The sequence below is a fragment of the Micromonospora sp. NPDC005305 genome, assembly GCF_040607315.1.
Lineage (GTDB): Bacteria > Actinomycetota > Actinomycetes > Mycobacteriales > Micromonosporaceae > Micromonospora.
Window position 1 is genome coordinate 2,072 of sequence record NZ_JBEXGL010000036.1, and the last position, 42,777, is coordinate 44,848.

Annotated in this window: 35 protein-coding genes; 7 read left to right on the forward strand and 28 right to left on the reverse strand. The window is 73.4% G+C overall.

The features are described 5' to 3' along the window. The 15 genes from ABZS80_RS31755 to ABZS80_RS31825 all read right to left on the reverse strand — a co-directional run. A partial coding sequence (locus ABZS80_RS31755; protein WP_355061698.1) for a ThuA domain-containing protein occupies positions 1-1,818 on the reverse strand: 1,818 nt, incomplete at its 3' end. Between the two features lie 71 nt (positions 1,819-1,889). Beyond that, positions 1,890-4,724 carry an RICIN domain-containing protein gene (locus tag ABZS80_RS31760; protein ID WP_355061700.1) on the reverse strand — a complete coding sequence of 945 codons (2,835 nt, stop codon included), beginning with the start codon at positions 4,722-4,724 and terminating at the stop codon, positions 1,890-1,892. A 283-nt stretch (positions 4,725-5,007) separates the two neighbouring features. Continuing rightward, on the reverse strand, positions 5,008-6,129 hold the full coding sequence (locus tag ABZS80_RS31765; RefSeq protein WP_355061702.1) for a polyprenyl synthetase family protein: 1,122 nt from the start codon (positions 6,127-6,129) through the stop codon (positions 5,008-5,010). 52 nt (positions 6,130-6,181) lie between these two features. Further along, positions 6,182-6,997, reverse strand: coding sequence for a TatD family hydrolase (locus tag ABZS80_RS31770; protein WP_355061704.1), 816 nt, complete (start codon positions 6,995-6,997; stop codon positions 6,182-6,184). Continuing rightward, positions 6,997-7,617: an EboA domain-containing protein gene (locus ABZS80_RS31775; RefSeq protein WP_355061706.1), complete on the reverse strand. Its 621-nt coding sequence runs from the start codon at positions 7,615-7,617 to the stop codon at positions 6,997-6,999. Before ABZS80_RS31775 ends, ABZS80_RS31770 begins: the two co-directional genes overlap by 1 nt. A gap of 242 nt (positions 7,618-7,859) precedes the next feature. Continuing rightward, positions 7,860-9,065, reverse strand: a complete 1,206-nt coding sequence (locus tag ABZS80_RS31780; protein ID WP_355061708.1) for a Gfo/Idh/MocA family oxidoreductase — start codon at positions 9,063-9,065, stop codon at positions 7,860-7,862. A 20-nt stretch (positions 9,066-9,085) separates the two neighbouring features. Further along, on the reverse strand, positions 9,086-10,138 hold the full coding sequence (locus ABZS80_RS31785; protein ID WP_355061709.1) for a substrate-binding domain-containing protein: 1,053 nt from the start codon (positions 10,136-10,138) through the stop codon (positions 9,086-9,088). A gap of 93 nt (positions 10,139-10,231) precedes the next feature. Beyond that, positions 10,232-11,341 carry an ABC transporter permease gene (locus tag ABZS80_RS31790; RefSeq protein ID WP_355061710.1) on the reverse strand — a complete coding sequence of 370 codons (1,110 nt, stop codon included), beginning with the start codon at positions 11,339-11,341 and terminating at the stop codon, positions 10,232-10,234. Then, a complete protein-coding gene (locus ABZS80_RS31795) occupies positions 11,338-12,921 on the reverse strand; it encodes a sugar ABC transporter ATP-binding protein (protein WP_355061744.1) in 1,584 nt (527 codons plus the stop codon). Before ABZS80_RS31795 ends, ABZS80_RS31790 begins: the two co-directional genes overlap by 4 nt. A 23-nt stretch (positions 12,922-12,944) precedes the next feature. Next, positions 12,945-14,123 carry an ROK family transcriptional regulator gene (locus ABZS80_RS31800; RefSeq protein ID WP_151463865.1) on the reverse strand — a complete coding sequence of 393 codons (1,179 nt, stop codon included), beginning with the start codon at positions 14,121-14,123 and terminating at the stop codon, positions 12,945-12,947. A 214-nt stretch (positions 14,124-14,337) separates the two neighbouring features. After that, a complete protein-coding gene (locus ABZS80_RS31805) occupies positions 14,338-15,354 on the reverse strand; it encodes a YihY/virulence factor BrkB family protein (RefSeq protein ID WP_355061711.1) in 1,017 nt (338 codons plus the stop codon). 64 nt (positions 15,355-15,418) lie between these two features. Beyond that, positions 15,419-16,225, reverse strand: coding sequence for an ABC transporter permease (locus tag ABZS80_RS31810; protein WP_355061713.1), 807 nt, complete (start codon positions 16,223-16,225; stop codon positions 15,419-15,421). A 10-nt stretch (positions 16,226-16,235) separates the two neighbouring features. After that, positions 16,236-17,030 carry an ABC transporter permease gene (locus ABZS80_RS31815; protein WP_355061715.1) on the reverse strand — a complete coding sequence of 265 codons (795 nt, stop codon included), beginning with the start codon at positions 17,028-17,030 and terminating at the stop codon, positions 16,236-16,238. 118 nt (positions 17,031-17,148) lie between these two features. After that, a complete protein-coding gene (locus tag ABZS80_RS31820; protein ID WP_355061717.1) occupies positions 17,149-17,340 on the reverse strand; it encodes a DUF397 domain-containing protein in 192 nt (63 codons plus the stop codon). Beyond that, a complete protein-coding gene (locus ABZS80_RS31825) occupies positions 17,331-18,134 on the reverse strand; it encodes a helix-turn-helix transcriptional regulator (protein ID WP_355061718.1) in 804 nt (267 codons plus the stop codon). Before ABZS80_RS31825 ends, ABZS80_RS31820 begins: the two co-directional genes overlap by 10 nt. A 266-nt stretch (positions 18,135-18,400) precedes the next feature. Here ABZS80_RS31825 and ABZS80_RS31830 point away from each other — a divergent pair, with 266 nt between their 5' ends. Next, on the forward strand, positions 18,401-18,646 hold the full coding sequence (locus ABZS80_RS31830) for a flavin reductase (protein ID WP_355061719.1): 246 nt from the start codon (positions 18,401-18,403) through the stop codon (positions 18,644-18,646). 156 nt (positions 18,647-18,802) lie between these two features. Here the strand turns inward: ABZS80_RS31830 and ABZS80_RS31835 are convergent, their stop codons facing one another. The 3 genes from ABZS80_RS31835 to ABZS80_RS31845 all read right to left on the reverse strand — a co-directional run bounded on the left by ABZS80_RS31835 (position 18,803) and on the right by ABZS80_RS31845 (position 20,871). Continuing rightward, the gene (locus ABZS80_RS31835; RefSeq protein ID WP_355061721.1) at positions 18,803-19,210 is read right to left on the reverse strand and encodes a carboxymuconolactone decarboxylase family protein; all 408 of its coding nucleotides are present in this window, start codon (positions 19,208-19,210) and stop codon (positions 18,803-18,805) included. 91 nt (positions 19,211-19,301) lie between these two features. Then, complete coding sequence (locus ABZS80_RS31840; protein WP_355061722.1) at positions 19,302-19,874, reverse strand: hypothetical protein; 573 nt, start codon at positions 19,872-19,874, stop codon at positions 19,302-19,304. Between the two features lie 64 nt (positions 19,875-19,938). Continuing rightward, entirely contained in the window at positions 19,939-20,871 is a 933-nt protein-coding gene (locus ABZS80_RS31845; protein ID WP_151463873.1) for an ABC transporter ATP-binding protein, read from the reverse strand. A 297-nt stretch (positions 20,872-21,168) separates the two neighbouring features. On the opposite strand from ABZS80_RS31845, the gene ABZS80_RS31850 reads away from it, so the two are divergent. The 5 genes from ABZS80_RS31850 to ABZS80_RS31870 all read left to right on the forward strand — a co-directional run bounded on the left by ABZS80_RS31850 (position 21,169) and on the right by ABZS80_RS31870 (position 28,212). Beyond that, positions 21,169-23,307, forward strand: a complete 2,139-nt coding sequence (locus ABZS80_RS31850) for a TRAP transporter fused permease subunit (RefSeq protein WP_355061724.1) — start codon at positions 21,169-21,171, stop codon at positions 23,305-23,307. Then, a complete protein-coding gene (locus tag ABZS80_RS31855) occupies positions 23,304-24,323 on the forward strand; it encodes a TAXI family TRAP transporter solute-binding subunit (RefSeq protein WP_355061726.1) in 1,020 nt (339 codons plus the stop codon). The genes ABZS80_RS31850 and ABZS80_RS31855 overlap by 4 nt, the downstream gene beginning before the upstream one ends. Before the next feature lie 66 nt (positions 24,324-24,389). After that, on the forward strand, positions 24,390-26,858 hold the full coding sequence (locus tag ABZS80_RS31860) for a nitrate- and nitrite sensing domain-containing protein (RefSeq protein ID WP_355061728.1): 2,469 nt from the start codon (positions 24,390-24,392) through the stop codon (positions 26,856-26,858). Beyond that, positions 26,855-27,247 (forward strand): roadblock/LC7 domain-containing protein, encoded by a 393-nt coding sequence (locus tag ABZS80_RS31865; RefSeq protein WP_091319365.1) that lies wholly within the window; start codon positions 26,855-26,857, stop codon positions 27,245-27,247. The genes ABZS80_RS31860 and ABZS80_RS31865 overlap by 4 nt, the downstream gene beginning before the upstream one ends. Continuing rightward, on the forward strand, positions 27,244-28,212 hold the full coding sequence (locus ABZS80_RS31870; RefSeq protein WP_355061729.1) for a TAXI family TRAP transporter solute-binding subunit: 969 nt from the start codon (positions 27,244-27,246) through the stop codon (positions 28,210-28,212). The genes ABZS80_RS31865 and ABZS80_RS31870 overlap by 4 nt, the downstream gene beginning before the upstream one ends. A gap of 4 nt (positions 28,213-28,216) precedes the next feature. Here the strand turns inward: ABZS80_RS31870 and ABZS80_RS31875 are convergent, their stop codons facing one another. The 10 genes from ABZS80_RS31875 to ppdK all read right to left on the reverse strand — a co-directional run bounded on the left by ABZS80_RS31875 (position 28,217) and on the right by ppdK (position 39,926). Beyond that, on the reverse strand, positions 28,217-28,753 hold the full coding sequence (locus tag ABZS80_RS31875; protein WP_151464679.1) for a hypothetical protein: 537 nt from the start codon (positions 28,751-28,753) through the stop codon (positions 28,217-28,219). Continuing rightward, entirely contained in the window at positions 28,753-30,645 is a 1,893-nt protein-coding gene (dnaG, locus tag ABZS80_RS31880) for a DNA primase (RefSeq protein ID WP_355061731.1), read from the reverse strand. Before dnaG ends, ABZS80_RS31875 begins: the two co-directional genes overlap by 1 nt. Positions 30,646-30,715: 70 nt before the next feature. Further along, complete coding sequence (locus ABZS80_RS31885; protein WP_151464677.1) at positions 30,716-30,967, reverse strand: helix-turn-helix transcriptional regulator; 252 nt, start codon at positions 30,965-30,967, stop codon at positions 30,716-30,718. Positions 30,968-30,977: 10 nt separating this feature from the next. Further along, on the reverse strand, positions 30,978-31,829 hold the full coding sequence (locus ABZS80_RS31890; RefSeq protein WP_151464676.1) for an ABC transporter permease: 852 nt from the start codon (positions 31,827-31,829) through the stop codon (positions 30,978-30,980). After that, a complete protein-coding gene (locus ABZS80_RS31895) occupies positions 31,826-32,716 on the reverse strand; it encodes an ABC transporter ATP-binding protein (RefSeq protein ID WP_355061745.1) in 891 nt (296 codons plus the stop codon). The genes ABZS80_RS31890 and ABZS80_RS31895 overlap by 4 nt, the downstream gene beginning before the upstream one ends. 150 nt (positions 32,717-32,866) lie before the next feature. Next, positions 32,867-34,501 carry a BCCT family transporter gene (locus ABZS80_RS31900; protein ID WP_355061734.1) on the reverse strand — a complete coding sequence of 545 codons (1,635 nt, stop codon included), beginning with the start codon at positions 34,499-34,501 and terminating at the stop codon, positions 32,867-32,869. Between the two features lie 81 nt (positions 34,502-34,582). After that, entirely contained in the window at positions 34,583-35,422 is an 840-nt protein-coding gene (locus ABZS80_RS31905) for a siderophore-interacting protein (protein WP_355061736.1), read from the reverse strand. Positions 35,423-35,495: 73 nt separating this feature from the next. Further along, the gene (locus tag ABZS80_RS31910; RefSeq protein ID WP_355061737.1) at positions 35,496-36,737 is read right to left on the reverse strand and encodes a deoxyguanosinetriphosphate triphosphohydrolase; all 1,242 of its coding nucleotides are present in this window, start codon (positions 36,735-36,737) and stop codon (positions 35,496-35,498) included. Positions 36,738-36,741: 4 nt separating this feature from the next. Continuing rightward, positions 36,742-37,092, reverse strand: a complete 351-nt coding sequence (locus tag ABZS80_RS31915; RefSeq protein ID WP_355061739.1) for a VOC family protein — start codon at positions 37,090-37,092, stop codon at positions 36,742-36,744. A gap of 125 nt (positions 37,093-37,217) precedes the next feature. Next, on the reverse strand, positions 37,218-39,926 hold the full coding sequence (ppdK, locus tag ABZS80_RS31920) for a pyruvate, phosphate dikinase (protein WP_355061740.1): 2,709 nt from the start codon (positions 39,924-39,926) through the stop codon (positions 37,218-37,220). Between the two features lie 309 nt (positions 39,927-40,235). Here ppdK and ABZS80_RS31925 point away from each other — a divergent pair, with 309 nt between their 5' ends. Next, a complete protein-coding gene (locus ABZS80_RS31925; protein ID WP_355061742.1) occupies positions 40,236-41,999 on the forward strand; it encodes a beta-N-acetylhexosaminidase in 1,764 nt (587 codons plus the stop codon). Positions 42,000-42,777 lie beyond the last annotated feature (778 nt).

Sequence of the window (42,777 nt, forward strand, 5' to 3'; positions counted from 1 at the left end):
GCCGTTGCAGGTGTAGAGCTGGATCTGGGTGCCGTCGGCGGTCGCCGCGTTGCGCACGTCCAGGCACTTGCCGGCCAGGCCGCGCACCGGGCCGGTCCCGCCGCCGCCCCCGCCGCCCCGGACCAGGGTGAAGTCGTCGACGTCGTACAGGCCGGAGCCGGTGCCGGCGAAGGTCAACCAGACGGTCTGGCTGCCGGTCGGCACGCCGGCCAGCGCGGTGCTGACGTCGGCGAAGGTGGTCCAGCCGCCGGTGTTGGGCACCGCCACCTGGCCGAGCACGGCGCCCGTCGGGGAGCCGGTGCGGAGCTGGAGGGTGCCGCCCGGGCCGCCGGAGACCACCCGGGCCCGCAGCGCGGTCACCCCGGTCAGGTCCAGCCCCTGGTACGCGGCCCAGTCGCCCGGGTCGACGTACCCCAGGGTCTGCCCGCCGTTGGCGCCGGCCTTGGTGAACGGGGTGACCCCGCTGGCCGAGCTGAACGCCTCGGCCTGCACGGTGGTGTTGCCGGTCGGCGGGGTGGTGCCCAGCTCCTTGATCCGGATGTTGCGGAACGAGACGTCGTCGCCGGTGCCGTGGTTCTGGATGCCGACGTGGCCGGCGAGCGAGCGGGCCGGGTCGGTGTTGGTGAAGTCGTTGATCTTCACGCCGTTGAGGAAGACCTGGAGCCGCTCCCCCTCGACCAGCAGCTCGTAGGTGTTCCACTCCCCCGCCGGGTTGAGTGCCGCGTCCCGCGCCGGCAGGTCGGCGGACTTGAACGTGTAGACCGCGCCGGTGGTCCGGTCGGGGCTGTCGGTCGGGTCGATCTGGATCTCGTAGCCGTTGTCCACGGCCGACCAGGGGTCGCTCGACGGCGGGAAGCCGATGAAGACGCCGGAGTTGTCGTCACCGGCGAGCCGCCAGTCCAGCTTCAGCGAGTAGGTGGTGAACTGCCGGGCGCTGTACCAGTACAGGCCCATCCCGCCGACCGAGGTGAGGGTGGCGTCGGCGTTGGTGAAGCTGCCCGGCCCGGCCTGGGACCAGCCGGTGGTGGCGCCGGTGTAGAGCGGCGCGTAGCCGGTCTCCGGGCGGCAGTCGGCCTTGGCGCGGCCGGCCGCGTACCGGATGCCGCCGAGCAGGTGGGCCCGGAACGCCGCGTCGGCGTAGGACGCCTGGGTGTGGCCGCCGCCGGTGTAGAACGACCGGCCGCCCGCGTACGTCTTGCACCAGGCGTGCGGGTGGTCACCGCCCATCGAGCCGCCGGAGTACGACGACTCGTCGAGGGTCGCCAGCACGTGCGCCGTGGACCGGGCGTTGGTGCGGTAGTTGTACCACTCGTCGGTGCGGTTCCAGGTCTGCGGCAGGTGGGCGGTGGCGGCGTGCGCCCGGTCCTCCACCTTCACGTTCGCCGGCTGGATGGCCGGGTGGGAGGCGAACCAGGCGCCGACCAGGTTGCCGTAGAACGGCCAGTCGTACTCGGTGTCGGCGGCGGCGTGCACGCCCACGTAGCCCCCGCCCGCGCCGACGTACGCCTCGAAGGCGGTCTGCTGGGTGGCGTTGAGCACGTCGCCGGTGGTGTTGAGGAAGACCACGGCCTCGTACCGGGCGAGGTTGGCGGTGGTGAACTGGGCGGCGTCCTCGGTGGCGGTGACCGTGAAGTTGTTCGCCGCGCCGAGATCGCGGACGGCCTGGATGCCGGCGGGGATGGCGTCGTGCCGGAAGCCGGCGGTCTTGGAGAAGACCAGCACGTCGTAGGGCGCGTCGGCGGCAGCCGCCGGGGTGGCCGGGGTGGTGCAGGCAAGGACGGCGGTAGCCGCGCCGAGGGCGGTGCGGAGGAGTCCCATGTCGCTCTCCTAGGTGTTAGGAGGGGGCCCCTGTACAACGCCAGGCGTTAACAGGGGGCCCCTCCTTCAGCTCAGGGCAGGGTCCACTTCTGGTTGGCCGCGCCGGTGCAGGTCCAGAGGTGTACGGGGGTGCTGTCGGTGGAGGTGTTGCCGGAGACGTCGAGGCACTTGCCGGACTGCGGGTTGCGCAGCGTGCCGTCGGCCTGCGCCGACCAGTTCTGCGCTCCGCTGCCGTTGCACGTCCAGAGCTGGATCTTTGTGCCGTCGGCCGACCCGCCACCCGACACGTCGAGGCATTTGCCCAGCGCCTTGACCGTCGCGTTCGGCGTCACCGTCCAGGTCTGCGCCGCGGTGCCGTTGCAGGTGTAGAGCTGGATCTGGGTGCCGTCGGCGGTCGCCGCGTTGCGCACGTCCAGGCACTTGCCGGCCAGGCCGCGCACCGGGCCGGTACGCGCGGCGGACGTGGCGAGCGTGAACGAGTCCACGTCGTAGAGCGCGCCCGCGCCGCCTGCGAAGGTGAGGTAGAGCGTGGTGGTCCCGGCGGGCGGGTTGGCGACCGCGCCGGTCACCGTGGTGAACGTGTCCCAGCCACCGGTCACCGGCACGGTGGCCGAGCCGAGCACGGTGCCGGTCGCCGAGCCGGCCCGCACCTGGAGGGTGCCGCCCACCCCGGCCGAGGAGACCCGGGCGCTGAAGCCGGTGACGTTGCCGAGCTGGTACGGCTCGAACGCGATCCAGTCCCCGTTGTGGACGTCGCCGACGGTCTTGCCGCCCTCGGCGGTCGCCTTGTCGAAGGTGTTGATCCCGGCGGAGGTCTTGAAGTGCTCGGCCTGCCGGTGCCGGGGCTGGAGGGTGTGCTGGGTGTGCGTGGTCAGGCCGCCGGAGTCGGTGTACTCGGCGTCGAAGATCGCGAAGATGTTCGCCGCGTCGTCGTGCTCGCCGTCCACGGGGATGCTGATCGACCCGGTGCAGCCGGTGGCCGAGGTGATCTGGTGGCCGTGCTGGTCGTGGCCGAGCACGTAGGTCATCGTGACCTTCGTGCAGTCGATCGTGCCGTCCTCCGGGTCGGTGACGGTGATCCGGAACGGCACGGTGTCGCCGAAGGAGAAGAGCTGGCCGTTGCCCGGGCTGTTCACGGTGACGGTCGGCACGGTGTTGCCGACGGTGATGACCACGCTGGCAGTGCCGGTGGCGCCCTGCGGGTCCCGGACGGTGAGGGTGGCGGTGTAGCGGCCGTTGGCGGTGTAGGTGTGCGACGGGTTGGCCGCCGTCGAGGTGCCGCCGTCGCCGAACGCCCACGCGTACGTCAGCGCGCCGCCCTCCGGGTCGGACGAGCCGGCCGAGGAGAAGGCGACGGCCAGCGGTGCCGCGCCGGAGGTCCGGTCGGCGGCGGCCCGGGCCACCGGGGCGCGGTTGCCGCCGCCGAGGTAGTCGAAGCGGTACAGCGCCGAGTTGGCGTCGCCGTTGAAGTAGCCGGTGCCGTAGTCGAGCACGTAGTAGGCGCCGTCCGGCCCGAACGCGGAGTCCATCACCTGCTTGCCGGTCCATCCGAAGGCGTCGATGGTGCCGGGCGAGCCGTCGGCGTTGAGGTGGATCGGTTTGATCCAGCCGCGGCCGAACTCGGTGGCGAAGAACTGCCCGTCGAAGGACTGCGGGAACTTGGTGGTGGAGGGGTTGGCGGCGTCGTAGCGGTAGACCGGGCCGGCCATCGGCGACTCGGAGCCGCCGCCGAACTCGGGCGGGCTGCCGGCGTCGCCCGCGTACCGGATCCAGGCCGGCTTCGCGGCCGGCAGGGTGCTCTGGCCGGTGTTGCGGAACGAGTTGTTCGTCGGGCCGCCGGTGCAGTTGTACTTCGTGCCCGCGGTGCCGGTGGCGAAGTCCCACTCGGCGTACGTCTCGGCGGCCGTGTTGGTGCCGGTGCAGTACGGCCAGCCGTAGTTGCCCGGCCCGGTGACCCGGTCGAACTCGACCTGCCCGGAGGGGCCGCGGGCCGAGCTGGTGCCGGCGTCCGGGCCGTAGTCGCCGACGTGGACGATGCCGGTGGCCCGGTCGACGCTCATCCGGAACGGGTTGCGGAAGCCCATGGCGTAGATCTCGGGGCGGGTCCGCGCGGTGCCGGGCGCGAAGAGGTTGCCGCTCGGAATCGCGTACGTGCCGTTGGCGTTCACCTTGATCCGCAGGATCTTGCCGCGCAGGTCGTTGGTGTTGCCGGCGCTGCGCTGCGCGTCGTACCCAGGGTTGCGGTTGGTCCGCTCGTCGAGCGGCGCGTAGCCGGCGGAGTCGAACGGGTTGGTGTCGTCGCCGGTCGAGAGGTAGAGGTTGCCGGCGGCGTCGAAGTCGATGTCCCCGCCGACGTGGCAGCACAGCCCGCGGTCGGCCGGCACGTCGAGCACGTCGACCTTGCTGCCCTGGTTGAGCGTGAAGTCGGCGTTGAGCGTGAACCGGGAGAGCCGGTTGACACCCTGCCAGGCGGAGAAGTCGGTGCCGGTGGCCGGGGCGTCCCCGGCCGGCGTGGACAGCGGCGGCGCGTAGTAGAGGTAGATGTGCCGGTTGGTGGCGAAGCCGGGGTCGACGCCGACGCCCTGCAACCCCTCCTCGTCGTGGGTGTAGACCGGCAGGGTGCCGATGACGGTGGTGGTGCCGGCCGCGTCGGTGCGGCGCAGCGTGCCGTTGCGGGCGGTGTGCAGGACCGAGCGGTCGGGCAGCACCGCGAGGGACATCGGTTCGCCCATCTCGGCGACGCCGCGGGCGAGTTCGACCTGCTGGAAGTCGCTCGCCGGGATGGGGTGGGCGGACGCCGGGACGGGGGTCGCGGCCAGGCCGACCGCGCCGGCGGCCGCCGCGAGCAGCAGCGCCGACCCGGCGGGGAGCCATCGTCGGGTGGGGGTGTGGTGGGGGCTGGACATGCCTCTGCTGTCCCTTCCTGACGCGCGCAGCCTGGATCGGGCGCGCGTCGCGCCGGATGCCGTGCGGGGATGCTGCGCCGGGCCCGCCGGATGAGGCTCGGTGGGCCGTGACCGCCGGTGGTTGCGGCCGGCCGGTCACCTCGACGAGGGTGCCGGGTGCGGGCGGTTGACCTCGACGAAACAGCTCTGTGCTTGCGCACGACATTAAGACCTTTCGATCTGTCTGTCCATAGCTTCCGCTGGTTCCGGAACGACTTTCGTCGATGAGCGACAAAAGTCGCCGTCAGCGGCGGCGGTCCACGGCCCGGGCCGCCAGCCCGGCCAGCGCCGTCCGGGCCGGCCCCGCGAGCGGCAGCCCGTCCAGCGCGGCCAGGGCCGCGTCGGCCCGGGACCGGATCATCCGCTCCACCGCCGCGCGCGCACCGGAGGCCTCCACGATCCCGCGCACCTCGGCGGCCCCCGCCGGGTCCAGGGCCGGATCACCGACCAGCGCCCGCAACCGCGCCACCCCCGCCGGCCCGGCGGCCGCCCGGGCCAGCGCCATGAGCACGGTCGGCTTGCCCTCCCGCAGGTCGTCCAGGTTGGATTTCCCGGTCACCGCCGGGTCGCCGAAGACGCCGAGCAGGTCGTCGCGGAGCTGGAAGGCGTCCCCCAACGGGTCGCCGAACCCGGCCAGCGCGGCCACCACGTCCGGGTCGGCGCCGACCAGGGCGGCGCCGAGCTGCACCGGGCGGGTCACCGTGTAGCGGGCCGTCTTCAGCCGCACCACCGCGAGGGCGCTCTCCACCGATCCGTCGCCGGCCGCGGCCACCACGTCGAGGTACTCCCCCGCGATCACCTCGGCCCGCATCCGGGCGAGCAGGGCGTGGCCCCGGCGCAGCCGCTCGGTGGCCAGCCCGCAGCCGTGGAACATCTGGGCGGACCAGGCGGCGCACAGGTCGCCGCAGAGCAGGGCCGCCTGCCGGCCGTACGCCTCCGGGTCGCCGCGCCAGCCGGCCCGGGCGTGCCGCTCGGCGAAGACCCGGTGCACGGTGGGCCGGCCGCGCCGGCGGTCACTGCGGTCCACGATGTCGTCGTGGATCAGCGCGAAGGCGTGGAACAGCTCCAGTGCCGCCGCGGCCACCACGATCGGCGTGCCGTCCGTGCCGCCGAAGGCCCGCCAGCCCCAGTAGCAGAACAGGGGCCGCAGCCGCTTGCCGCCCGCCAGGACGAACCGGCGGAGCACGGCATGGACGGCGTCCGTGCCGTCGTCGCCCGGCCGGCCCGGCCGGCGCTCATGCAGGAACGCGGCGAGCGCGGCGTCGAAGCGGGCCCGCAGCAGGGCCGGATCGGTCGGTTCGACGGTGCGGGTCAGCGCCTCCCGGGGCGCCGCATCCAGGCAGATCCCGAGCCGGTCGGTATCCATGGCTGACAATACCGCGCGTGCGTGTCCCGCGGACTCCACCGGACAGCCCCGTTCAGCCTCGGAGCCCATCCAGGTCGGCGAGGTCCAGCCGGCCCGACTGGCCGTAGAACTCGACCGGGTTGCGCCAGAGCACCCGATCCACGTCGTCCTCGGTGAAACCGGCGAGCAGCATGGCCTCCCCGGTGGCGCGGGTGAGCAGCGGGTCCGAGCGCCCCCAGTCGGCGGCCGAGTTGACCAGGATCCGCTCGATCCCGTACGTCCGCAGCAACTCGACCATCCGCGGCGGCGACATCTTCGTCTCGGGATAGATCGAGAAGCCGAGCCAGCAGCCGGTGTCCCGCACGAGCCGCACGGTGACCTCGTTGAGATGGTCGACCAGCACCCGCCCGGGGTCGATGCCGGACTCGGTGACCACCGCCAGCGTGCGCTCGACGCCACGGGCCTTGTCCCGGTGCGGGGTGTGCACGAGGGCGGGCAGGTCGTGCGCCACGGCCAGGGCGAGCTGCCCGGCGAAGGCGGCGTCCTCGGCCGGCGTCATCGAGTCGTAGCCGATCTCGCCGACCGCCACCACGCCGTCCTTGTCCAGGTAACGCGGGAGCAGGTCGAGCACCGGGCGGCAGCGCGGGTCGTTGGCCTCCTTCGGGTTCAGCGCCACGGTGGCGTGGTGCCGGACGCCGAACTGGCCGGCCCGGAACGGCTCCCACCCGATCAGCGAGTCGAAGTAGTCCACGAAGGTGTCCACACTGGTGCGGGGCTGGCCCTGCCAGAACGCCGGCTCCACCACGGCACGCACCCCGGCGGCCGCCATCCGCTCGTAGTCGTCGGTGGTCCGGGACGTCATGTGGATGTGCGGGTCGAAGATGCGCATCACGCCTCCGGGATGGTGGTCGACGGCGAGCCGGCGCCGAGCCGGTCGAGCAGATCGGCGGCGTCGGCGGGCATGCTCCGGCCGGCCGCGTGCCGCTCGGCGGCAAGCCCGGCCAGCATCGCGGCCAGCTCGCCGTCGGCCCGGCCGGCCAGGTCGTCGACGACGGCCAGCGGCACGCCGGTGAAGACGCACTTGAGCACCGCCTGACGCCAGGCCGGCTGCTCCAGGTGCCGGGCGTACCGGCCCAGCGCGGCGGCCACCAGCCGCGTGTCGTCGGTGCGGATCGCGTCATGCAGCAGCGGCACGCACTCCGCCCCGATGGGCAGCAGCGGCAGGGCCCGCAGCACGGCCCGCTTCTCGGCGGCGTCGCCGTGCCGGTAGAGCGACTCGGCCGCCGCGGCGTGGCCGGCGGGGAGCGCGGTGAGCAGCAGTGCCCGGGCGGCCTCGTCGACGGTCCAGCCCGGCGGGTCGGGCAGCGGTCCCCGGCCGCACTTCCGGGCCGCGGTGGCGAACAGCCGCGCGATCGCCGCGGGATCGGTCGCGACGCGGCGCAGGGCCGCGTCCAGCCACCGCGGATCGGGTACGCCCCGCAGCGCGGCGCGCAGTCGGTGGGGTGTCATGCCGCCGTACCCATGGGTTCGCCTCCCCGTCGTCGTCGGGGCCGGTCGGCCGGTGCGGCCGGGGAATCCCGGTCCGGCCGCACCGGACGGCCGTGCTGGTTCGTGCCGGCCGCGGGTTCGCCGCGGCGGCACGCTCTCCGGGGCCGGCCTCGTCCCCGCCGCGGGGCGCAACCGCGGCGGGCCCTCGCCGGCCGGCACCGGAAAGCCCTTCGGGCGGCGCACGGGGCGCCGCCGTGAATCGGTCAGGCGGCCACCTCGGCCAGCGCGGGCTCCACCTCCGTCCACGCGGCCCGCTCGGCGGAGCGGGTCACCGCGTCGAGCACGAGCTGGACCTGCAACGCGTCGGCGAACGACGGCGCCGGGTCGACGCCGGTGGCAACCGCCTCGACGAAGTCGCGCATCTGGTGGGTGAAGGAGTGCTCGTAGCCGATGATGTGGCCGGGCGGCCACCACGCCGACAGGTACGGGTGCTCCGGCTCGGTCACCAGGATGCGGCTGAAGCCCTGCTCGGCGGCCGGCCGGGTGGCGTCGAGGAACTCCAGTTCGTTGAGGCGTTCCAGGTCGAACACGACGCTGCCCAGCGAGCCGTTGATCTCGACACGCAGGGCGTTCTTGCGCCCGGTGGCGAACCGGGTCGCCTCGTAGGTGGCGAGCGCCCCACCGTCGAGCCGGGCCACGAAGACGGCCGCGTCGTCCACGGTCACCCGGCCGGTCGTCCGGCCGTTGCCGTCGGCCTGTGCGGCCAAGCCGCTCGACCCGCCCGGCAGCGGCCGTTCCTTGACGAACGTCTCGGTGACCGCGCTGACCCCGGAGATGAGCTGCCCGGTCACGTACTGGGTCAGGTCGATGATGTGCGCGCCGATGTCGCCGAGCGCGCCGGAGCCCGCCCTGTCCTTCTGCAACCGCCAGACCAGCGGGAACTGCGGGTCCACGATCCAGTCCTGGAGGTAGACCGCCCGGACGTGCCGGATCTCGCCGAGCCGCCCGTCGGCGACGAGCTGCCGCATCAGGGCGACCGCGGGCACTCGGCGGTAGTTGAAGCCGCACATGGCGCGTACCCCGGCGGCCTGGGCCCGGGCGGCGGCGGCCGCCATCTCCCGGGCCTCGGAGACGGTGTTGGCCAGCGGCTTCTCGCACAGCACGTGCTTGCCCGCGGCCAGCGCGGCGAGGGCGATCTCGCAGTGGCTGTCCCCCGGTGTGCAGATGTCGACCACGTCGATCTCGTCGGACTCGACGAGCCGCCGCCAGTCCGTGGTGTGCCCGTCCCAGCCGAGCCGGCCGGCGGCCTCGGCTACCTTCGGCTCGTCCCGGCCGCAGACCAGCGCCATCCGCACCTGCGCCGGCAGGTCGTACACGCGGTTCACGGTGCGCCACGCCTGGGAGTGCGCGGCGCCCATGAACGCGTAGCCGACCATGCCGACGCGCAGGACGTTGTCGTGAGTGGACAAGGTGGATCTCCCCCCGTGTGTCAGAACCCGAGCTTCAGGTAGCTGCTCGCGTTCTCCTTGGTGATCGTCTCGGAGGCGAGGACGATCTCCTTCGGCACCTGGAGTTCGACCAGGTCGGACATGCCCTTGCCCTGGCCGATGAGGCGGGCCAGGGTGATGGCCGAGGAGGCCATCGACGGGCTGTAGGTGACGGTGGCCTTCAGCACCGTGTTGTCGGCCGCGATGGCCTCCATGGCCTTCTTCGAGCCGGCGCCGCCGACCATGAAGAACTCCTTGCGGTTGGCCTGGTTGACGGCGGCGAGGACGCCGATGCCCTGGTCGTCGTCGTGGTTCCAGATCGCGTCGATCTTCGGCAGGGCCTGGAGGAGCCCGGTCGCCTCCTGCTGGCCGGAGTCGGCGGTGAACCTGGCCGCCCGCCGGTTTCTCACCTTGAACCCGGCCTGGGCCAGGGTGTCGGCGAAGCCCTTCGACCGCTCCTGGGTCAGCTCCAGCTCGTCCATGCCGGCGATCTCACCGATGACCGGAGCGCTGACGCCCTTGGCCTTGAACTGCTCGATCATGTACGTCGCGGCGGCGACCCCCATGCCGTAGTTGTCACCCTTGATCTGCAGCCGGTACGCCTTGGCGTCCGGGAAGGCCCGGTCGAGGTTGACCACCGGGATGCCGGCCTTCATGGCCTCCAGGCCGAACGCGTTGAGCTCCTTGCCGTCGTGCGGCAGCAGCACGATCACGTCGGGCTTCTGGGAGATCAGCGTGGACAGGGCCGCGCGCTGGGCCGCCGCGTCCGCGCCGGCCTCCACGCTCTTCAGCTCCACGTCCGAGTACGCGCCGGCCTGCGCCTTGGCGTTGTTGGTGATGGCGGCGATCCAGCCGTGGTCAGCGGCCGGCGCGGAGAAGCCGATGGTCACCTTCTTGCCCGGCTCGCTGTTGGCGCCGGCCGCGGCGGCCTTGGTCTGCGCGGCGCTCGGGGCCTGCTCGTTGCTGGTGCACCCGGCGAGCAGCACGCCGGCGGAGACTGCGGCCCCGCCGAAGAGCAGCCGGCGGCGCGACAGGTCGCTGCCCTGCGTTGTCATGACGGCCTCCTGAATGAGGTGTGGTGGGAGTGATTTCGGGTGCGGTGGGCCGGACCACCGTCGGATGACGGCGGCCTGGCGGTCGCGGTGGGATCAGGTGGTGGTGGCCCGGTTGCGGGCGAGGAACTGGGTGAGACTGCGGAACTGCACCTGCTGGACCAGGACGGCGACGACGATGATGCCGCCCTTGACCATGTTCTGGGCCTCCGTGGAGAGACCGTTGATGGCGAAGAGGTTGGTGATCGTCGAAAAGATGATCACGCCGAGCAGGGAGCCGATGATGGTGCCCCGCCCGCCGCTGAGCAGCGTGCCGCCGATGATCGCGGCGGCGATCGCGTCCAGCTCGTAGAGGTTGGCCATCGCCGCCTGGGCGGAGGTGGCCTGCGCGGTCAGCATGATCGCGGCGATGCCGCAGCAGAGGCCGGAGAGCGCGTAGAGCAGCACGGTGTGCCGGCGGACGTCGATGCCGGCGAGCCGGGCCGCCTCGGGGTTGCCGCCGACGGCCACCGTGCGGCGGCCGAAGGTGGTCCGGTTGAGCAGCACCCAGCCGGCCGCGACCACCGCGGCGAGGATGTAGACCAGCAGCGGGATGCCGAGCAGCTTCGTCGTGGCGATGCCGTTGATGAAGCCGTCGTTGGAGACCTGGGTCTGCTTGTCGGAGATCTCGGCGGCCAGGCCGCGCGCCGCGACCATCATGGCCAGCGTGGCGATGAACGGCACCAGCCGCCCGTACGAGATGAGCAGCCCGTTGACCACGCCGACGGCCAGCCCGACGGTGAGCGCGCTGAAGATCATGCCGCCGGCGCCGTAGCTCTGGGTGGCGAGCGTGGTGCTCCAGACCCCGGCGATCGCGACGATCGCGCCGACCGACAGGTCGATGCCGCCACCGATGATCACGAAGGTCATCCCGACGGTGACCACGCCGACCACCGAGGCGAGCTTGAGGATGGTGAGGGTGTTGCCCCACACCCAGTTCGCGTCGCCGTAGAGGTCGGGCCGGGTCAGGATGCCGATGACCACCAGCACCACCAGCGTCGCCAGCAGGCCGAGGTTGCGCTTGGCGCCCTCCCCGCGGTCCCCGCTCCACCAGGAGAGTCCCGGCCGGGCGTCGGCCTTCGCGGTCTCGGCCGGGTCGACCGGCGGCGACTGGGCCGGCAGCCCCGCCGCCCGCTCGGGCGCCGCCGTGGGTGTCGTGTCGCTCATGCTGGCGCGCCTTCCATGAGGGACCCCGCCATGACGAGGTCGAGCACGGTGTTCTCGTCGAGTTCGCCGGCCGGGGCCTCGCGGACCACCCGGCCCTCCCGCATCACCAGCACCCGGTCGGCCAGGCCGAGCACCTCGGGCACCTCGCTGGAGACCAGCAGCACCCCGACGCCCCGCGCGGCGAGCTCCCGGATCACCTGGTAGAGCTCGGCCCGGGCGCCCACGTCCACGCCCCGGGTCGGCTCGTCGAGCAGCAGCAGCCGGGTGTCCCCGAGCAGCCACCGCCCGACCACCACCTTCTGCTGGTTGCCGCCGGACAGGGTGCGCACCGGCCGGCGGACGTCCCGGGGGCGCAGCTCCAGCGAGGCGGCGATCCGGTCCGCCGCGGCCCGCTCCCGCCCGGCGTCGGTGAAGCCGAGGCGGGCGTACCGGCCGAAGGTGGCCAGCGTGACGTTGCGGTAGATCGGTTCGCCGAGCAGCAGCGCCTGGCTCTTGCGCTCCTCGGGGGCCATCCCCATGCCGGCCTTCACGGCCGCGCCGACGCTGCCCGGGCGCAGCGCCCGGCCGCCCATCCGGACCGTGCCGGCTTCCGCGCGGCGGGCCCCGTAGATCGTCTCCAGCAGCTCCGAGCGGCCGGAGCCGACCAGCCCGGCGATGCCGACGATCTCCCCGGCCCGCACGTCGAGCGAGACGTCGGCGAACTCGCCGTGCCGGGTCAGCCCCTCCACCCGCAGCAGCTCCGCGCCGGCCGGGTCCTCGGCGGGGCGGTCCGGGAAGACGTACTCGATGGTCCGGCCGGTCATCCGGGAGACCAGGTCGCGGGTCGGGGTCTCGCGGGCCGGCAGGTTCGCCGCGGTGGTCCGGCCGTCCTTGAGTACGGTGACCCGGTCGCCGATCTCGCAGATCTCCTCCAGCCGGTGGGAGATGTAGATGACGGCGATGCCCTGCGCGGTGAGTTCCCGGATGATGCGGAACAGGTTGCCCACCTCGTCGTGGGCGAGCACGGCGCTCGGTTCGTCCATGATGATCAGTCGGGCCTCGTGGGAGAGCGCCCGGGCCATGCTGACGATCTGCTTGCCGGCGGCCGGCAGGTGGCGGACCAGCCGGCCGGGCGGGATCTCCGGGTGGCCGAGCCGGGCCAGGATCTGCCGGGTCCGCCGGGCCATGTGCCCGCGCCGGACGAAGCCGAGCCGGCGCGGCTCGTGGCCGAGGAAGGCGTTCTCCGCCACCGACAGGTCCTCGACCAGGTCGAGTTCCTGGTAGATGGTGGCGATCCCGGCCCGCATGGCGGCCTGCGGGTTGGCGAAGGCCGCCGGCTCGCCGCGCCACACCACCTCGCCGGAATCCGGCCGGTGCACCCCGGCGAGCACCTTGATGAGGGTGGACTTGCCGGCGCCGTTCTGCCCGAGCAGGCAGTGCACCTCGCCGGCCCGCACCTCCAGCTGCACGCCGTCCAGCGCGCGTACGCCGGGGAAGGTCTTGACCACGTCGGTGAGGCGCAGGACCACCTCACCCGCGACGGTGTCGGCGGGCGCCTCGACGAGTGGTTCGTTCGTCACGTCGGCCTCCTCGCTGTTCATGCCGCCCGGCTCGCTCGTCGCGCTCATGCGGCTTCGCCGAAGGCGAGGTCGCTGGCGAGCACCGCGGCGCCGGCGACGCCGGCGCGGGGACCCAGCTCGGAGAGGACGACCGGCAGGTTGCCGGTGGCCAGCGGCAGCGAGCGGCGGTAGACCACGCTGCGGATCTCGGCGAGCAGGATGTGGCCGAGCTGCGCGAGCCCGCCACCGATCACGATCATCGACGGGTTGGTGAAGCTGACCAGGCCGGCCAGCACGCTGCCAACCCGCCGGCCCCCGTCGCGGATGAGCTGGATGCAGGTGACGTCCCCCTCGACCGCCCCCTGCGCGACGTCCAGCGCCGTCACCGCGCCCCGGGCGGCGAGCCGCTCGACGAGCGCGGGCGACACCTCGGCGCGGGCCGCGGCGGTGGCCGCCCGGGCCAGCGCGGCCCCGCTGAACACCGCCTCCAGGCAACCGAGGTTGCCGCAGGAGCACATCGGACCGTTCGGGTCGACCTGGATGTGGCCGATGTCGCCGGCGCACCCGTCGGTGCCCCGGTAGACCCCGCCGTTGAGGTAGATGCCGCAGCCGATGCCGGTGCCGATCTTGATGAACAGGAAGTCGTCGACCGAGTGGGCGACGCCGCCGTGCCGCTCGCCGATGGCCATGATGTTGACGTCGTTGTCGACCACCGCGGGGCAGCCGTGCTCGCGGGTGAGCAGCTCACGCACCGGATAGCGGTCCCACCCCGGCATGATGGGCGGCGAGACGGGCACCCCGTCCCGGAAGCTCACCGGCCCCGGGACGCCGATGCCGATCGCGTCGAGCCGCTCGTACGCGCCGTCCACCCTGGCCTTGTGCAGCAGCTCGTTGACCCGGTGGAGGGTCACCTTCGGGCCGGAGCGGATGTCGGCGGGCTCGGTGTAGGCGGCCACGGGCTCCAGCCGGCCGTTCACCACCTCGACGTCGATCGAGCTGGCGCCCAGGTCGACCGCGGCGAAGCGCAGGTGCGGGCTCAGCTCGACCAGGGTGGACCGGCGGCCGCCCCGGGAGGCGGCCAGCCCGGCCTCGGCCACATAGCCGAGGTTGACCAGCCGCTCCAGCTCGGCGAGGAGGCGCGGGCGGGGCATCTGGAGCCGGTCGCCCAGCTCGGCGCGGGAGACGGCCCCCTCGTCCCGGAGGGTTCGCAGGAGCTGTACGTGCAGGGGGTCGACCGTCCGCACCGGGACTCACCTCCGCATCGGAGTCGTTCACATCGGCGCAACGGCGATGTGTCGTGTCCGACACAGTAGGAGCCTTCCAGGTCACGTGTCCATAGCTTCGGCACATCTGGCGGAAACTTTTGTCCGTATGAGCAAAAGCGATGAGTCGATCATGAAAAGCAGGCCGCCCCCGCCGCGATCGGTGCGGCGGGGACGGCCCCGGATGCGTCGCTGGTCAGCGTCGGGTGGCGGCGTTGCGCTTCTTCTTGAGCTTGCGGTCGTCGCGCAGCTCGACGTACGGCTCCTCGTCGGCCGGGTGCCCGGCCTCGATGGCACGGCTGCGCTCCAACTCGGCGTCGAACTCCGCGCCGAGCAGGATGGCGATGTTGCTGAGCCAGAGCCAGACCAGGAAGACGATCACGCCGGCCAGCGCGCCGTAGGTCTTGTTGTACGAGGCGAAGTTGCTGACGTAGAGGGCGAACAGGCCGGAGATGACCATCCAGATCACCACGGCCAGGATGCCGCCCGGGCTGACCCAGCGGAAGCCGCCGTGCCGGGCGTTCGGCGAGGCCCAGTAGAGGATCGCGAACATCAGGCTGACCAGCACGAGCAGCACCGGCCACTTGAGGATGTTCCACACCGTGACGGTCGTCGAGCCCAGCCCGATGGCGTTGCCCACCTGCTCGGCGAGACCGCCCGTGAAGACCACGATCACCGCGCTGGCCAGGAGCATCACGCCGATCACCGCGGTCACACCGAGCCGGATCGGCAGCGTCTTCCAGATCGGCCGGCCCTCCGGCACGTCGTAGATGCTGTTCGAGGCGCGCATGAAGGCGGCGATGTAGCCGGACGCCGACCAGAACGCGGCCAGCAGACCGATGATCGCGGCGATGCTGGCGAGCCCGCCGGAGGAGCCGGCCTGGTCGATCGCCGTCTCGATGATCGTCCGGATGTTCTCCTCGGGCACCACCTGGCCGACGGTGTCCCGCACCCCCGACTTGGCCTCGTTACCGAGCAGGCCGAGCAGGGAGATCAGCACCAGCAGACCCGGGAAGATAGACAGCACCCCGTAGTAGGTGAGCGCGGCGGCCCAGTCGGTCAGGCTGTCGTCCTGGAACTCCCGCACGGTGCGCTTGAGCGTCGCCACCCACCCCGTGGCGGGCAGATCGGTGGGACTGTCCGGCCCCTCGTCCGGGCCCACCGGCCCGGTGCGGTCGCGCCCCTGCCGGGCGGAAGACTCGTCGGCGGCCATCGCCCCTCCCTCGTCGTCTGTGTTGTCACCACGACATGCCCCGAGGGGAGGGCCGGTTAACCACCTACTTGTACAGCAACCTGCTCATCCGTCGGGAGGCCAGCGCGAGCATGCCGGCGGTCAGCGCCACCAGGTAGGCCACGTCGACGAGCCAGGACCAGCCGGACCCGCCCACGCAGATGCCCCGGATCAGGTGCACCGACCGGTAGAGCGGGGTCAGCTCGACGACCCAGCGCAGCACCGAGGGATAGGCCTCCGCCGGGACGAACGTGCCGGAGAAGAGGAAGAGGGTGAACTGGGCCGAGCCCATGAGGTCGAAATCCTGCCAGCTGCGCATCAGCGTGGAGACGGTCATGCCCAGCGCGCCGAAGGCGAAGCCGACCAGCACGGCGGCCGGGAACGCGGCGAGGGCCCGACCGGCGGTGGTCAGGTCCATCGCCACCATGAGGACCAGGAACGCGGCCGAGTAGAGGCCGCCGCGGAGCATCGCCCAGCCCAGCTCGCCGAGGGCGATTTCGAACGGCTGCACCGGGGTTGCGATGACCCCGTCGTACAGCTTCATGTATTTCATCTTGCCGAAGAAGTTGAAGGTGGTCTCCGACAGCGCCCCGCTCATCGCCGACGAGGCGAGCATGGCCGGGGCCACGAACGCCGCGTAGGAGACCAGCCGACCGCCGGGCAGGGTGAGGTCGCCGACGAGCGCGCCCACCCCGACGCCGATCGAGAAGAGGTAGAGCACCGGCTCCAGGAAGCCGGAGAGCAGCACCAGCCAGTAGGCGCTGCGCAGGGCGGTGAAGTTGCGCTCGGCGACCGAGGCCGAGCGGCGGGCCCCCGCCGGACTGACCAGCCGGGGCAGGACGAGAGCGACCACGACACCCTTCCTAGACGACGAGCTGACGCTGGAACACGCGCCGGGCCAGCCACCAGCCGGCGCCGGCCCAGACCGCGAGGTAGAGCAGGTGGCCGGTGACCGACCACTGCGGAGCGACGCCGAGTGTGGCGGCCCGGCACAGGTCCACCCCGTGCCAGAGCGGGGTCGCGTAGGCGAACTGGCGCAGCCCGACCGGCAGCGACTCGACCGGGAAGAACACCCCGGCGAAGAGGGCCATCGGGATGATCGCGAAGCGGAACAGCAGCGCCAGGTAGCTGTCGCCGGGCACCGCGGCGGCGTACGCGAAGGTCGGCGCCGCCACCGCCAGGCCCAGCAGCACGCTCACCAGCGGGACGGTCAGCGCCCAGGGCGAGCGCAGCGCCCCGAACAGCGCCGTCACCAGCAGGAACGCCAGCGTGCTGGTGAGCACCCGGAACAGCACGAACGCGAGGTGCCCGGCCAGGATGTCGCCGGTGCGCAGCGGCGCCGCGACCTGCGCGTGGTAGGTGCGGATCCAGCGGAAGTTGCTGAGCACCGGCCACGTCGACTCGCCGACGGCGACCTGGAAGGCGGTGGAGGCGATCAGGCCGGGCACCAGCCAGTCGAGGTAGGGCACCCCGCCGACGCCCTGGTCGACATAGGCGCCGACCCCGACGCCGAAGCCGAGCACGGTGAGCACCGGCAGCAGGAACGACGAGAAGACCCCGGCCCGCCAGGTGCGCCGGTAGCCGACCAGGTGGTGGGAGAGCACCGCCAGCGCCGGCACCCGGGGCAGTGCCCGGCCGGACCGTTCCGCCACGGTCATGTGGACCACCCCCGTTCTCCGCCCACGTCGCCCTTCCTACCGCTCGGGTACGACAGGACGCCGGTCACCCTACGACGGGCGACGGACGGTGTCGCCGGGGTTTCCGCGAGGTCGGGTGCTACGGCCGGCCGGCGACCCGCGTGACGAACGCGCGCCACGCGTCCGGGCCGAACGCCAGCACGGGACCGGCCGGATCCTTGGAATCGCGGACGGCGACCACGCCGGGAAGGTTCCCGGCCACCTCCACGCAGTTGCCGCCCTGGCCACTGCTGCGGGTGCTCTTGTGCCACCGGGCGCCGGTCAGATCCATGTTTCCGCCACTTCCGCCATCAGGTCGAGGGACTGCTGGTGGGATAGTGCCTCACCCCGGATCGACTCCCACACCTCGACCATCTGCTGCACGAAGTCGGTTCGGTCGACGACCTGGCCGTGGCGTTGCCCCTCCAGGTAGATGACGTCCTCCCCGGCGGGCAAGGTGGCGATCACGAAGGGTCCGGCGAGCCCAGGGTACGCGCCGGCCGACATCGGCACGACGTGGATACGGACCCGCGGCAGCGCGACGCCCAGCTTCACCAGGTGCTGCAACTGCTCACGCATCACCTCCGGCCCGCCGATCCGGCGGCGCAGCACATACTCGTCCACGACCACGCTGAACAACGGCGGCCGGTCGCGGGCGAGCACTGCCTGCCGATCCAACCGGGTCGTCACCTGCCGGTCGATCTCGTCCGCCGCGAACAGGCCACCGCCGGCATGGATGGCACGCGCGTAGCCCTCGGTCTGCAACAGACCGGGCACACACAGCGGTTCGAACGTGCGCAGGGCACGGGCCTCCTGTTCGATGGCGGCCCAGTCGCGGAACCACGGCACCACCGTCTCCCGGCTGATCCGCCGCTGGATCCGCTCGAACCGCCCGTCCGAGCCGAACACGGTGTCGCAGCGGCGGGCGAAGTCGAGGCCCGGCCGGCGCTCGCAGGTCTCCACCTTGGCCACGAGCGCACCCGAGTAGCTGAGGGCCTCGGCCAGCGCGCTCTGGGACATGCCACTGGTGGCGCGGGCGAGCCGCAACTCCTCGGCGAAGTGGTCCAGCATGGACGAACGGTCCACGGACAGCCTCCGTACATCCTCGTACCGCTCCGGGCCGGCCGCCGTACGCCCCGGTCGTCGGCGCGCGGGATCTCCCACCGTAGTCGCCGGGTCACCAGACTGTCACGCAGCGGAACCGCTCACGGGCACCGGACGGCGGGCGGAACCAGGCCGGGGGTGCCCGCGCACGACGAGGTGCGCGGGCACCCCCATCCCACGACGGAGGCCCAGCTCATGCGACTCAGGTTCTGGTGGCGCCCGACCCCGGCGGCGGAGGGCGTGCGCTGATGCCCCGCTACCGCCCGCACGTGGCGGCGCGGCCGTCCTGGCGCTGCCGGGCCTGCGGCGCACCGTGGCCGTGCTCGCCGGCCCGGCTGGCGCTGCTCGGGGAGTATCGCGAGGACCGGATCGCCCTGCTCGTCTACCTCGGCACGCTCCTGTGCGAGGCCACGGCGGACCTCGCCGACCGGCACGGGCGGGACGCGCCGCAGCGGCTGGCCGACCGCTTCGTCACCTGGGCCCGCCCACGCTGACCACCCTCAACGACGCCGGAGACCGCGCCCCACTGGCGTTGATCAAGAAGTTTGCGTCGGGATTCGCGCGGAGGGCGACGCAAACTTCTTGATCGACGGTACGGGGTGCGGGGGTGCCGTCGGGGGATGGCCGCCGGCCGGTGGGGGAACTGCGGGTCAGCCGGCCGGGGTGGGGCGGACGGGGAGCAGGTTGCGTTCCGCGAAGACCTTCTTGGCGACGAGGGTGGCGTTGACCGCCCGCGGCACCCCGCAGTAGACCACCGCCTGCAGCAGCGCCTCGACGATCTCCGACGGCGTCAGGCCGGCGTTGAGCGCGCCGTTGACGTGCACCTCCAGCTGGGCCCCGGCGTCACCGAGGGCGGTGAGCACGCCGAGGCACAGCAGCTCGCGGTCGCGGCGCGCCAGCTCGGGCCGGACGTAGAGGTCGCCGTAGGACCAGGCGACGGACCGGTAGCTCAGCTCGGGTGAGACGTCGGCCAGGGCCTCGAGGAGTTTCTGCCCGGCCCCGCTGTCGGCCTGCCGCAGCGCCTCCAGACCTCGCTCGTACTGTTCGTCTCCGGTCATGGTCCTGCCCTACCTCTGCCCAGTCGTCCGGTCGGCTGGCCGCGGTTACCCGCGGTCGGGCCGGACAAACGGCACAGCTCCCGCCGGGCGGTCAGGCGGCCTGGCGCTCGGCTTCCGCTCCGACGGCCTGGTGGTCGAGGCCGCGCGTGCGGAACAGGGCGAGCACCGCGTAGGCCAGGAGGAGGACGCCCGTGCCGGTGCCGACGACCAGCCCGGCCGACACCCCCGAGACGAGGTCGACCACCAGGCCGGCGAGGGCGACCAGCGTGACGGCCACCCCGAGCGGCACCAGCAGCCGGTCGCGCAGCACCGGGGCCAGCGGCACGAAGTGGATGCCGACCACGGCGCAGACCAGCACCGGGATGTAGCCGGTGAGCCCGGCGGCGGCCAGGATCAGCGCGCCGACCAGGCCGACGACGACCTCGGCTACGACGACGAGCCCGTAGCGCCGGTCGGCGGACCGGTCGCGCCCGCCCGCCGCCGGTCGCCCGGCCCGGATCACGAGCACGGCGCCGACGGCCGCGGCGACCAGCGCGACGACGCTGCCCACCACCAGCAGCGACCGCAACGGCGGATCGGCCTTCGGGACGCTGAACCAGACGGCGGCGAACACGCCGAGGTAGAGCGCCGTGAGCCCGGCCTGACGCCGCGGCAGACCCACCATGTCGGACACTCCCGTCAATCACCCGGCCGCCCGAGGCGGCGGACCTGGACCTGGACCCGCCACCTTAGTCGATCAAGGTGCGGCCGGTGAGGTGGAGGAAGACGTCCTCCAGGCTGCTGCGCCGGACCAGGACGCTGGCCGGGACGAGGCCGCGCGCGGTCACCTCGGCCAGCGCGGCGTCGCCGTCGGGCACGTAGAGCAGGATGCGGTCCGGCAGCACCTCGACCCGCTCCCCCAGCCCGCCCAGCTTGCCGGCGAACGCCTCCTGCGACTCGGCCGCGAAACGCAGCTCGACCACCTCGCGGGTGGAGTGCTGCGCGATCAGCGCCCGGGGCGAGCCCTCGGCGACGATCCGGCCGCCGTCCATCACCACCAGCCGGTCGCAGAGCTGCTCGGCCTCGTCCATGTAGTGGGTGGTGAGCACCAGCGTGACGCCCTGCTGCTTGAGCCGGAACAGCCGCTCCCAGACCAGGTGCCGGGCCTGCGGGTCGAGGCCGGTGGTGGGCTCGTCGAGCAGCACGATCTCGGGGTTGTTGACCAGGGCGCGGGCGATGGTCAGCCGCCGCTTCATGCCGCCGGAGAGCGGCTCCACCTTGCTCTCGGCCCGCTCGGTGAGCTGGACGAAGTCGAGCAGCTCGGCGGCCCGCTCGCGGGCCACCCGGCGCGGGATGCCGAAGTAGCGCGCGTAGGTGGTCAGGTTCTCCCGGACGGTCAGCTCGGGATCGAGGCTGTCGAGCTGCGGGCAGACCCCCAGCCGGGCCCGGATCGCCGGCCCGTCGTGGACCGGGTCCATGCCGAGGATGCGCAGCTCCCCGCCCGAGGGCGGCGAGATGCAGCCGATCATGCGCATGGTGGAGGACTTGCCGGCGCCGTTGGGCCCGAGGAAACCGAACGCCTCGCCGGGGCGCACCTCGACGTCGATGCCGTCGACGGCCGTGAAGTCACCGAACCGCTTCACCAGCCCCCGCGCCTGAATGAGTGGTTGCGCGCTGGTCACCGGCTGACCCTAACCGCCGGGTCCGACAGGCTCGACCGGTTAACGCGGGGGCGCGGGCGGGCCGGCACGGCTGGAACGCCATTTGCGGCTTTCCCGCGACAATTGTGAAGGCAGCTCAGAATTGGCCTGCGGTGAGTGAGCAGCTCGTCATTCCGCTCACTCCACGCAATCACGTCCGGCAATGTTCCCATGATGTAGACGATTCGCGTATCGTGCCCCCTCGTGCCGCCCGTTCGCTCCTCCGACGCGAATCTTCCGCCGCCGCGGCCCCCTGCGGCGGAATCCGCGGCGTCCGACGTGGACACCGCTCCCGTGCCGCTCCCGCCCGACAGCGGCGCGGTCGCCGGCCCGGTGTGGGCCGACGACGGGCCGGCGGAGACGCACCACGACACCCGGGAACTGGCGGCCCGGTTCGAGGACGAGAAACCGGGGCGGGTGCTGACCGGACCGGTCGCGCTGCTGTTCACCGGCGCCACCCTGGCCGTCGCCCTGCTCGCGCTCTGGCAGGTGTTCTTCCCGCTCGCTCAGGGCAGCAAGTACTACCTCATCATTTTCCTCGCCGGCGTGCTGCCGATGGTGTTCCTGGCGTACCCCTCCGGGGTGCGGCTGCGCCGCCGGCCGGCCGGCGGCGAGCCGGCGGAGCGGCGCGGTCCCCGCCCTGCCGACTGGCTGCTCGCCGCCGTCGCGCTGCTGGCCTGCCTCTACCCCGTGCTGCCGGTGACCCTCGGCGCGGGCGGCGGCGGCTATGACGCGTTCCTCGACCGGCAGGGCCTGCTCGTGCCGCTGGACGTGGTGCTCGGCACCGTGCTGCTGCTCCTGCTGCTGGAGGCGTGCCGGCGCACCACGGGCTGGATCCTCCCGGCCGTCTGCCTGCTGTTCCTCGCCTACGGCTACTACGGCGGGCTGCTGCCGCAGGCCTGGCCGGTGGCCCACGCCGGGCTCGACTTCGCGCAACTGGTCGACGCGTTCTACAACTCCGACAGCGGTTTCTACGGCACCCCGCTCGACGTGGCCGCGTCGTACATCGTGCTGTTCACCATCTACGGCGCGGTGCTGGACCTCTCCGGGGCCGGCCGGTTCTTCGTCGAGCTGTCCGCCGCCGCGTTCCGCCGCTCCCGCACCGCGGCCGGACGCACGGCCGTCGCCTCCGGCTTCCTGCTCGGCACGGTGTCCGGCTCGGGCGCCGCCACCACGGTCAGCATCGGGGCGGTGACCTGGCCGATCCTGCGCCGCGCCGGCTACCCGCCCGAGCGGGCCGGCGGCATGCTGGCCGCCGCGGGCGTCGGCGCGATCCTCTCCCCGCCCACGCTGGGCGCCGCGGCGTTCATCATCGCCGAATACCTGGGCGTGTCCTACCTGCAGGTGCTCGGCTGGGCCACCGTGCCGACGATCCTCTACTACCTGGGCATCCTGCTGTCCGTCGAGATCGACGCCCGGCGCTCCGGGGTCCGCCCGGTGGTCATCGAGAGCGGCTCGGCCGGGCGGCTGCTGCTCCGCTTCGGCTACCACTTCCTCTCCCTCATCGTGATCATCGTGGTGCTCGCCATGGGCGCCTCGGCGACCCGGGCCGTGGTGATCGCCACCGTGCTGGCCGCCGCGCTGTCCTTCCTGGACCGCCGGCACCGGCTCACCCCCGCCCGCCTCGTCGAGGCGCTCAGCGGCGGCGTACGCGGGGTGCTCGCCGTGAGCGCCGTCTGCGCGGCGGCCGGCATCATCACGGCCACCACCACGAAGACGGGCCTCGGCCCGCAGGCCGCCGCGCTGCTGGTCAGCGGGGCGCAGGCGGTCAGCTCCGAGCCCGCCGTGGTGCTGGCCCTCACGGCACTGCTCGCCGCGGTCGCGCTCAGCCTGCTCGGGCTGGCCGTGCCGGTCACCGCCTCCTTCGTGATCGGCTGGGTGATCATCGGCCCGGCGCTGCTGCACCTCGGCGTGGCCGCCCCCGCCGCGGCCATGTTCGTCTTCTACTTCGCGGTGCTGTCCGAGGTCTCCCCACCGACCGCGCTCGCCGCGGTGGCCGCCGCCGCGGTCACCGGCGGCCGGCTGGTGCCGACCATGTGGCAGACCCTGCGGTACGCGCTGCCCGCGTACCTCATCCCGATCGCCTTCGTGATCACGCCGACCGGCCTCGGCCTGCTCGGCATCGGCGGGGTCGGGCGGATCGCGGCGGCCGCGGTGGTCTCGGCGCTCAGCGTCACCGTGCTGGCGGTGGCGGCCGGCGGCTGGCTGCCCGGCGTCGGTCCGGCCGGCACGCCGGAGCGGCTCCTCGGCGCGGTCGCCGGGCTGGTGCTGCTCTGGCTGGAACCCCTGCCCGTCACGGTCGGCGCGGTGCTCGCCGCGCTGGCCGTCGCGGGCGTGCTCGTCCGACGTGGCTCCGCCGGTCGCGCCGGCGGCCCGTCGGTCCCTGAATTGGTGGACCACCGGGAGGAGAAAGAGTGAGACGGATCGACGTGCGGATCGCCGCGGGCGTCGGGGCGCTGGCCCTGGTCGCGGCCGGCACCGCCGGATGCGGGGGCCGTCAGGACGGCGCGGCGAAGGACGACGCCGCCCGCGAGATCACCTGCAAGGTAGCCAAGGACACCCGGGTCGGCATCGCGACCGGCAACGCCACGGGCGTCTACTACGTGGTCGGCAACGCGCTGGCCGGCCAGCTCTCCGCGGCCACCGGCGGCAAGCTCACCGGCACCGCCGCCGAGACCGGCGCCTCGGTGCAGAACGTGGAACAGCTCGTGGCCGGCCAGTACGACGTGGCGTTCTCCCTCTTCGACACCGCGGTCAACGCGGTGCAGGGCAAGGACAGCTTCAGCTCCCCGCAGCCGGTGAAGGCGCTGGCCCGGATCTACGACAACTACACCCAGGTGGTCGTCCGGGCCGACTCCGGGATCACCTCGGTGGCCGGCATGAAGGGGAAGAAGATCTCCACCGGGTCGCCCAAGTCCGGCACCGAGGTCATCGCCAACCGGCTGCTCACCGCCGCCGGGCTGGACCCGGCCACGGACATCCAGGCGCAGCGGCTCGACCTCACCAAGACCGTCGACGGGATGAAGGACGGCAGCATCGACGGCTTCTTCTGGTCCGGCGGCGTGCCCACCGGCGGGGTGACCGACCTGTTCACCACGGCCGGCGACAAGGTGCGGTTCCTCGACATCAGCACCCTGCTGCCGAAGATGACCGAGCTGAACCCGGCCTACCAGGCCGGCACCATCGGCAAGGACATCTACCGGACCGGCGCCGACGTGCCCACCATCGTGGTGCCGAACGTGCTGCTGGTCCGCGACAACCTCGACGCCGACGTGGCCTGTGTGATCACGAAGACGGTCTTCGAGAAGAAGGACACCCTCGCCCAGGCCAACCCGGCCGCCAAGGGCATCGACCTGACCAACGCCCGCAAGACCGACCCGGTGGGGCTGCACCGCGGGGCCGACCGGGCGCTCAAGGACCTCGGCGCGAGCTGACCCGACGAGCCGGGCCCGGACCGACCGTCCGGGCCCGGCCACCCGACAACGACCCGGGAGACCCCCGTGCCGCTGCCCCACCCCGCCCGCGTACGCCGGCATCACCGGCCCGCGGACCCCACCGGGCACCTCCGCTCGGTCCGGGTCCAACTCCTCGCGCCGATCCTGGTGGCCACGGTCGGCCTGGTGGTGCTGGGCGCCGCCCAGACCGGCGCCGCGCTGGACGCCTCCGCCGACGCCGACCGGGCCCGCGTGCTCGCCGGCACCGCCACCGCCACCGTGCGTCTGGTGCACGAGCTGGAACGCGAACTGGGTGAGACGGCCGCGCTGCGCCAGCGTGGCGGCGCCGCCGGCCGGCCACTGGTCGACGCGCAGCGGCGCCGGGTGGACGCCGCGGTCACCCGGTACCGCTCGGCCAGTGCGGACGCCCGGCACGCCGCCCCGGACCTGACCCCGGTGCTCAACGACGCGGACGGGCGGCTCGGCCAGCTCGCGCCGACGCGGGACCTGGCGCTGGGCGGCGACCGGGCCGACCCGGCGTACGCGACGCTCGTCGAGTCGCTGCTCGCCGTCGCCGATGCGCTGCCCGCCCAGCTCCGCGACGCCGAACTGGCCAACGAGGCGCGCGAGGTGGCCGCGGTGGCCGCCCAGGAGCACCTCTCGGCGCTGGAACGCGACCTGCTGCGCGGGGTGTTCGTGCGGGGCGCACTGGTCCGGGGCGAGCTGGCCGGGCTCGGCCGCCTCCGGGGCGCCCGCGAGCAGCGCCAGGCCGAGTTCCTCCGGATCGCCGCCGGCCCCGCCAACTCCGCCTGGTACCGGCTGGTCGGCGGCGCCGACGTGGAGACGGCCCGGCGGATGCGCGACGGCGTACTGGACAGCGACGGCGGGCCGGAGTCGCTGAAGACCGACGGCGACGCCTGGTACGTGGCGCAGAGCGGCACCATCCGCCGCTACAACCTGCTCGGCCGGGAGCTGTCCGACGGGCTGGACCGGGACGCCGCCGCGCTGGCCCGGACCGCCCGGCAGCGGGCCCTGCTCACCGCCGGAGCGACCAGCACCGTGGCGCTCGGCTCGCTGCTGACCGCCGTGTTGCTGGCGGTCCGGACCAGCCGGCGGCTGCGCCGGCTGCGGGTCGCGGCGCTCACCATGGCCAACCGGGAACTGCCGGACCGGATCACCGCGATCGCGGCGGGCGAGGGCGCACCGGGCGCGGGCACGGCGACCCGGCTGACCGACGGGATCCGCCGGGGCCGGGACGAGGTGGCCCAGGTGGCCGAGGCGTTCGACACGGTCAACAAGGCCGCCCTGCGGCTCGCCGGTGAGCAGGCCGAGCTGCGGCTGGACGTGACCCGGATGGCCGAGGCCCTGGCCCGCCGGATCCGCACGCTGATCACCCGCCAGTTGCGCCTGCTCGACGAGTTCGAACGCGAGGAGACCGACCCGGACGCGCTGGCCCGGCTCTTCGCCCTGGACCATCTGGCCGCCCGGCTGCGCCGCAACGGGGAGAACCTGCTGGTCCTGGCCGGTGGCGAACCCGGCCGGGGGCACGAGGGCGCGCTGCTCCTGGACGACGTGATCCGGGCGTCCGCCTCCGAGATCGAGGACTACCCGCGGGTGGAGATCGACGTGCCGACCGCCGCCGTGCACGGCGCGGCGGCCGGCAACCTGGTGCACCTGCTGGCCGAGTTGCTGGAGAACGCCACCGTCTACTCGCCACCGGACGCCCGGGTGCTGGTCGACGGTCGGCGCACCGTGGACGGGCTCACCCTGCGGGTGCACGACCAGGGCATCGGCATCAGCGAGACCCGGCTGGCCACCATCAACGAGCGGCTCGCCGCGCCGGCCACGCTGTCCAGCGCCGCGGCCGGCAGCATGGGCCTGCACGTGGTGGCCCACCTGGCCGCCCGGCACGGGATCCGGGTGCAGTTGCACCGCACCGCCAGCGGCACGGTCGCCCAGGTGGACGTGCCCGAGTCGGTGCTCACCCGGGTCGAGTCGGTGACCCGGCGGCCGGCCGCCGAGCGCGGCCAACCGGCCGGCCGTCCGGCGACCTGGTTCCGGTCCCGCGCCACCGGCCCGGCCCCGTCGAGGCCGGCCACCGGCGCCCGCCACCTGGTCACCACCACCCCCACGCCGGCCGCCCTGGGGATCCAGCCGCCGCCCGGCACGCCGGCGGACGACCACGCACCGGCCGTCGCCCGGCCGGTGGCCGGCGGACCGCCGCTGCCCGCCGGCGCCATCCGGGGCGTCGCCGCCGTACGCCCGCCGGGCGCCGCCCTGCTGGCGCCGAGCGCCGCCCGGATCCGCCCGGCGAGTTCCCCGGCGCCCGCGGGAACCACCGGCGCCGGCCTGCCGCGCCGGACCCGGGGCGGGCAGCTCCCCGCGACACTGCCCACCAGCGCCCCGCCGCCCCGGCCCGCGGACGACCTGCTCGACCCCGAGGTGGTACGCGCCCGCCTGTCCGCCCTCGCCGAAGGGGTGGCCAGCGCGATGCGCCGTGCCCCGAACACCACACCCACCGGGAGACATCCATGACCCCACCCGTGACCGCCGGGCTCGACTGGCTGCTGGCGAACTTCGCCGAGCAGGTGCCGGACGTGTCGCACGCCCTCGCGGTGTCCGAGGACGGCCTGCGGCTGGCCGCGTCCCCCGACCTCGCGCCCGACCAGGTGGACCAGCTCGCCGCCGTGATCAGCGGCCTGGCCAGCCTGACCGTGGGCGCCGCCCGGCTGATGTCCGCCGGCCGGGTACGCCAGCAGATCGTCGACATGGACGGCGGGGTGATGCTCGTGATGGCGGTCGGCGAGCGGGCGCTGCTCGGGGTCCTCGCCGCGCCGGGCTGCGACCTGGGCCAGATCGGCTACGAGACGGCGACGCTGGTCCAGCGGGTGGCGGAGGCGCTGGAACCGGCGGCCCGCCGGTGACCGGCCGCCCGCCGCGGCTGGTCGCCGCCCTGCTGCTGGCCGCCCTGGTGGCGGGCTGCGGCGGGGCCGACAGCGAGCCGAGGGCCTGGCACGACGGCCGGATCTTCCTGGCCACCGGCAACACCACCGGCGTCTATTACCAGCTCGGCGGCGGCTACGCCGACCTGATCAGCCGGCACCTGCCCGGGTACGAGGCGCGGGCCGAGCCGACCGGGGCCTCGGTGGAGAACATCACCCGGCTGGCCGGCGGCGACATGGAGATCGCCTTCAGCCTGGCCGACACGGCCGCCGACGCGGTCAGCGGCCGGGGCGGCTTCGAGGGCCAGCCGCAGCCGGTACGCGCGCTGGCCCGGGTCTACAGCAACTACACCCACGTGATCGTCCGCGCCGACGGGAAGATCGACAGCTTCGCCGACCTGCGCGGCAAGCGGATCTCCACCGGCTCGCCGAAGTCCGGCACCGACATCATCGCCGGGCGGCTGCTCACCGCCGGCGGGATCGACCCGGACCGCGGCATCCAGCGGCTCAACCTGTCGCTGCCGGAAACCGTGCAGCGGATGCGGGCCGGCAGCCTCGACGCGATGTTCTTCTCCGGCGGCCTGCCCACCCCGGGCGTCAAGGACCTGCTCTCCAGCGCGCCCGGCGCGTTCCGGCTGCTCCCCCTCACCGAGCTGATCGAACCGCTGGCCGCCCGCTACGGCTCGGTCTACACGACGGCCATCCTGCCCAAGGAGATCTACGGAACCCCGGCGGCCACCCCGACCATCACAGTGGCGAACGTGATCCTGGTGGCGGCGGACATGCCGGACCAGCTCGCGTACGACCTGACGCGGGTGCTCTTCACCTGGCAGGGCGAGCTGATCAGGGTGCACCCGGAGGCGGCGAACTTCACCCGGGACAGCGCCGCCGCCACCGACCCGATCCCGCTGCACCCGGGAGCGGCGCGCTACTACCGCAGCGGCTGACGGCTCAGAGGTTCGCGGGGGCGGTGGCCGCCCGGGCGGCGGCGACGAGCCGGTCGGTCTCGGCGGTCACCGCCTCGTCGTCCGTGGGGGTGCCCGGGTCGAAGCGCACCGTCCAGGTCAGCCCGTCCACGCCGGGCACCCGGCGGGCGGCGATGCGGCCGGCGCCGCCGGGCACCGGGTGGTGCGCGGTGTACGCGACCGAGCCGGTGACCCGGGCCCGCACCTGGTGGGGCAGGTCGCCCGGGTCGACCAGCAGGTAGGTCTCGGCCGGGCAGTCGGCGACCACGAGGTAGCCGTCCCGCTCGGCGACCCGGTCGGCGGGGGTGACGGTCAGCTCGCGGCCGGACCAGACCGCCTTGAGGACGTCGTGCCAGCCGATCCGCTCCCCGCGGCCGGGCAGCCACAGGCCGAGGTTGCTGGCCACCACGACGCCGTCGCCCTCGCCGTTGCCGACGGCGGCCCAGGCGAGCACCCGCTCGTCGTCGCGCAGCGGCGGCCGGTCGGCGGGCGGCAGCTTGGGCTTGCGGTGGAACAGTCCCATCACAGCCCCCCGGCGGCCTGCTCGCGCAGCGCCCGCGCGTGCTGTTCCAGCGAGAGCAGTTCCCCGAAGAGGGCGAAGTACTCGTCCTTGTTGCTCACCGGGTTGATCCGCTGGATCTTCGACTTGAGGTCCTTGATCCGCCCGGTCACCGAGCCCCACTGGAGGCGGGCCATGGTGATCGAGACGTACCGTGGGTCGGCCTCGCCGTCGATGCGCAGCGGCTCCACGGCCAACTCCCCGACGAGCGCCTGGCCGGCCAGGTCGTCGCAGGCGTCGCGGACCTGCTCGATCCAGACCGCGCCACCGGTTGCCGTCGCTGCCCCGCCGGCCGCGGCGATGGCCGCGCGGAGCGCGGCGTGCACGGGGTGCCGGTATTCGGCCGCCTCGACCGCGTCGAACATCGGGCCGGCCAGCACCGGCTCCTGGAGGGCGAGCTTCAACGCCTCCCGCTCGACCATCGAGTGCGGACTGTCCACGGTGGGCCGGGCCGGGGCGGGACGGGCCGGGGTGTCGGCGGCGCCCGCGGACTGCGCGTTGGCGGCGGCCAGCACCGCGCGCTGCACCGGCTCGATCTCCATGCCGAGGTCGCCGGCGAGCTTGCGGACGTACTCGGGGCGCTTCTCCCGGTCCTTGATCTTGGCGACCAGCGGGGCGGCCCGGCGCATCGCCTCCACCCGGCCGTCGACGGTGTCCAGGTCGTACCGGTTGATCATGTGCCGGAGCGCGAAGTCGACAAGCGGCTCGCGCCGGGCGACCAGGTCGCGGACCGCCAGGTCGCCCTTGGCGAGGCGCAGCTCGCACGGGTCCATGTTGTCGGGGCTGACCGCGATGAAGGTGCGCCCGACGAAGCGCTGGTCGTCCTCGAAGGCGCGCAGCGCGGCCTTCTGGCCGGCGGCGTCCCCGTCGAAGGTGAAGATGATCTCGCCGGCCACCGCGTCGGTGTCCATGAGCAGCCGGCGCAGCACCCCGATGTGGTCGCTGCCGAACGCGGTGCCGCAGGTCGCCACGGCCGTGGGCACGCCGGCCAGGTGGCAGGCCATCACGTCGGTGTAGCCCTCGACCACCACCACCTTGCCCTGCTTGGCGATCTCCCGCTTGGCCTGGTCGATGCCGTAGAGGACGTGCGACTTCTTGTAGATGGGCGTCTCGGGGGTGTTCAGGTATTTCGGGCCGTCGTCGTCGTCGAAGAGCTTGCGGGCCCCGAAGCCGATCACGTCGCCGGTGAGGTCGCGGATCGGCCAGAGCAGCCGGCGCCGGAACCGGTCGATCAGGCTGCCCGAGCGGGACGGGCGGGACAGCCCCGCCGTGACCAGCTCGTCATGGGTGAAGCCCTGCTGGCGCAGGTGCTTGGTGAGCAGGTCCCAGGCGTCGGGGGCGAAGCCGCAGCCGTAGCGCTCGGCGGCGGCCCGGTCGAAGCCCCGCTGAGCGAGGAACTCCCGCGCCGCCCGCGCGCCGGCCGTGGTGATTTGGCCGCGGTAGAACTCGACGGCCGCCGCGTGCGCGGCCACCAGGCGCTGGCGCTGCCCCTGCTGGGGGCGGGCGCGCGGGGCCGAGCGGTCGTCCTCGACATAGCGCAGCTGGAGGCCGGCGCGGCCGGCGAGCCGCTCGACGGACTCGACGAAGCTCAGGTGCTCGGCGTCCATCAGGAACTTGATCGCGTCGCCGCCGGCGCCGCAGCCGAAGCAGTACCAGACGTTGCGGGCCGGCGAGACGTTGAACGACGGGCTCTTCTCGTCGTGGAACGGGCAGAGGCCCTTGAGGTTGCCGCCGCCGGCCGACTTGAGCGTCACCGTGTCGGAGATGACCTCGGCGATGGAGGTGCGCTCGCGGACCAGCGCGATGTCCTCGTCCCGGATCCGCCCCGCCATCTCCGCCACCTCCTCGGCGTACATCCTGCCCTGCCGGACCGACGATCCGGCGGTCGGGGGGACGGGCGTGTGGCGGACACCGCCCCTCCCCCGGTCACGCCGACCGGCCGGCCCCGGCGGCGGCGTCGCCGATCCGCGGGAACGGTTCGATGGAGAAGACCACCTCGACCGGCACCTCGAAGTAGGCGGCGATCCGCAGCGCCAGGTGCAGGCTGGGCCGGAACTCGCCCCGCTCCAGGTAGCCGACCGTCTGGTAGTGCACGCCCAGCGCGTCGGCGAGCTGCCGCCGGGAGACTCCCCGCTCGGCACGCAGCACGGCGATCCGGTTGTGCACGACCTCGCTCACCGGCGCCCCCTCATCCGACCCGCTGCATGGCCCGCTCGCGACGGGCCGCCACCCGCGAGCCCGACTCCCGGCGGGCCATCCGCCGCAGCACGACCGGCGCCAGGGTGAGCCCGAGCACCGCCCACGCGCCGAGCACGCCGAACGTCTCCAGGTGGCGCCAGGAGCCGCCGAGCTCGACCGCGGCCATGCTGTCGGGCAGCAGCGCCGAGCGCATGCCCAACCCTAGCCAGTAGATCGGGAAGACCTGGGCGACGCCCTGGAGCCACCCCGGGTAGCCGTTGATCGGATAGAAGATGCCGGACAGGGCGATCAGGCCCATGTTCGGCAGCATGACCAGCCCGAGGTTGCGCGGGTTCTCGATGAGCGAGCCGAAGACCGCACCCAACGGCAGGGTGGCGACCAGGCCGAGCACCGCCACCCACAGCAGGGTGAACCAGGCCGACACGCTGGCCAGCCGGAGGCCGTCCAGGAAGAACAGCGCCGGGACGAGCTGGAGGAGCATGCTCAGCAGCGCCACCGTCGACATCAGGGTGACCTTGCCGATCAGGTAGCCGAGCATCCCGTTCGGGGTGGCCTTGGCGCGCAGCAGGGTGCCGTCCTCGCGCTCCATGACCAGCTGGGAGGCGAGCACCAGCATGCCGCCGAAGGCCAGGCCCATGCCGAGCGCGCTGGGCAGCGTGCGGGCGCCGAGCGAGAACGAGGTGCCGGGCACGGTCGAGCCGCGCATGAAGAACATCGTGACCAGCAGCGCCGCCGTCGGGAAGAAGTAGTTCCACAGGTCCTGGCCGTTGCTGAAGGTGTTGCGCAGCTCGATCCCGCCGCGCCGGAGACCGGCCCGGACGGCCGCCATCGTCGGGTTCATCGGTCGCTCCCCTGCTGCCACACCCAGTCGGTCCGGCCGGTCCGGACCCCGGATTCCTCCTCGTAGACCAGCGCCATGTACGCGTCCTCCAGGCTGGCCCGGCGGACCTCCAGCTCCTGCACCCGGTCGCCGTGCTCACGGAGCAGGTCGCGCAGGAAGCCGGTGGCGTCGGCCGTGGCGTGCACGAACCGCTCGCCGTCCCGGGTCCAGCGGATCTCCGCGTCACCGGCGACCCGGCGGGACAGCTCGTCCGGCGAACCGTCGGCGATGATCCGGCCGCCGCCCAGGATGAGGATCCGGTCGGCCAGCTTCTCGGCCTCGTCCAGGTCGTGCGTGGTGAGCAGGATGGTGGTCTCGTCCAGGTCGGCGAGGCGGTGCACCAGCTCGTGGAACTCCCGGCGGGCCGCCGGGTCGAAGCCGACCGTCGGCTCGTCCAGGAACAGCAGCTCGGGGCGGCCCACGATGCCGACCGCCACGTCGAGCCGGCGGCGCTGGCCGCCGGAGAGCCGGGCCACCCGCTGGTCCGCCTGCGCCGTGAGGCCGACGGTGTCCAGCAGGTCGTCGACCGGCCAGGGCCGGGCGATCCGGCCGGTGGCGTACGGCGCGTAGAAGTCGCCGAGGTGGGCCAGCAGGTCCCGGACCCGCCACTTGCCGTGGTCGCGCCACGACTGGAGCACCACGCCCAGCCGGGCGCGCCAGCGCTCGTCACCCCGGCCGGGGTCGACGCCGAGCACCCGGACCGACCCGGCCGAACGCAGCCGGAAGCCCTCCAGGATCTCGATGGTGGTGGTCTTGCCGGCGCCGTTGGGCCCGAGCAGGGCGAGCACCTCGCCGCGCCGGGCCGTGAGGTCGACCCCGTGCAGCACGTCGACGGTGCCGTACCGCATGCGCAGGTCGCGGACGTCGAGGACCAGGTCCTCGTCGGGCGGGTGGGGGGCCGTGGCGACCCCCGGCAGTTCGACCGCAGTCATACCGCGAAATGTAGCACCTCTACTACAACCCGAGGTACACCCGCTTCCCGTCGGAAACCGGTCAGGTCAGCGTCGGGGCCGGTGGAACCAGCGGGTCACCGGCGGCGGGTTCTCCTCCTCGTACGACCGGGCGGCGCGCACCGCGGCCGCCAGGCCCGACCGGCGCGGGCCGGGCCGCAGCCGCACCGCCGGGTCGGCGGCCATCTCCCGCACGAGGGCGACCGCCAGGCCCAGCATGACCACCACGAACGGCAGCGCCACCAGGATGGTGGCCTGCTGCAACGCGGCCAGGCCGCCGGCCAGCAGCAGCGCCGCCGCGACCGCCCCGATGAGTACGCCCCAGAGCACCACCACCCCCCGGTGCGGCCGCAGCGCGCCCCGGGAGCTCAGCGAGCCGAGCACCAGGGCGGCCGAGTCGGCACCGGTGACGAAGAAGAGCGCCACGAGCACCGCCGCCAGCGCCGTGGTGACCGTCGCCAGGGGCAGCGCGTGCAGCAGCCCGAAGAGGGCGTTCTCGGCGCTCGCCCCGACGTCGGCGACCAGGTCCCGGGTGCCGCTGCGCTGCACCCGCAGCGCGGTGCCACCGATGATCGAGAACCAGACGACGCTGGCCCCGCTGGGCACCAGCAGCACCCCGGTGACGAACTCCCGGACCGTGCGCCCCCGGGAGATCCGGGCGATGAAGATGCCGACGAACGGCGCCCAGGAGATCCACCAGGCCCAGTAGAAGATGGTCCACGAGCCCAGCCAGGCCGGGTCGGTGAAGGCTCCGGTGCGGGTGGACATCACCACCAGGTGGCTGAGATAGTCGCCGACCGAGGCGGGCAGCACCTCCAGCGTGTAGATGGTCGGGCCGGCCACGAAGACGAACACCATCAGCCCCACCGCCAGCACCACGTTGCTGGTGGACAGCCACTTGATCCCCTTGTGCAGCCCGGTGAAGGCGGAGATCACGAACGCGGCGGTGAGCGCCGCGATCACCACCAGTTCGGTCCCGGTGCTGTCCGGCACGCCGGTGGCGCTGTCCAGGCCCGCCGCGACCTGGAGGGCGCCGAGCCCGAGGCTGGTCGCCGAACCGAACACGGTGGCGAAGACCGCCAGCAGGTCGATCGCCTGCCCGACCGGCCCGTACGCCCGGGCGCCGAGCAGCGGCACGAACGCCGCCGAGATCCGGCTGCCGCGCCCCTTGCGGAAGGTCGAGTACGCCAGGGCCAGCGCCGCGACGGCGTAGATGCCCCACGGGTGCAAGGTCCAGTGGAACAGGGTGTACTGCATGGCCGCCGCGGCGGCCTGCTCGGTCTGCGGCTGGACCCCGGCGGCGGGCGGCGGCGCGGCGTAGTGCTGGATCGGCTCGGCGACGGCGTAGAAGACCAGGCCGATGCCCATGCCGGTGCTGAACATCATGGAGACCCAGGCCAGGGTGCTGAACTCCGGCTCGTCGTCGTCGGCGCCGAGCCGGATCCGGCCGAACCGGGACGCGGCGAGCACCACGGACAGCACCAGGAAGGCGTCGGCTGCCACCACGAAGAACCAGCCGAAGGTGTCGATCACCCAGGCCAGCCCGGACTTCCCGAACGCCGACAGGGATCCGCCGCCGAGGACACCCCAGGCCACCACCGCCAGCACGCCGGCCACGCCCAGCCCGAGCACCACCCGGTCGGCACGCTCCGCCGGTCGGTCCTGCCGCACCTGCTCCGCCATGGCCCCATCCTCAGCGGGCGAGTGACCTCGCCGAGGCGGAACGGCGCAGGACCACCGCGGTCCCCGGCGCCGGCGGGTCGATCAGACCGGGAGGACGACCGACTCCTCGGCCTCGACCTGGGCGTTCCAGGCCGCCTTGGTGGAGCGCCAGCCCTCGTCGTCCATGCCGCGCCGCCAGTAGCCGGAGATCGACAGGTCCCCCCGGGGCACCCCGCGCTCGACCCGCAGCAGCCGGCGCAGCTCCTTCACCGCGGTGGCCTCGCCGTGCACGAAGGCGTGCACCCGGCCGGGCGGGAAGTCCAGCGCGCGAAGCGCTTCCACCAGCGGCTCGCCCACGGGACGGCCGGCGCGGTGCAGCCAGCGCAGCTCGACCGCGCCCGCGCTGGCCAGCGGCAGCTCGTCGGCGGGGCCGCTCACCTCGACGTAGACCTTGGCGGGCGCGCCGGCGGGCAGCCGCTCCAGCGCGGCGGCGATCGCCGGCAGCGCGCTCTCGTCCCCGGCCAGCAGGTGCCAGTCGGCCGCCGGGTCCGGCGCGTACGCGCCGCCGGGGCCGGCGAACAGCACCCGGTCGCCGGGGCGCAGCCCGGCCGCCCACGGCCCGGCCAGCCCCTCGTCGCCGTGGTGCACCACGTCCACGGTCAGCTCGCCGGCCGCCGCGTCCCAGGCCCGCACCGTGTACGCCCGCAGCCGCGGCCACTGCTCGGCCGGGAACTGGCGCTTGATGGTGGCCAGGTCGGTCGGGTGCGGGTAGCGCACCCCGGCGGGCGGGAAGACGAACTTCACGTAGTGGTCGGTGTAGGCGCCCACCGGCAGGCCGGCCAGCTCCGCACCGCCGAGCACGAGGCGGATCAGGTGCGGGGTGGGCCGCTCGGTCCGGACGACCGTGGCGGCGGTGAGCTTCTTCGGGCGCTGCTCCGTCATGCCGCTTAGGCTAACCTAAGTCGCTGATCGCTCCCACCGGGCTGTCCGGCTGCCGACCGCCGGCGGGAGCAGGTCAGCGCCCCGCCACCAGACGGCCGTGCCAGGCCAGGGCAGCCGGGTCGGTGAGCGAGGCCACCTGGTCGACCACCACGCGCAGCCGGGCCGCGTCGTCCGGGGCCGCCCGCCACAGCGGCGCGAAGACCGGGTCGAGCACGTCCGGAGCCCGGTCCAGCAGGGCGGCGACCAGGTCGGCGAGGATCTCCCGCTGCTGCGCGTACCGGGGGCCGACCCCCGGGCGTCGCATGACGTAGCGCAGGGCGATGCCCTTGAGCAGGGCGCACTGGGCCCGGATGCGGCGCGGCACCACGAGGTCGGCCGCGTAGCGGCGGTGCGGGCCGGAGCCGTGGCGCTCCTGGGTGGCGGCCACCACGGTCGACACGAAACGGCCGGTGAGCACGCTGGTGGTGGTCTTCAGGGCGGCCAGCGACCGGTGGCTGCCGTCGTACGCGGCCAGCGGCGCGAGCGCCGGATCGGCGAGGAGTTCGGCCAGCACCTCGCCCAGGTCCTCGGGGGCCTCCCCGGAGTACGCGGCCGCCACGTCGGCGCAGAGCGCCCGCCGCTCGTCGGCGTCCTCCAGCAGCGGGCGCAGGCTGACGTAGCCGCCGTGGATGCCGTCCTCGACGTCGTGCACCGAGTACGCCACGTCGTCGGCCCAGTCCATCACCTGCGCCTCCAGGCAGCGCCGGTCGCCGGGCGGGGCGCCCGCGCGCAGCCAGGCGAAGACCGGGCGGTCGTCGGCGTACACCCCGAACTTGCGCCGGCCGGGCCGGCGCTCCCAGGGATACTTGGCGACCGCGTCGAGCGAGGCGCGGGTCAGGTTCAGCCCGGCGGAGCCGCCGTCGGGGGCCAGCACCTTGGCCTCCAGCCGGGTGAGCACCCGCAGCGTCTGCGCGTTGCCCTCGAAGCCGCCGCAGTCGGCGGCGAGCGTGTCCAGGGCGTCCTCGCCGTTGTGGCCGAAGGGCGGGTGACCGAGGTCGTGCGCCAGCCCGGCGGTGTCCACCACGTCCGGGTCGCAGCCGAGCCGGGCGCCCATCTCCCGGGCGATCTGCGCCACCTCCAGCGAGTGGGTCAGCCGGGTACGCAGGAAGTCGTCGGTGCCCGCCGTGTGCACCTGGGTCTTGGCGGCGAGCCGGCGGAACGCCGCCGAGTGGAGCACCCGGGCCCGGTCCCGCTCGTACGGCGACCGCCCGTAGCCGGTGTCCTTGGGCGCCTCGGTGACCAGGCGCGCCGCGTCGAGCCCGGAAGCGGCGCTCAACCGGTCATCCCCGCTGCCGCAGAACGCAGAACTCGTTGCCCTCCGGGTCGGCCAGCACCGTCCACTCGACGGCCCCCTGGCCGATGTCGACGTGCCGGGCGCCCATGTCGACCAGGCGCTCCACCTCGGCCTCCTGATCGGCCGGGCGCAGGTCGATGTGCAGCCGGTTCTTGCCCTCCTTGGGGCCGCTGACCGGGACGAAGACGATGCCGGGCAGCGCGTCGGGCGTGCGGCGGATCTCCACCTCGTCCGGCTTGTCGCTGATCACCTGGTAGCCGAGCGCCTCCGCCCACCAGTGGGCGAGCCGGGACGGATCCTGGGCGTCGACCGTCAGGTTCTCCCAGACGCTGGTCATTCGGCCACCTTCCTGATCGACACGTACGCGGGAGCCCAGGTTACGCCCGGCGGGCCGGAAAGGCGCGCCCGGACGCACGCGGGGCCGCCGACGTCAGCGTCGGCGGCCCCGGAGGCGTCATGCCGTCAGCGGGAGTCGGAACCGGCGGTGGTGAGCACCGCGCGGCCGGCCTCCAGCCGGGCGACCGGCACGCGGAACGGCGAGCAGGAGACGTAGTCGAGACCGACCTCGTGGAAGAAGTGCACCGAGTCCGGGTCGCCACCGTGCTCGCCGCACACGCCGAGCTTCAGCCCCGGGCGGGCCGCCCGGCCCTCCTCGGCGGCGATCCGGACCAGCCGGCCGACGCCCTCCCGGTCGATCGACTCGAACGGCGAGATGCCAAAGATGCCCAGCTCCAGGTAGCGCCAGAAGAACGCGCCCTCGACGTCGTCCCGGGAGAAGCCCCAGCCCATCTGGGTGAGGTCGTTGGTGCCGAAGGAGAAGAACTGCGCCGCCTCGGCGATCTGCCCGGCGGTCAGCGCCGCCCGGGGCACCTCGATCATGGTGCCGATCAGCACCTCGACGCCGGCGTCCCCGACCACCTCGGCGATGATCTTCTCGGCCTCCGCGCGTACCGTCTCCAGCTCCTGCACCGCGCCGACCAGCGGGACCATGATCTCCGGGCAGGCGTACCCGCCGTTGCGGGTGACCTCGACGGCGGCCTCCGCGATCGCGCGGACCTGCATGGCGAACAGGCCGGGGATGACCAGGCCGAGCCGGACGCCGCGCAGGCCCAGCATCGGGTTCTCCTCGTGCATCCGCCGGACGGCGGCGAGCAGCGCCTCCTCCTTCGCCACGTCCTCGCCGCGCTCCTGGGCGACCGCGACGTTGACCGCGAGCTGCTCCAGCGGGGGCAGGAACTCGTGCAGCGGCGGGTCGATGAGCCGCACGGTGACCGGCAGGCCGTCCATCTCGCGGAAGATCTCGATGAAGTCCGCCCGCTGCAGCGGCAGCAGGGCGGCGAGCGCCCTCTCCCGCTCCTCGTCGGTGGACGCGAGGATCAGCCGCTCGACCAGCTCCCGGCGGTCACCGAGGAACATGTGCTCGGTGCGGCACAGGCCGATGCCCTCGGCCCCGAACCGCCGCGCCCGGGCCGCGTCCGCGCCGGTGTCGGCGTTCGTCCGGACCCGCAGCCGCCGCGTGGCGTCGGCGTGCGTCATGATCCGGTGTACGGCGCGGACCAGCGGGTTGTCGATGTGCTCCGGGTCGAGGCTGCCCTCGAAGTACTGCACCACCTCGGACGGCATGACCGGCACCTCGCCGAGGTAGACCTTGCCGGTGGTGCCGTCGATGGAGACCACGTCACCCTCGTTGACGGTCTGCCCGGCCACGGTGAACCTCTTCGCCGGCACGTTGACGTCCAGCTCGTCAGCGCCGGAGACGCAGGTCTTGCCCATGCCCCGGGCGACCACCGCGGCGTGGCTGGTCTTGCCACCGCGCGAGGTGAGGATGCCCTTGGCGGCGATCATGCCGCTGAGGTCGTCGGGGTTGGTCTCCCGGCGCACCAGGATCACCGACTCGCCCTCGGCGGCCAGCTCGACGGCGCGGGCCGAGGTGAACACGACCTTGCCGGAGGCCGCGCCGGGCGAGGCCCCGATGCCCTTGGCCACCGGCTGGAACTCGTGGTCGAGCTGGAAGCGCGGGAACATGAGCTGGGCGAGCTGCGCGCCGTTGACCCGGTGCAGCGCCTCGTCCAGGTCGATCAGGCCCTCGTCGACGAGCTGCCCGGCGATGACGAACGCGGCGGCGGCGGTGCGCTTGCCGACCCGGGTCTGGAGCATCCAGAGCTTGCCGCGCTCGATGGTGAACTCGATGTCGCAGAGGTCCTTGTAGTGCTCCTCGAGCCGGGCCATGTAGTCGAGCAGTTCGTCGTAGGACTTCTTGTCGATTCGCTCCAGCTCCTGCAACGGCACGGTGTTGCGGATGCCGGCCACCACGTCCTCGCCCTGGGCGTTGGCCAGGTAGTCGCCGTAGATGCCCTGCGCGCCGCTGGCGGGGTCCCGGGTGAAGGCGACGCCGGTGCCGGAGTCGGCACCCAGGTTGCCGAAGACCATGGCCACCACGTTGACCGCGGTGCCCAGGTCGGCCGGGATCCGCTCCTGCCGGCGGTAGACCACCGCGCGCTCGGCGTTCCACGACTCGAAGACCGCGCGGATGGCCAGGTCGAGCTGCTCGCGCGGCTCCTGCGGGAACTCGCGCCCGGTGTGCTTGGCGAAGATCTTCTTGTACGCGTCGACCAGCCCGCGCAGGTCGTCGGCGTCCAGGTCGAGGTCGTTCTGCGTGCCCTTGGCGCGCTTGGCGTCGTCGAGCGCGTGCTCGAACTCCTCGCCCGGCACCTCACAGACGGTCTTGCCGAACATCTGGATGAGGCGGCGGTAGGAGTCCCAGGCGAAGCGGTCGTTCCCTCCCGCCTGGGCGCTGAGCCCGACCACGCTGCGGTCGTTGAGGCCGACGTTGAGGACGGTCTCCATCATGCCGGGCATCGAGAACTTGGCGCCGGAGCGCACCGAGACCAGCAGCGGGTCCTGCGGGTCGCCGAGCTTGCGGCCCATCCCGCGTTCCAGGGACTCCAGGTGCGTCTCGATCTGGGCGGCCAGCCCGTCCGGCTCCCGGCCGGTCGTCAGGTACGCCTTGCAGGCCTCGGTGGTGATGGTGAAGCCGGGCGGCACCGGCAGGCCGAGATTGGTCATCTCGGCCAGGTTGGCCCCCTTGCCGCCGAGCAGGTCCTTGAGGTCCTTGTTGCCCTCGGCGAAGTCGTAGACGTACTTGTGCTCGACCGTCTCTTCTGCTGCCACCAGAGCCTCCCACGCGCGCCATTGACACTTAACGAAGGTTCAGTTCGGACATACCCCGGGAGCGACCACCGGTAATCCCGGCGTCGTCAGCGATCGGTGGGCGAAGGTTAAGCGAACTTCGGGGGGCCTGGGACCGTTCGGTGACTTTCGGCACAACAGTCACCACTATCCGCGTCCGTACCGGTTTTTGGGAACGCTTCCACGCGCACTATCACGCAATTCCGATTCCCCTCGTACGCTTGACGGCACTGGTTCTGCTGAACTTGACCATTGCCATATCCGGCGCAAATACACCCCGGAGCCGCCGCCGTGCCGACCACCCCCACCACTCCCGCCGAGAGCGGCCCCGAGCCGCTCGACCGCCTCCCCGGCCGGCAACCGGCCGCCGCCGAGCTGGCCCGCGCCGCCGCGCGCACCACCGGCGACCTGCTCGCCCCGCCCGCACCGGTCCGCCTCGGCGACGTCGTGCCCGCCCCGGAACGGGCGCTCCCCGACCCGACGGCGGACTTCACGCTGTCCGCCGAGGCGGCGATCCGGGTCAGCGCGGCCGGCCGGGACGCCGCCGAGCAGCTGGCCGAGTGGCTGCGCCCCGCCACCGGCTTCCCCCTGCCGGTCGCCGACGGTCCCCTCACGGCCGACGGCCTGCTCGTCCTGACGCTGTCGGAGGCGCCCCTCGCCGACGCCCTGAGCCCGGTCGACGCGGCCGGTCCGGCCGACGCGGCGGATGCGGCCGGCGCGGCGGCCGGCGGTGCCGCGGGTGTGGCTGGTGGGCTGGGCGACGAGGGCTATCGGCTCGACGTGACCGCGTCCGGCGTGCGGATCACCGCCGCAACCACCGCCGGCCTGTTCCACGGCGCGCAGACCCTGCGGCAGCTCCTGCCCGCCGCCGTCGACAGCACCGCCCCGGTAACCGAACGCTGGGCGGTGCCCGGCGGCAGCATCCTCGACCGGCCGCGCTTCCCCTACCGAGGCGCCATACTCGACGTGGCCCGCCACTTCTTCCCGGTGGAGGACGTGCTGCGGGTCGTCGACCACCTGGCCCGCTACAAGCTCAACCACCTGCACCTGCACCTCACCGACGACCAGGGCTGGCGGATCGCCGTCGACTCCTGGCCCCGGCTCGCCGAGGTCGGCGGCGCCACCGAGGTGGGCGGCGGCCCCGGCGGCTACTACACGCGGGCGGACTACCGCCGCATCGTCGCCTACGCCGCCCGCCGCCACGTCACCGTGGTGCCGGAGATCGACCTGCCGGGGCACACCAACGCCGCCCTCGTCGCCTACCCGGAGCTGGCGCCCGGCAAGGTCCCGCCGCCGCCGTACACCGGCACCGAGGTCGGCTTCAGCTACGTCGACCCCGCCGACGAGCGGACGTACGCCTTCGTCGCCGACGTGGTCGGCGAGGTGGCCGCCCTGACCCCCGGCCCCTGGCTGCACCTGGGCGGCGACGAGGCGTTCAAGGTGCCCGCCGACACCTACCGCGCCTTCGTCGAGCGGGCGCAGACACTGGTCGCGGCGACCGGGAAGACCGTGGTCGGCTGGCACCAGCTCGCCCCGACCGGGCACGTCGACGGGCGGGTGCTCCAGTGGTGGGGCACGAACGGCGACGACCCCGAGACCGCCGAGGCCGTACGCCGGGGCGCCCGCCTCATCCTCTCCCCCGGCAACCGCGTCTACCTGGACATGAAGTACGCCGCCGACACCCCGATCGGGCACGACTGGGCGGGCCTCATCGACGTGCGCCGCGCGTACGACTGGGATCCGGGGACGCACCTCACCGGCGTACCGGCCGAGGCGGTGCTGGGTGTCGAGGCGCCGCTCTGGACGGAATCGGTCACCACGCTCGCCGGGGTCGAGTTCATGCTGTTCCCGCGCCTGCCCGCCGTCGCGGAACTCGGCTGGTCGCCCCGGTCGACGCACGACTGGGCCGGGTTCCGCGAGCGGCTCGCCGCCCACGGCCCGCGCTGGACCGCCGCCGGCATCACCTTCCACCCGTCCCCCGACGTCCCGTGGCCCACACCGGCCACCACCATCCCCACCCAACCCAAGGGCGACAGGACCACCCCCACCCACTGAAAACCACCCGCGCCCCACGCCCCGCGCCCCGGCTACCCGCGTTGATCAAGAGGTTTGCGTCGGGATCGGGCTCATGTGCGACGCAAACCTCTTGATCAACGCGGTTGGGTGTCGGTGAGCGGGGCCCGGCCTCGCCGGGTTCGCTCTGCCTGCGGATCTTGGAGAGTTGGCGTTCGTCCCGAACGGCAACTCTCCAAGATCGCAACCGGCGCCTTACCTGGGGTGCCTGTCCGGTTTGTGGCGGCGTGATGTCCGGTTTCGGCCGGTTGGCGCGGGTGGTCGGCGCCACCGTCGGGGCGGAATGATGGCGGGGGTGGGGTCGTTATACATGGCAGACCGCGGAGCAGCCCGCCCCCGAGCGAGGCAGCCCCGGTCGGAATGACCGGCCCCGGCCGGTCGTTACACCATCCGGGTCGCGCACCACCGGCCCACTGCACCGGTCAGCCGCAGGGAATCACCCCGCAGCCCCGGTCGTTACATCCCCCGGACCGCGCAGGTCCGAGCCGGCAGAGCCCAGGGAATGACCTCCCGCCGCCGGTCGTTACATCCCCCGGGACATCGGATCAGGTGTGTGGGAATCACTTCCCCGCCGCCGATGGTTACATCCCCGGACCGCCCGAGCAGGTCACCCCCTGATCGCCGGGCACCCAGACTTTCCCTTCGCGGCACCGCACCCCCAATTGCGCGTGTGCTGTGATCCCCCGACAGAAAGGCGTGACTCATCATGCGTACCAACACCATGCTGCGGAACACCGTTCTGACCGCTGCCGGCTTCGCC

What these genes read in the sequence shown, in the direction of transcription:
- ABZS80_RS31760 (WP_355061700.1), bottom strand. Translation starts at nt 4,724, where the DNA reads ATGTCCAGCCCCCACCACACCCCCACCCGACGATGGCTCCCCGCCGGG.
- ABZS80_RS31765 (WP_355061702.1), bottom strand. Translation starts at nt 6,129, where the DNA reads ATGGATACCGACCGGCTCGGGATCTGCCTGGATGCGGCGCCCCGGGAG.
- ABZS80_RS31770 (WP_355061704.1), bottom strand. Translation starts at nt 6,997, where the DNA reads ATGCGCATCTTCGACCCGCACATCCACATGACGTCCCGGACCACCGAC.
- ABZS80_RS31775 (WP_355061706.1), bottom strand. Translation starts at nt 7,617, where the DNA reads ATGACACCCCACCGACTGCGCGCCGCGCTGCGGGGCGTACCCGATCCG.
- ABZS80_RS31785 (WP_355061709.1), bottom strand. Translation starts at nt 10,138, where the DNA reads ATGACAACGCAGGGCAGCGACCTGTCGCGCCGCCGGCTGCTCTTCGGC.
- ABZS80_RS31790 (WP_355061710.1), bottom strand. Translation starts at nt 11,341, where the DNA reads ATGAGCGACACGACACCCACGGCGGCGCCCGAGCGGGCGGCGGGGCTG.
- ABZS80_RS31795 (WP_355061744.1), bottom strand. Translation starts at nt 12,921, where the DNA reads ATGAACAGCGAGGAGGCCGACGTGACGAACGAACCACTCGTCGAGGCG.
- ABZS80_RS31805 (WP_355061711.1), bottom strand. Translation starts at nt 15,354, where the DNA reads ATGGCCGCCGACGAGTCTTCCGCCCGGCAGGGGCGCGACCGCACCGGG.
- ABZS80_RS31815 (WP_355061715.1), bottom strand. Translation starts at nt 17,030, where the DNA reads ATGACCGTGGCGGAACGGTCCGGCCGGGCACTGCCCCGGGTGCCGGCG.
- ABZS80_RS31820 (WP_355061717.1), bottom strand. Translation starts at nt 17,340, where the DNA reads ATGGATCTGACCGGCGCCCGGTGGCACAAGAGCACCCGCAGCAGTGGC.
- ABZS80_RS31830 (WP_355061719.1), top strand. Translation starts at nt 18,401, where the DNA reads ATGCCCCGCTACCGCCCGCACGTGGCGGCGCGGCCGTCCTGGCGCTGC.
- ABZS80_RS31835 (WP_355061721.1), bottom strand. Translation starts at nt 19,210, where the DNA reads ATGACCGGAGACGAACAGTACGAGCGAGGTCTGGAGGCGCTGCGGCAG.
- ABZS80_RS31840 (WP_355061722.1), bottom strand. Translation starts at nt 19,874, where the DNA reads ATGGTGGGTCTGCCGCGGCGTCAGGCCGGGCTCACGGCGCTCTACCTC.
- ABZS80_RS31865 (WP_091319365.1), top strand. Translation starts at nt 26,855, where the DNA reads ATGACCCCACCCGTGACCGCCGGGCTCGACTGGCTGCTGGCGAACTTC.
- ABZS80_RS31875 (WP_151464679.1), bottom strand. Translation starts at nt 28,753, where the DNA reads ATGGGACTGTTCCACCGCAAGCCCAAGCTGCCGCCCGCCGACCGGCCG.
- dnaG (WP_355061731.1), bottom strand. Translation starts at nt 30,645, where the DNA reads ATGTACGCCGAGGAGGTGGCGGAGATGGCGGGGCGGATCCGGGACGAG.
- ABZS80_RS31890 (WP_151464676.1), bottom strand. Translation starts at nt 31,829, where the DNA reads ATGAACCCGACGATGGCGGCCGTCCGGGCCGGTCTCCGGCGCGGCGGG.
- ABZS80_RS31895 (WP_355061745.1), bottom strand. Translation starts at nt 32,716, where the DNA reads ATGCGGTACGGCACCGTCGACGTGCTGCACGGGGTCGACCTCACGGCC.
- ABZS80_RS31900 (WP_355061734.1), bottom strand. Translation starts at nt 34,501, where the DNA reads ATGGCGGAGCAGGTGCGGCAGGACCGACCGGCGGAGCGTGCCGACCGG.
- ABZS80_RS31905 (WP_355061736.1), bottom strand. Translation starts at nt 35,422, where the DNA reads ATGACGGAGCAGCGCCCGAAGAAGCTCACCGCCGCCACGGTCGTCCGG.
- ABZS80_RS31915 (WP_355061739.1), bottom strand. Translation starts at nt 37,092, where the DNA reads ATGACCAGCGTCTGGGAGAACCTGACGGTCGACGCCCAGGATCCGTCC.